The sequence below is a fragment of the Bradyrhizobium jicamae genome, from assembly GCF_018130215.1.
GTDB classification, from domain to species: domain Bacteria; phylum Pseudomonadota; class Alphaproteobacteria; order Rhizobiales; family Xanthobacteraceae; genus Bradyrhizobium; species Bradyrhizobium jicamae_A.
The window spans coordinates 1-57,671 of the sequence record NZ_JAFCKQ010000045.1; the positions used below are offsets into that span (position 1 = coordinate 1).

Consider the following 57,671-nt stretch of genomic DNA (forward strand, 5'->3'; position numbering starts at 1 on the left):
GAGGGGCGCTCGCGATCGTCACGAACGTTGCGGTGGGATGCGGTGGACGCTGCATGCGTGACTGGCGAGAGCGCATGCGGCGGACGCCGAAATCGTGCAGGCCTGACGCCCTAGTGGCACGTGTCTCATCAGCGAGGGCAATGTCTCTCGCTGGCGACGGTGACAAAAAAGCCCAGTCTCGCCGGGGAGAGCACGTATAAGCCGTAACCCATCGCGCAGGGAAAGCCGGGTTGTTCCCGGTTACACCTGTGGTCCTACCCCCGTGCTTTCTACATTGCACGGGGCCCATGGGTGCGATCGGCACCCGGCTTTCCCTGCGCCCTCTGCTCAAGAGAGGGTGAAACGAGATGCCAAGCTCGGGCAAGTCATGTCGCGAGAACGCGGGCATATGATTCAAAGCGAACGAAGCTGCGCGTGCCTCATTCCAAAGTCATAGCAGCTGCGGCCGCTCGCGGCTTGAACTCACCTGCATTATCCGCACAATGCGGCCGCCGGCGATGACGGGTTTTGCCAAGCCGAACAGAGAGATAGGAAGAGACACGTGGGACAGATTGCGAAAGCCTCGGCTGCCATCGCCGCGATGCTGCTTGCCGCGCCGGCCTTTGCCGGCTGGGAGCCGAGCAAGCCGGTCGAGATCGTGGTCGCGGCGGGAGCAGGCGGCGCGTCCGACCAGATGGCGCGCATGATGCAGGCGGCGATCCAGAAGAACAATCTGATGAAGCAGCCGATGGTGGTGTCGCTGAAGGGCGGCGGGTCGGGCGCGGAAGCGCTGATGTACATGAAGTCCAGCGAGGGCGATCCCAACAAGGTGCTGATCGCGTATTCGCTGATCTACATGCTGCCGCTGTCGGCCAGGATTCCCTTCAACTGGCGCGATCTCACCCCGGTGTCGGTGGTCGCACTCGACCAGTTCGTGCTCTGGGACAACGCATCGGGTCCGAACACGGTGAAGGACTTCATCGCCGCGGCGAAAGCCGCGAGCAGCCCGTTCAAGATGGGCGGCACCGGCTCCAAGCGCGAAGACCATGTACTCACCATGTTCGTCGAACAGAAGACCGGCGCGACATTCTCCTATCTGCCGTACAAGTCCGGCGGTGAGGCCGCGACCCAGCTGGTCGGCGGCCACATCGAATCCAACGTCAACAACCCCAGCGAAAATCTCGAGGTCTGGCGCGCCGGACAGGTTCACCCGCTCTGCGTGTTCGACAGGGAGCGCATCTCCTACAAGGCCAAGGTCACCGATACGCAATCCTGGAACGACATCCCGACCTGCAAGGAAGAGGGGCTCGACGTGCAGTATTTGATGCTGCGCGCGATGTTCCTGCCCGGCAAGGTGACGCAGGAGCAGCAGGCGTTCTATGTCGACCTGTTCCAGAAGGTGACGCAGACGCCCGAGTACAAGGACTACATGGAAAAGCAGGCCTTGAAGCCGATCTTCCTCACCGGCAAGGACATGGCTGAGTTCCTCGAGGACGACGACAAGCTCAATGCCACGCTGATGAAGGAAGCGGGGTTCGTCGCGAAGTAACTCAGCACTTGCAAGCCACGAGCGGGCGGTGATTATTGCGCGGCGTTTGGCCGGGCAGGGCACCCCTCAGTCGCCGCCGCCGGACCGTGAGGAGTGACCATGAGCAAAGCCGTCCTCGGGATCATCGGCGGATCCGGAATCTACGACCTGCCGGGCCTGGAAAACGTGCGCGAGGAGATCATCGCAAGCCCGTGGGGGGAGCCGTCGGCGCCGTTGCGGCGCGGCGAGATGGCGGGACTGCCGATCGTGTTCCTGCCGCGCCATGGCAAGGGCCATGCCCTGTCGCCATCAGACATCAACTACCGCGCCAATATCGATGTCCTGAAGCGGGCCGGGGTCACCGACCTGGTCGCGCTGTCGGCATGCGGTTCCTTCAAGGAAGAGCTGCCGCCGGGCACCTTCGTGCTGGTCGATCAGTTCGTCGATCGCACGCACCGACGCGAGAGTTCGTTCTTCGGCAAGGGTTGCGTCGCGCACGTCTCGATGGCGCATCCGGTGTCGCCGAGGCTGCTCGCGCATCTCGGGGCTGCGGCGGAAGCCGTGGGCATCGCGTTCGCGCGGGGCGGCACCTATCTGTGCATGGAGGGACCGCAATTCTCCTCGCTTGCCGAAAGCCTGACCTACAAGGCGCAGGGCTGTTCGGTGATCGGCATGACCAACATGCCGGAGGCCAAGCTCGCGCGCGAGGCCGAAATCTGCTACGCCAGCGTGGCGATGGTGACCGATTTCGATTGCTGGCACCCGGGCCATGATGCCGTGACCGTGCAGGACATCATCCGGGTGCTGAACTCCAATGCCGAGAAGGCTAAGGCACTGGTCGCGCGCCTGGCGCACGACTTTCCGCGTGAGCACGAGCCGTGCCCGATCGGCTCCGATCGCGCATTGGATACCGCGTTGATAACGGCGGTGGAGGCGCGCGATCCGGCATTGCTCGTCAAGCTCGATGCGGTCGCCGGACGGGTGTTGAAGGCATGAAGGTCGACGGACAGCATTTCCGCAGCATCTGGCTCGAGCCCGACGGCTGGTCGGTCGGCGCGATCGATCAGCGCCGGCTGCCGCACGAGTTCATCATCACAAGGATCACGACGGCCGAAGAGGCCGGCGAGGGGATCCGCTCCATGCTGGTGCGCGGTGCACCGTTGATCGGGGCCACCGCGGCCTATGGCATGGCGCTCGCGATGCGCGCCGAGGCGTCGGACACAACGCTCGAACGCGCCTACAGGATGCTGATCGAGAGCCGGCCGACGGCGATCAACCTGAAATGGGCACTCGACGAGATGCAGCGCGCGCTCGCGCCGCTTCCGGCCTCGGCGCGTGCGGAGGCTGCCTATGCCCGTGCCCGCGAGATCGCCGACGAGGACGTCGCGATCAACCGCGATATCGGTCGGCACGGCCTCGGCCTGATCGAAAAGATCGCCGCGACCAAGCGGCCAGGCGACGTGGTCAACGTGCTGACGCATTGCAATGCCGGCTGGCTTGCAACCGTCGACTGGGGGACGGCGACGTCACCCATCTATCAGGCGCATGATCGCGGCGTGCGGGTTCACGTCTGGGTCGACGAGACCCGTCCGCGCAATCAGGGCGCCTCGCTGACGGCATGGGAGCTCGGTCATCACGGCGTGCCGCATACGGTGATCCCTGACAACACCGGAGGTCACGTGATGCAGCACCGCATGGTCGACCTGGCGATCGTCGGAACCGATCGCGTCGCCGCCAATGGGGACGTCTGCAACAAGATCGGGACCTACCTGAAGGCGCTCGCGGCGCACGACAACGGCGTGCCGTTCTATGTTGCGCTGCCATCGCCGACCATCGACTTTAGCATCGATGACGGAATCAGGCAGATTCCGATCGAGCAGCGCGCCGCCAGTGAAGTCACGCATCTCACCGGGCGGACCTCGGACGGGCGGATCGAGACCGTGCGCGTGGTTCCCGAAGGCTCGCAGGTCGCGAATTTCGGCTTCGACGTCACGCCGGCACGGCTGGTGACCGGATTGATCACCGAGCGTGGCGTGGTCAGGGCAGATCGTGCTGCGCTTGCGAGCGCATTCCCCGAACGCGCGGGCGTTAGCTGAAGGCTGCATTGACCTCGATTGCAGCGGCACGCTATCCCAATCGTTGCCTAGGCAATTCAGGCGTCCGATTCGTGTCCAATACCGATCATGAAATCGTCGTCGACGATCCGACGGCGCCCGACGACAGTTCGCCTGCGCTCGCGAGCAAGCTGGCCGTCGATATCGTCGTGTCGCTGCTGCTGCTTGCGCTCGCGATCACGCTCGGATGGGACAACTGGCGCACCGGCGCGTCATGGGACGCGACCGGACCGCAGCCCGGCTATTTTCCGTTCTACCTCTCGATCATCCTCGGCGCCGCCAGCCTCTACGGCCTCGGCGCCGCCTTCGCCTCGCGGAGAGAAGCCGCCGAGACCTTCGTCACCCGCGCACAGCTACGCCGGGTGATGGCGGTGTTCGTGCCGACCTTCCTGTTTTGTTTGGCCACGCAATATCTCGGTCTCTACGTCGCGAGCTTCCTGTTGATCGCGGGTTTCATGCGGGTGATCGGAAGGATCGCGTTTTGGAAGTCGTTGTTGACGGCTTTCGTGTTCACCGCCGCAATGTTCGTGACCTTCGACATCGCGTTTGACGTCATCATGCCGAAGGGACCGCTCGAAGCGGTCTTCGGCCGCTAGCCGATCGGCAGGACTTCGAGCCATGGAAGCCTTCGGTCTCCTGCTACACGGCTTCGCCGTCCTGCTGACCTGGAAGACGCTGCTGCTGATGATGGTCGGTCTGGTGCTCGGCATCTTCGTCGGCGTGCTGCCCGGGCTCGGCGGCCCCAACGGGGTCGCGATCCTCTTGCCCCTGACCTTCACCATGGACCCGACCTCGGCCATCGTGATGCTGTCCTGCATCTATTGGGGTGCGCTGTTCGGCGGTGCCATCACCTCGATCCTTTTCAACATTCCCGGCGAGGCCTGGTCGGTCGCAACGACGTTCGACGGCTACCCGATGGCGCAGCAGGGCAGGGCTGCGGAAGCGCTCACCGCCGCCTTCACCTCGTCCTTCATCGGCTCGCTGGTTGCCGTACTACTGATCACCTTCCTGGCGCCGATGATTTCGTCGTTTGCGCTGAAGTTCGGTCCCCCGGAATTCTTCGCCGTCTATCTCCTGACCTTCTGCTCGTTCGTCGGCCTCGGCCGTGAAGCCAGGCACAAGACCGTCATTTCCATGTCGCTCGGGCTCCTGCTCGCCGGCGTTGGCATGGACACGGTGTCGGGCCAGCTTCGGATGACCTTCGGCTCGGCCGATTTGCTGCGCGGCATCAACTTCCTCGTCGCGGTCATCGGCCTGTTCGGCATAAGCGAGATCCTGCTGACGATGGAAGAGCGCCTGGCGCTGCGCGGGCACGCCGCCGGCATCAGCCTGCGGGTGGTGCGGTCGGTCTGGAAGGACCTGCCGAAATACTGGGTGACGCTGCTGCGCTCGTCCTTCATCGGCTGCTGGCTCGGCATCACACCGGGCGGGGCGATCGCGGCCTCGTTCATGGGCTACAATCTCGCCAAGCGGTTCGCCAAGGATCCGGAAAGCTTCGGCAAGGGCCGCATCGAGGGCGTGTTCGCGCCGGAAACTGCAGCCCACGCCTCCGGCACCTCAGCGCTGCTGCCGATGCTGGCGCTCGGCATTCCCGGCTCCGGCACCGCCGCGATCCTGCTCGGCGGCCTGATGGTGTGGGGGCTCAATCCGGGCCCGCTGCTGTTCGTCGAGCACAAGGACTTCGTCTGGGGCCTGATCGCCTCGATGTATCTCGGCAATGTCGTCGGCCTGGTGCTGGTGCTCACCACCGTGCCGATCTTCGCCTCGATCCTGCGTGTGCCGTTCGCGGCCGTCGCGCCGATGATCGTGGTGTCGTGCGCGATCGGCGCCTACGCGATCCAGAACGCGATGTTCGATATCTGGCTGATGCTGGGCTTCGGCGTCGTCGGTTATGTCTTCAAGAAGATCAGCATCCCGCTCGCGCCGTTCACGCTGGCGCTCGTGCTCGGCAGCCGTGCCGAGGATGCGTTCCGCCTGTCGATGATCGGGTCGGGCGGCGACCTGAAGGTGTTCTGGTCGAATGGTCTCGTCGGCACGATCACGACGCTCGCCATCGTGCTGCTGTTCTGGCCGGTGATCGACCGGGCCGTTGGCGGCATCGTGCGCCGGGTGCGGCCGGCTGCATGAGGAATCAGACGACCTTGCGCTGCCTCAGCTCGGCGATCTCGTCCTTGCCGAAGCCGAACTCGGCCAGCACCTCCTCGGTCTGTTCGCCGAACTCCGGCGGTCGCGCCGCCATCCTGCTCGGGGTCCGCGACAGCGTCACGGGTTGCCCGACCAGCTGGATGTGCCGGTTCTCGTCATTGGGCACCGCCTGCGCTATGCCGAGATGCTTGACCTGAGCGTCCTCGAACATCTGGTCGATGGAGTAGATCGGCCCGCACGGCACGCCGGCGGCGTTGAGTTCCTGGACCCAGGTCTCTGTGGATTTCTCCTCGGTCAGCGTGTTGATCCTGGCGTTCAGCGCGTCGCGGTTCTTCGAACGCGCCGGCGCAGTGGCGTAATCGGGATCGGTGATCAGGTCGGGCGCACCGATCGCCTGCGCACAGCGCTCCCAGATCCGGCCGCCCGTCGTCGCGATGTTGATATAGCCATCGGAGGTCTTGAATACGCCCGTGGGAATCGAGGTCGGATGATTGTTGCCGGCCTGCTTCGCGACTTCCTTTTCCATCAGCCAGCGTGCTGCCTGGAAATCAAGCATGAAGATCTGCGCCTGCAGCAGCGAGGTTTGCACCCACTGGCCTTCGCCGGAGACGTCGCGCTCCAGCAGCGCCGTCAGGATGCCGATCGCGCAGAACAGACCTCCGGCCAGGTCAGCCACCGGGATACCGACCCGCATCGGACCACCTCCCGGCGCGCCGGTCACCGACATCAGCCCGCCCATGCCCTGCGCGATCTGATCGAAGCCGGGGCGTTTGTGATAGGGGCCGTCCTGGCCGAAGCCGGAGATGCTGCCGTAGACGATGCGGGGATTGATCCTGCGGATGCTCTCGTAGTCGATGCCGAGCTTGAACTTGACGTCGGGCCGGAAGTTCTCGATCACGACGTCGGCCTGTTCTGCCAGCCGCTTGAAGACCTCAAGTCCCTTGGGGTCCTTTAGATTGAGCGTCATGGCGCGCTTGTTGCGGTGCAGGTTCTGGAAGTCGGAACCGCCGCGCGGGCCACCGGGCTGCTCGCCGCCGCCCTCCTCGAGCAAGGCATCGATCTTGATGACGTTGGCGCCCCAGTCTGCGAGCTGCCGCACGCAGGTCGGTCCCGAGCGGACGCGGGTGAGATCGAGCACGGTGAAACGTGACAGGGCTTGGGACGCACGAGGGAAGGGCATTGAGAACACCTCTTGTTTGGCGGGCCTCTGCGAAAATCGGCCCGTCAGGCTTAGACAATTTGGCTGATCTTTCCAACCGTTACCGCGATCCTTCGCGCCGAGGTTCGCCTGACGCTCGCAGGATTGCCTTGGCCCGCCGGCGGCAGCCGCGTCGCGGTGGCTCGCGCTGTGTGAGCGGTGCGCGAGACATTCGAGGTCATCACCCGCGACGCGCCTCTCGATCGGGTGAGCAGATCTACATCACTGATTTGCCCACGCGATGACTGGACAGCGTGAATCGAGTTGATTTTTCGAAGGAAATTAGATTTTCCGTGCAGGGGCAAAATAGCCGCGCGGGCGTCAAGCCGCTTCACAGAGCTTTCCGGATTATGCTCTAGTGTGGGGCAAAAGACCGACGCGAGGGGATCGATGATGGGGATGTGGGCTCGATGAGGCGCTACCTGCTGCCACGGCCTTCCGCCGTTGTCACTGCGATTGTGTTGGTTGCGGCCGCGACCGGCAGCGCATCGGCGCAATCGCTCAACCAGGGCGTCTCGGCACTCAATCGCCAGGACTTTCAGCGGGCGTCGCGGATCTTCATTCCGCTGGCCGAGCATGGCAATGCATCCGCGCAAGCCTATCTCGGCTACCTGTTCCAGACCGGCCGTGGCGTGCCGCAGAACTTAACGGAAGCGGCGATGTGGTATCGCCGCGCCGCCGAGCAGGGCGACAGCCTCGCGCAATACTCGCTCGGCTTGCTCTACGACCGCGGGCAGGGCGTGCCGCGCGACATCGTTGAAGCCGGCAAATGGCTCAATCTGGCGACGGCGGCAGCGCCCCCGGCGGCGCGCGACGCGCGACAGCGCATCCGTGACGCCGTCAACGGCAAGATGTCCCGCGGCGAGCTCGCACAGGCGCGCCTGCGCGCGCTGGAATGGGCGCCGACACGGGAGCACTGACGGTTCAGAGCTGGACGCTCAGGCTTGCTCCTGCCTCGAAGGCCGGTTCATTCCGCCGCGTCGAGCAAGGCGACCTGGTTCACCCGCGTCTCACCGTTGAGATTGTCGACGGTGACGTGGGTGTCGTACCAGGTCAGCCGCGGCCGGGCTCCGAACCGTTCGGTCAGTTCGGCCAGCTTGGTTTCGGTGAACCAGGCCTCGGCCGCCTGTCGGCTCTCCCAGAGGTAGACACCGCCCGTGCCGGCTTCTCCATTGAGATAGTCCTTGCGTATCAATCCCCTCGTCGCGAGACCTCGATAGATAGGGGCCGTCCCCGTTCCACCCTTGATGGCCTGTTCTTCGGTCCGCTTGGGAAGGTCGAATTGAACGATGACGATGCATTGCGCCATGTTGGCTCCTCCGATTTGAATTGGTCAGGCTCCTTCAGCGGTGCGCCGAGCAATGCCAGACTACCGGATTTGTCCGCTCTCGTCCGACGCATCCAGCACGCTAAGGACATTGTTCTCGGGGACAACACGGCCCGGGCCTAGCCCAGCAGCGCCTCGGCCAGCCAGCCGAGCCAGATCGCCGGCGCCAGGAACAGCCCGAAGGGAAGGAACGCGGTTGATCGCAGCCGCCGCCGCTTGAGCGCGCCGCTGACGACGTAGGCCACCAGCGCCGTCAGCGTTGCGACCTCGATCACGGCAAACACCGTGACGAGCCCAAGCCAGGCGCCGGCAACCGCGGCAAGCTTGATATCGCCGAGCCCGAGGCCGTCGCGGCCGCGCCAGGCGCGGTAGCCCGCCATCAGTGCCAGGAACGGAAGGGCGATCGCGAGCGCCCGGCCGACCGCCCAGACGAGGCTGTACCAGCCGGCGTCCGGCCCCACGAGACCGGCCCTGAGCAGCGCCAGCGCCGCCGCGGCGCCCGACAGCTCGTTCGGAATGATGTAGCGCTCCGCGTCGGTCGCCGCGATCGCCAGCATCAGCGCGCCCAGCAGGGCGCCCAGCACGCCGTCCGGCCCCGGCGCGGCAATCATGCTGACCGCCACCACCGCCACGAGGGCGATGGTGAGGCCGACCTGGCGGAGCGGGTCGTCGGTCACGGGATCTGTCCGGCGTTGCGCATGATCGGTGGCCGGGAGCCTGGTCTTCCGGCTAAAGCGCGATGCGATAAGGCTGGATCGTCATCGCGCTTTAGCTCTTTGTTTGAGCATGATCTTTTCGGAAAACCGCTACACACTTTTCCGGATCATGCTCTAGTGCGGCTTGACCCCGGGCGGGGTCGTCTCGACCACGGGATTGCTGGTCCCCACCAGGCGGCTGTTCATCTTGCTGCGCATCTCCTCGGCGATCATGCGCGCGTCGATCGCGTCCCGGATCATGGTCGGGCGGATGAACAGGATCAGCTCGGTGCGTGCGCGCGCGGTGGACGAATTTGCGAACGCATCGCCGACGCCGGGGATCGAATCCAGGATCGGGATGCCCTGGCGCTGCTTGTTCTCGCTCTCGCTGATCAGGCCGGCCAGCAATACGGTTTGACCACTGTTGACGGCGATCGAGCTCTTGACGAGGCGTTGCGAGATGGTCGGCGTCAGGCCGTTGGCCCCGGCGTTGGTGACGCTGGAGATCTCCTGCTGGATGTCGAGCACGATGTGGCCGTTGGCATTGGCGCGCGGCTGCACGCGCAGGATGATGCCGGTGTTCTTGTAGTCGATGGTGTTGACGACGGTGTTGTTGGCGGTCAGCACGGTGGCGGTGCCGGTCGAGAAGGGTACCTGGTCGCCGACCTGCAACGTCGCCGTCTGGTTGTCGAGCACGACGAGCGACGGGTTGGAAAGCACCTTGACGTCGGTGACGTTATGCAGCGCATCGAGGATCACGCGCGGCGAGTTTTCCGAACCGACCAGGAAATTGAAACCGGGAAGCGCGCGCGACAGCAGCGCGCCGGCAGCTGCGTTCACGGCGTTGCTCGGCGGCTCGACGGTGTTGGTCGCGCCGGGTGCGCTCGCGACCGTGCTGGAAATCGAACCCTTCTGGCTCGCCAGGAAATACTGCACACCGTAGTTCAACTGGTTGTTCAGCGTGACCTCGGCGATCGTCGCCTCGATCGCGATCTGGCGCTGCGGCCGGTCGATCTGGCGGATGGTCTCCTCGACGATGCGCTGCGAGTCCGCATTGGCGTAGACCAGCACCGCATTGTTGGTGATGTCGGCGGTGATGCGGACATTGGGCAGGAAGCTGGCGCTCGGCTTGCTGCCCGACGCCGAATTGGTCGATAGCTGGTCCTGGCCCGACGGAGGGGCGCCGCGCGCGTTGAGGGGCGAGTTGCCGCCGCCGAGACCGGCGCCACCGCCGATGCCGGTTCCGCCGCTGCCGAGGCCGCTGACCGGCGTGGCCGCGCCGGAAGCCGCGGTCGGCATTGCGCTGAGCGAGGCGACCGGATTGGTGCCGGACGAGGACATCGACACGCCCGAGCCGGGTGCGATCTGGTTGGTGCCGTTGTCGAGCGAAGCGGTCCCGTTGTTCGAGGGCGCGATCAGCATGTCGTTGAGCAGCGCCACCACGGTTCGCGCATTGCCGTAGCGCAACTGATAGGATTTCAGGTTGACCGCCTCGGTGTCGGAGCGGTCGAGCCGCGCGATCCAGGTGCCGGCACGCTTGAGATATTCGGGCTTCTGGCTGACCACGAGGATGGCGTTGAGGCGGTTGATCGCCTGGAACTTGACGAGGTTGGCGCTGAGGCCGCCGTCGCCGGAATCCATGATCTTCTCGAGTTCGGATAGCAGCGGCTCCGGCGAGGAGTTGTGCACCGGGAAGATGCCGACCGATTGCCCGCGCATCCAGTCGGCATCGAAGCTCATGATGGTGTCGATCGCGGCGGCCCGATCGGAGCCGCTGCCGGTGACGATCAGCGTGTTGCGCCCGTTGTCAGGCCGCAGGGTGGTGGCCTTCACGCCGAAGCCGTCGAGCAGCTTGAACATCGTCACTGCGGAGACGTAGCGCAGTGGAACCACGCTGATGCCCTGACCGGCCTCGGCGGTCTCGGTGCGGTCGATGCTGCCGGGTCCGGCCTCCGCCGCGGGCAGCAGGCGATAGCTGCCGGTGCGGTCGCGCACCAGCGCGACGCCGGTCATCCGCAGCGCATTCTCGAGCACATAGATCGCGTCCGCCTTCGGCACCGGACGGACCGAGGCCAGCGTCACGGTGCCCTGCACCCGCGGGTCGATCGTGTAGCCCACATTCAATACGTCACCAAGGATGACCTTTGCGACGGTTGCAACCGGCGCGTTCTCGAAGTTGAGGTCATAACCGTTGCCGCCGCCTTCGCGGTCGGCCAGCCCGCCGCCGGCAGGCGTGGTGCCGTCGCTGAGATAGATCGAGGGGCGTGAGGGGCTCTGCTGCCGCAGGCTGCCTGTACCCGCGTCCGTAGTTTGACGGGGCTCGAGGTCGATCGAATTGACTTTCTCGGTTATGTCCTGCGCGCGAGGATCTTTCGGGTTCTTCTCGACCGATTGATCGGCGGTGACCATGCACGCACTCAGCGCGAATGCGGACAAGAAAAGCACAAGCGTTCCAGTCAACCCTGAACACAGGCGCGAAAGCGGGTGCACCACTCTGAACAAAATACGCCTGCCGATGCTACGGTTAAGACCGAAGAATTGTCCAGATTCCGGACGTTCCTGAATTTGCGCTAGGATTATGTTTTTGCTACTAGAAGAGTCAAGCGCCAAGGCCCTGTTGCCGCACGCGTTCGCTGTCTTATTTCGGTAACAGGGTCAGCGGTAGGAATTTCCATGCGCGACCTTTCCGCAGAGACCTTCCGGCAGCATCTCCTCGAAAAATATTCGTTGCCGCCGCGTGCGCGGGCGCGGGTCGAACGCCCCGCGAACTCGACCCTGGCACGTCCGCTGCGCGAATTGTGGGAGGCCACCGACCTTTCGGCCGCCGAATTCGCCGATGAGGTTTCCGAATATTTTGGCGCGGTGCGCCTGAGCCTGCCGCAACTGCTCGCCGCAACGCCATGTCTCGACGGCTTCTCGCGCCGCTTCCTGCGCGAGTCCACGATCTTCCCGTTCCGCTCCCCGAACGGCGGCTATCGCATCGCGGTCGCCGATCCGTCCGACACCGCCGCCATTCGCGCCGCGGAGATTGTCTTCGGCGAGACGGTCGAAGTCGCCGTCGCTTCCTTCGAGGACATCACCACCTCGCTCGACCAGCGCATCGAGGCCGAAGGCGCCGGCGCCGACGAGGCGGCGAAGGGTTCGAGCGGGCAATCCGACGACGATATCGAGAGCCTGCGCGATCTCGCGAGCGGCGCGCCCGTGGTGCGGGCGCTCAACGATCTGCTTGAGCGCGCGGTCGAGCTGCGCGCCAGCGATATCCATATCGAGCCGTTCCGCACCGGTCTCGTCGTGCGCATGCGCGTCGACGGGTTGCTGCGCGCGCTGCCGTCGCCGTCGGGTATTCCGCCGCAGGCCCTGATCTCTCGCGTGAAGATTCTCGCAGGCCTGAACATTGCCGAGCGCCGGCTGCCGCAGGATGGCGCCGCTCGCGTCCGCGTCAGCCGCACCGAGCTCGACGTCCGCGTCGCGACGATGCCGACGCAGGCCGGCGAAAGCGCCGTGATCCGCCTGTTGCCGCGCGACCGCGGCCTGCTCGAGATGAGCCGGCTCGGACTCGCGCCGCGCGACGAAAAGATTATGTCGCAACTGCTGACGCTGCCGCACGGCATGATCGTGGTGACGGGACCGACCGGCAGCGGCAAGACCACGACGCTTGCCACCATGCTGTCGATCCTCAACGAGCCGACGCGCAAGATCCTGACCATCGAGGACCCGGTCGAATACGAGATCCCGGGAATCAACCAGTCGCAGGTCAAGCCGTCGATCGGGCTGACCTTTGCGTCGGCGATGCGCTCCTTCGTCCGCCAGGATCCCGATGTGATCATGGTCGGCGAGATTCGCGACGCCGAGACCGCGCATATCGCAATTCATGCCGCGCTGACCGGCCACCTTGTGCTGTCGACGCTGCACACCGATACCGCCGCCGCTGCAGTGCCGCGGCTGATCGATCTCGGCATCGAAGGCTTCCTCCTGCGGTCGACCTTGCGCGCGGTGGTAGCGCAGCGGCTGGTGCGCGTGCTCTGCGACCGCTGCAAGGTGCCGCACACGCTCTCCGCCGCCGATATCGCCAATGATCCGCGCTTCGCCGTGATCGGCTTTTCGGCCGGCGACGTGGTTCACGAGGCGTCGGGTTGCGAGCGCTGCGGCGGCACCGGCTATCGCGGCCGCAACGGCGTGTTCGAGATCCTCGAGATGAGCGATGACGTGCGCAGGCTGGTCGGGCCGCAGACCGATTCGCATTTGATCGATCAGGCCGCCATGGCCGGCGGCATGACCACGATGCTGACTGACGCCGTCGCCAAATGCCGCGCCGGCGTGACCACGGTGCCCGAGGTCTTCCGCGTCACGACAGTCCGGTGATGTGATGCCGAACTACCGCTACCGTGCGATGAACTCCGACGGCGATCTGGTCTCCGGCGCGATTGCGGCGCCCGCGGCCGGTGACGTCGCGGCCAGGATCGAGCGGCTCGGCCTCGTGCTGGTCGACAATGTCACGCTGGAGGAAGGCGGCACGGCGCGCCGGGCCCTCAGCCTGTTCAACGCGCCGAAGCCGGAAGACGTCACGATCTTCACGCGCGACCTCGCGCTGCTGCTCCGCGCCGGCGCTCGGATCAATGACGGGCTCGAACTGCTCGCGGCCGACCGCGATTTCGGCCGCCTGCGGCCGGTGGTCGCCGACATCCGTTCGCGCGTCGTGGCCGGCGAGAGCCTTGCGGAGGCGCTGGCGCGGCATCCGGGATTGTTTCCGCCGATGTATGTCGCGCTGATCCGGGTCGGCGAGGCCTCAGGCTCGCTCGACCGGGTGCTGGAGGTGCTCGCCGACGAGCGCAGCCGCACCGAGGCGCTGAAGCGCCGGCTTGGTGACGCCGTGCGCTATCCGCTGTTCGTGCTGAGCGCTGCGAGTTGCGTGCTGCTGTTCTTCCTGACATTCGTGCTGCCGCAGTTCGCCAGCGTGCTGCAGGATTTCGGCGCCAAGGTCGATCCGTTCGTGCTCGGCTTCCTCAACCTCTCGATCTTCCTGCGCGCCAATTCGGACGCGGTGCTGGCGATCCTGGCTGCCGTGATCGCGGGTGCCTGGTTGCTGCTCAGGCAGGAAGGTGTGCGCCGCAATCTGATGACCGCGGTAACCCGGCTGCCGCTGATCCGGGAGGTGATGAAATATTACCGGACCTCGCTGTTCTGCCGGAACCTGGGGCTCTTGCTCGGCAGCGGCGTCAACCTGACCACGACGCTGCGCATCCTGGTCGACATGATGGCGTCAATCGGCTCGACTACGATATGGACCGATGCCGCCGACCGGGTCCGGCATGGCACGAAATTGTCGGACGCGCTCGCCGATACGGACGCGTTGCCGGCAATGGCGGTGCGAATGCTGCGGCTTGGCGACGAGACCGGGCAGTTGCCGATGCTGGCGGGCCGGGTTGCGGAGTTCTATGAGGCCAAGCTGCAGCGCACGCTGGATCGCGTGGTCGGTATCGCCGGTCCCGCCGCGATCATCGTGATCAGCTTCGTGGTCGGCGGATTGATTGTGTCTGTGATGACGGCGCTGATGTCGGTCAGCCAGCTCGTCGATTGAGGTTGTTCAAGATGAAGATATCGCAGAATTCTCGGAGAAGGCCGGCGCGGCGCCGGCATGACGGCGAGGCCGGCTTCACGCTGGTGGAAATCCTTGTCGTGATCACCATCATCGGCCTGATCATGGCGTTGGTCGGGCCTCGCGTGCTGAACTATCTCAGCGAGTCCAAGGCCAAGGCGGCGAAGATCCAGATCGAGAGCTTTGCCAGTGCGCTCGATCTCTATTATCTCGACCTTGGCCGCTATCCGAACAGCAATGAGGGGCTGACCGCGCTGACCCGCAGCAACAATGCGCCGGGCTGGAACGGGCCATATCTGCGCGGCGGCGTCGTGCCCAACGATCCCTGGGGCCACGGCTATCTCTATCGCTCTCCGGGTGAACGCGCGCCCTACGAGATCATCTCGCTCGGATCGGACGGTCAGGAAGGCGGCAGTGGCACGGCAGCTGACATCACCAGCGCCACGCGCTGACCGTGAGCGCCGTGAAAGGGGTTTCGCGCTGATCGAAATCCTCTGCGTGCTCGCGATCATCGGCATGCTCGCGGCCATCATCCTGCCGTCGATCCCGCGCGCCACGACGCGGGCGCGGCTGGAGAGCTATGCGGTCGAGACCGCGGCGCTGCTCAAGGCCGACCGCAGCGCTGCGTTGCGCCGGCATGTTCCGATCGCGACCCTGGTCGACGCCGAGGCGCGGGCGATCCGCTCCGGCGCCACCGGCCGCATCATCCGCCTGCCGCGTGACGTGACCGTCGACGCGGCGCTGGCCTCGCGCTGCGCGGACCGCAGGGCCGGCCACTCGATCGACTTCTTTCCGTCAGGCATGTCCTGCGGCGGGTCGATCGCGCTGCAGCGTCCGGGCGTGGGATACGAGGTCCGCGTCAACTGGCTGACCGGAGGGGTCGAGATTGTCCCGCAAAAGGTGCTCTGACGACGAGCGGGGTTTTACGCTGATCGAGGCGCTTGTGGCGTTGGCGATCATCGCAGCCGTGCTTGGCTCGATCGGCGCTGTGATCGGAACCGTCGTGCAGGGCACCCGCACGATCGACCAGCGGCTGGCGCTGAGCGGCGCCGCCGAAACCGTGCTGGCGGGGCTGCCGGCACGCACCGCGCTGCAGCTGGGACGGCAAAACGGCGTTCTCGCCAACCATCGCTGGCGTATCGAGGTCGCGCCGATCGACATACCGGCTGAGGATACGCCGCCGAGTCGCTTCGTGCCGCTTGCGGTCAACATGCGGATGCAGGGGCCGGGCGGGGCGCAGATCCAGGTCACGACCGTACGCCTGGTGCCGAATGCGGCGGCCGAACCAGGGCCGAAGCCGGCCGCGTCGGGACTGCCGAAGGTGGCCCAATGAAACGGCGGCAATCATCACGTATGTCCTGGAGCGATCTCTGGCGGGATGAGGCCGGCTTCACGCTGCTCGAGGTTCTGCTGGCGACGCTGTTGATGGCGGTGATCCTGGGCGCGCTTGCGACCGTCACGGCGCAATGGCTGCCGAACTGGAACCGCGGCATCACCCGTGTGCAGCGCGCCGAACGGCTGGCGATCGGGATGGATCGGGTGCTCGCCGATCTCTCGGTCGCCGAGATGGTGCCGATGAGCGGAGACGGCAAGCGGCCGCTGTTCGAGGGTGGCGAACTGTCCGTCACCTTCGTCCGCACGGCGGTCGGACCGAGCACGCGTCCCGGCCTCGAGATCGTCCGCCTGATCGAGAAGGGCGACGCCCAGGGGCTGGTGCTGGTGCGCGAGCGCGCGCCGTTCCGCCCGATGCCGCCGGACGCGCAGATCCGCTTCATCGACAAGGTCGTGCTGATCCGCTCCCCGATGCGCGTGACCTTCGACTATGCCGGGCCCGACCAGGTCTGGCAGCCGAAATGGCGCGACCAGTTGCAATTGCCGGCCATGATCCGCGTCACGGTGCGCGATGCCGCCACCGGACAGGTGCTGGCGGTGTCCAGCGCCGCCGTCGTCCATGTCAATGCGCCGGCGGAATGCGCGCGGGCGAAGAACGCCACCACCTGCCTCACGGCGCGGGCCAACCCCACCACGGCCGACAAGAAGGATGAGCAGCTGTGACGGCGGGCGAGGCCAAAGCGTTTTCGAGCGAAGTGGATACCGCTTCGCCTGGAGAAAGCGCGACAAGACCAAAATCCGGTCGACCGTCCCAAACGCAGCGCGGCTTCATCGTGGTCGCGGTGCTGTGGATCCTCGCCGCGCTCGCCGCGCTGGTGCTGGTCTATCTCACCTATGTCACCAACACGGCCGTGGTGGTGGCCGGAAGCATCGACCGGATCCAGGCCGAGGCCATGGACACGGCGGCCCTCGAATTGACCGCGCTCAAATTGTCCGGCTACAACGAGGCGACGCGGCCGAGCAGCGGGACCTTCAACGCGCGCGTCGGCCCGGGCCGGGTGTTCGTGACCTTCTGCTCCGAGGCGGCGCGGATCGACCTCAATATCGCACCGAAGGCGCTGCTCGCGGGCCTGATGACCGGGCTCGGTGTCAGCCCGTCGGATGCCGCCGACTACGCCGATCGCATCATCGCCTGGCGGTCGACGACCGAGGCTGGCGACAACGATCCCGAGACGGTGTTCTACAGGACATCGGGCGCAACCTATGCGCCGCGCCATGCGTCGTTTCCCGCGCCGGAGGAACTGTGGCTGGTCCGCGGGATCCCGCCCGAGGTGATCGAGCGGATGTTGCCCTTCGTGACCGTGTTCAGCAATGTCGCGCAGGTCAACGTCGCCGATGCGGCGCCGCAGGTACTCGCCGCGCTTCCGAACATGACGCCGGAGACGCTGCAGTCGGTGTTGTTGCAGCGCAGAGATCCCACGCTCGACCGGCGCGCCCTGATCGGGATCGCCGGCGGCGAGGGCGTGACGCTGGCCTCGTCCCGGGCCTATCGTGTCACCATCGATGCCGCATTGGGCGACGGCCAGCGCCGCGGCAGCGAGGTCGTGATCCTGCTTCTCGACAGCGGCGAAGAGCCCTATCGTATATTGTCCTGGCGCAACAATTCCGACGGCAGCACGGGGCCGCAGAGGGTTTCCTCGAGATGACAGTGTTTTCGACCATCGGCTCGATCCTCGGCGCCTGGACCGCAAGCGTCGCGAACGCGATCATCGCGGGCAGCGGCCGCATCGTCTCGCCGCGCGTGGTGCGCCTGGTCGAGACCGATGATGGCGCCTTTACCGTCGAGGCGACCGCAAAGGCGGGCAAGGCCGACAGCGGTCCCTCGCGCATCGCCTTCGCCGAGGGCGCCCTGTCGGCGCCCAACCTCGCCCCGCTGTTCCGTGGCAAGCGGGTCGAGATCATCCTGCAGCCGAAGCGCTTCCTGTTCCGGCCGCTGGAACTGCCGGCGCGGGCGGCGGACTTCGTCGAAGGCATCGTGCGCGCGCAGATCGACCGGCTGACACCGTGGAGCGCGGCCGAGGCAGTGTTCGGCTGCACCGCGCCGGTTGCAGGGGGTAGCGATACCATCTCGACGATAATTGCCGCGACCACGCGCAAGGTCGCGACCGGCTACACCCAGGCGGTGGCGGCATTCAATCCGTCGGCAGTCGCCGTCTGCACCGATGTCGAGGGACAGACGACCCCGGTCAAGGTGTTCGAGCAGAGCGCGTGCGGGCGTCTCGACGCGGCTCGGCTGAAGCGCGGGCTGCAGATCGTGCTCGGTACCGCGGCGGCGGTCGCGGTGTTGTCGGTTGCCATCTCCACCTATGTTGCGAGCAGCCTCGACGCGCAGGAGGACGAGGTCGCACGGCAGATCTCGGCGCGGCGCGCGGCGGTGCGCGCCGGAGCCGGCGGCGGCGATCGCTCGCCGATTGCCGTGCTGGAGCGGCGCAAACACGAAACGCCGTCGAGCGTCATCGTGCTGGAGACGCTGAGCCGGGTGCTGCCCGACCACACCTATGTCACCGAGTTGCATCTGGCTGGCGACAAGCTGCAGATCTCGGGCATCACCGGTGATGCGCCGTCGCTGATCCCGTTGATCGAGCGGTCGCAACATTTCACCCGCGCCACCTTCTATGCGCCGACCACGCGCGCCCGGTCCGACCCCGGCGAGCGCTTCCATATCGAGGCGCATGTCGAGCCGAAGAACACCCTCAACGCCATGGTGACACCATGAGTGCGGCCAATGTCGGTGCGGGCAATTTCGTGGCGCGGATGCTGACGCAGTCGCCGCTGATCGCCGTCGTGCTCTATCTCGCCGTGCTCGCCGGACTGGTGACCACGAGCATCGCCGCGATCGCCGGCATCTTCGATCATCAGAGCGCGCTGGCGCAGGCCTCGGCCCTGCTGGAGCAGTTGCGCGGGCGCAAGCTTCGCAACGTCGCAGCGCTGTCGGCCGAGCATCCGGGCACACCTTTCCTCGAAGGGCCGACCGTGACGGTCGCGGGCGCCGCGCTGCTGCAGCGGGTCGCGACAGCGGTCGGCAATGTCGGTGGCACCGTGCAGTCCTCGCAAGTCGACGTGCTGGGCACGCAGGCCAAGGACGGCTTCGTCGGCCTGCTCGTCAGCTGCGAGATGGAGCAGCCGGCGCTGCAGAAGCTGCTCTACGACCTCGAGGTCGGCATGCCCTTCCTGTTCGTCGATCAGCTCGACGTGCAGGTGCCGCAGACCACGGCCAACAGCGACAGCGCTGCCGGACACATCCGCGTCGTGCTCGGAGTCTCTGGCCAGTGGCAGGGCGCAAAGTAGATCACGATCTGATAGCTCTTCAGGCGACCTTCGACGTGTCGATTGGTTCGGCGACCATCTTCCATTTGGCGACGGTCTTCTGGCTGTTGGCGTAGCGCTTTGCCAGCCTTTTCAGGCTCGCTTAGTCACCGCTGATCCGAATGAGACACGATTATGTGCTGCCACTATTGAATTCCAGCGTCTTCAAACCTCGGGGCCATGAACTCCTCGCTGGTAACGTCGAGTAGGCGTTGATCGGTGCGAAGTCGTCTGGCAGATGTCGAAAGTTCCGATCTGGCCTGGACCGCGCGGAAGCCGATATAGCCCGACTTCGCGATTGAAAGATTGCCTTTCAGTGCTGGCGTCGGATAGGCTATCAGCGGGTCAGATGCGCTGCTGCGGTGTTGATTGCGGATATCGGAATCAGAATGGTCAGGCTGGCAAAAATCGTGGCCCTCGGGCTGCTCTGCGGCGCAGTGATGTCGGTCTGCTTCGCGCCGAAGCTTTGGGCCACAACTTCGTCCCTGGAGATGCTACCCACCGACCATCCCGGAGATCTCTCCGATTCCGTCGATGTCGGCAGCCTGGAACCGCTCGTCCGGCCGGTTCAGGAGCCCGCGAAGGCCCTGCCGAGCGGCAATCCGCTGTGGGCCGTCCCGTTGTCGGCACTGTCGGCGACCGCGGCGCGGCCAATCTTCTCGGCGTCGCGGAGGCCGCCGCGGCGGGGTGTCGTCGTCCCCTTGGCTGAGCCTGCCGCGGCGCAGCCGCCACCCCCTGCGCCACCGGAGCGCCCGATGCTGGCGCTATTGGGGGCCGTCGTCGGCGACGGTGATGCGATTGCGGTGTTGCTCGACCAGGCCACCCAGAAGGTTGTTCGCCTGAGGCAAGGCGAGAGCTATGCCGGCTGGCAGCTCAGCACGGTCCAGCCCCGCGAGGTTACCTTCAGGAAGGCTGGCCGCAGCGAGTCCATCGCGCTTCAGCGCCCGGAGGCGATCTCAGGGCCAGCAGTGGCTGGCGTCACTCCCGGGGCCGCGCCTCAGGCGCCGGCCGCGTTGCCTGTTGCCGGCGTGTACGACCGCTCCTACGTGCCCTTCACGCCGCGTTCGACGCCGAAAAATGGGGAGCCTGACGGGCTTTGAGCTTGCCGGGAGCGGCGATCAGGCGTCGAGAACCATGCCCACAACGCTCGCGGTGAGGCCGATCCACATCGTGAAGCCCGAGCAGGCGTCTCGACAGTCCCGTAATCAGCGACAGGGCGCAGCAGCTCTTGTCGTTCAGGGATTTCTAATAGACTAGCGCCGCGCGATAGTTTGAATGAGCCGACATCCCGCCAAGTGCATTTTTCAACCTCGCCAAGAAGCCAGCTTTATCGGGGCTGTATTCTAAGGCGGGATCCCCGACCAGCAGCACGCCGCCTTCGCCGGAGATCACGTTCTTGGTCTCGTGAAGCTGCCTAGGTCGCCGATCGCCGCCAGCACGGGCCTTGTAGGCGGCGGTTACACTTTGCGCTGCGTCCTCGAGGGCGGCGAAGCCACGGCGACGGGCGATCGCCATGATCTTATCAATCTGGCAGACAAACCAGCACTATGTACCCGGACGTGCGAATGCGCGGCGTGACGGCCGTCTCGACATGTTTCATCCAGGTTGAGCGTTTCCTCTCGAACGTCGGCGAAGACAGGCGAGCCGCGAAGGCGTTCGCGGTGGAGACGAAGGTGTCCAATGGCATCATGATCTCGTCGCCGTCGGCGATATCGAGCGGCAGCGCCGTCATGTCGAGCGCGGACGAGCATGAGTGCGTCAGCAGCGCGCGCGGGCGCAACCGGTGTGTCGATCCATTGGCGGCAACGCCGCGTGAAGCCGCCATCGCCGGACAGGTGCAGGGAGCGCTGCGCCTCGGCCATCAACTCGAGCTCCTTGCAGGATAGAGCCGGTTGAAACGGAATGGGAGCGATCGCCAAAACGCCGCTTTTTCAGGCCCTGGAAACGACAGCGGACTTGCCTGCGGTTCATGCCAGATAGGCGATTTCAGTGCAGGGAATCAATACGAATTCATGCGTCCGGCAGCCGGGAAGGCTGGCTTCGAGCCAGCCTCGACAATCGCCCTTCCGGCTGCTAGCCCATGTCCTCTGAAGGGGTTTTGCCTTGATTGAAGAGGCGCTTGAGGCACATCAGGAGGTCGCCGGTGCATTGTTCCGATGGAATCGGAACGATGCACCGGATTTTGTTTTGACGCGCTTTCTTTATGCGAACCAGGCATCCACTTTGCTCGAAAGCGCTCTGAAGTTGGGTTGTCATTGAGAAAAGGTCCATCCGATCTGCTGGGAAATTCGGCGTGGAATGCAATAGCGTTCGTCGTCGCCGTGCTGCTCAATCTGGCGATCCTGCCGTTCGTGATCTTCCATCTCGGTCTCGCTGCATTCGGCGTCGCGGGGCTGGTGACGGCTTGTGTCGCGCCGGCACTGATGTTCAGCAACGCACTTGGCCTCTCGACCGCGCGCGAGCTTGCGCGGCGGCTCGCGCCTTCCGATCGCGGCGAGGCGACGCGCTTGTTCGCGACTGCGCTGACGCTCGCTCTTGTCGCCGGTGGTTCGATCGCGCTGCTGCTTGGCGTTGCCGGCCCACCGCTCGCGCAATTGGGCTTTCATCTCGACGGTCCCGCAGCAGCCGACCTCCATCTGGCCTTCGCCTTGGCCGGCGCGGGCTGGCTGTTCCAATGCTTGTATGCGGTCTTCCTGACGTTGTTCACGGCACGGCAGGACTATCGGCGAATCGCCTCGATCAGTGTTACGGGCATCGTGGTGACGGCGATGTCGACGCTGCTGCTGATTCCGCTGGCGCCACGCGCCTCGACCTTCCTCTGCTGCCAGGCGCTTGGCTTTGCGGCCAATCTGTTGATGGCTTTCGTCTGGTCGCGACGTGTCATCGGAGAGTGGATCGCGCCTCCTGCACTCGATCGCGCCGCGCTTCACGCGCTGGTCAGGCTCGGTGGCTGGCAACTGGCGGCTCAAAGCGGCGCATTGTTCGCCGGGCAGGCCGACCGTTATCTGCTCGGAGCGCTGCTGCAGCCGCAATTCGTCGGATTCTACAGCGTCGCGCAGCGGCTGGAGGAGGCCGTCTATATCGGCGTGCTGAAGATCGGCGAGATCCTGTTCCCGTTCTTCAGCGCGCTGCAAAAGGAGAACGACGATCGCAAGGTCGATCTGCTGCTCCGCTCGTCCTGGATCCTCAACGTGCTCGCCGCGAGCGCGCTCGGCGGCCTCATCCCCGTCGCCGGGGCGCTGCTGTATCGTTGGACGGGGCCCGAAGTGGCGACCGAAGCGCAACTGGTGCTGGTGGTGCTGTCGATCAGCGGAATATTGGGCTCCAGTGCCAACGTGTTTGCGTTCTACCTGCTGTCGCAGGGGCAGTCCCGCTTCAACGCGCTGATCTCGCTGCTCACGGGCGCCTTCACGCTGGCGACGAGCGCCGTCGCGTTGCCCCATTTCGGCTGGCAGGCGGCCGGCTGGAGCACCTGCGTCGGCATGATGGCGCAGATCGTCACCACGGTGTTTCTGCTGCGGCGCAGCTTCAAGCGCACGGGCATCGGCTCGCGCGTGCTCCATTTCGTCCTGGTACCGCTCGGCGTCGGAATCGCAGCCGCGCTGGCGCTACGCTCCCAGTCCGCCCAGGCGCCATTCGACCTGGCACCGTCATGGTGGTATGTGATATTGCTCTATGCGGGGTCAGCGGCGGTTATTTTTGCCGCTACCGTCGCCGCGTCGCAGCTCGGCCCCTATCGTGTGGTCTGCTGGCGGGACCTTCGCACCATTGTGGTTCGCTTCTTGCCCTTCAAGGCCTTCTAGACATGTGCGGTATCGCAGGCATCGTAAATCTCCGCGGTAATCCTGTGGACCTCGCCGAGGTCTCGCGGCTAACCAGTCTGATCGCGCACCGTGGTCCGTTCGGCGAGGGCACCTGGTTCAACACCAGGCGAAATCTCGCTTTCGGTCATCGCCGGCTCGCGATCATCGATCCTACGGACGGCGGCCGTCAGCCAATGGCATCAGGCGAAGGCCGCCATGTCATCCTCTACAACGGCGAGATCTACAATTTCCTCGAACTGCGCCGCGAGCTCGAGGCGAAGGGCGTGGTGTTCCACAGCCAGTCCGACACCGAGGTGATCCTGGCCGCCTGGCAAGCGTGGGGCGAGGACATGCTGCCGCGTTTCAACGGCATGTGGGCACTGGCGATCTACGACACTGTCACGGATGAGCTGTTCCTGGCGCGCGATCGCTTCGGCATTAAGCCGTTGCTGTATGCGCTTTCGTCCGAGCGCTTCGTGTTCGCCTCCGAGCTGCGTGCATTGGTGCGCTGCGACCTGATGGAGACGAGTATCGATACCGAGGTGGCGCGGCGCTTGCTGCTCGATCCTTTCGGGATCGAAGGCAGCGAGCGAACTTTGTTCCGGCAGGTGCGTCGTGTGCAGGGTGGCCACTGCGTGTGGTTGCGGCAGGGACGGGTCGAGGTACGCCGCTGGTGGCGCACCGTGGATCACCTTCCGGAGATTCCGGCCGGCGAGGCCGATCGCGTGGTACGCTTCCGCGAGTTGTTTCACGACTCCGTGGCCTTGCGCATGCGCAGCGATGTTCCAATCGGGACCTGCCTGTCCGGCGGCTTCGATTCGTCTGCGGTGATCTGCGCCATGGCGACGCACGAAAAGGCCGGGATGGGACCGCGAGACAGCACCACCTGGCGCCATGCGTTTGTCGCGACGTTCCCGGGCTCCATCAACGACGAGCGGCCGATGGCCGAGGAAGCGGCCGCCTGGGCCGAGGTCAAGCCGACCTTCCTCGAGATCGGTCGGGACGATGCGCTGAACGACGACCTCGACCGGATCCTCGACGACAATGACGACGTCTATATATCGCTGCCGAGCGCGCCATGGCTGATCTATCGCGAACTGCGGCGCCAGAACGTCACGGTCTCGCTCGACGGCCATGGCGCGGATGAGTTGATGGGCGCCTATATGCAGGAGGGCCAGTCCGCGGCATTCCGGATCCGGAACGCAGCGGCTGCGCTGACCTCGCGATCGCCGCTGGCGCAGCGCGGCGTCGATTTCCTGCGGGCGCAAATGATCAAGCGCCAGGGGCACTATTTTCTGCGCGGCGGCCTCTCGGACATTCCCGCAGCGTTTCCGCTGGTGGCGGAGGATGACGAGCTGCCGCGCGAGTGGGGCGCATTGAACCGGCGCCTCTATCGCATGTTCCACTCAACCACACTGCCGACCATCCTGCGCAATTTCGACCGGCTCTCGATGGCGCACGGCATCGAGGTGCGCATGCCGTTCATGGACTGGCGGCTTGTGACCTACACGATGGCGCTGCCGGAGACGAGCAAGTCCGCCGACGGCATCACAAAGGTGGTGGCGCGGCAGGCGATGGTGAACCTGATGCCCGAAAGCATCCGCACCGGGCGCCGCAAGGTCGGCTTCAACTCGCCGATGCCCGAGTGGCTGAACGGGCCGCTCGGCGGCTGGACCACCGAGCTGCTCAAGCAGAGGGTGCCGGCGTTCGCCGACCTCGTCGACGAGGCGCAGCTTCGCGCAACGGTCGACCGCCTGACGACATCGCAGAGCTGGGATTGGGTAACCGTCGGCCGGATCTGGCCCTACCTGAACATGAAGTGGTTGTTGGCAAGGTACGCCTGAGCGATGCGTCTGTTCCAAAATAGCGGCCTCTATCCCTCTTATGTGCCGCAACTCAACCAGCTCGCGGCGAAGGCGACCAACTTCGAGGCGCGGCGCGCCGTGTTCCTCAACGACCGCTTCGGTGCGCCGCATTTCCTCAAGCCCGTGCTCGACGGTTCGTCCGACGCCTTTTTCACTAATGGAGACGACGATGTGCAGCAAAGGCAGTGGGCGCGGGCGCAGGGCATCGCGGGGACGCCAACGCTCGAGGCAATCTTGCTGGCGCAGATCGAGCATCACCGAACCGAGGTGTTCTACAATCTCGATCCGGTGCGCTATCCGAGCGCCTTCGTCGCCAAGCTTCCGGGCTGCGTGAAGACCACGCTGAGCTGGCGCGCGGCGCCGTCCGGCAATGCCGACCTGACCGCCTACGGCGCCGTGCTCGGCAACTTTCCCTCGATCCTGGAATCCTGGCGCAGCAAGGGCTGCCGCGCCGAGCTGTTCTTCCCGGCGGCCGACCCGGTGATGGACGAATACGGGCAGGGCGAGCGGCCGATCGACGTCGCGTTCGTCGGCGGCTATTCCCGGCATCACAGCACACGCGGGCGGACGCTCGAGCAGGTCGCGGCGCTTGGTGCCGGGCATCGGATCGTGTTCTGTCTCGACGCCTCGCGGCTGACACGGCTTGCGGAAAGCGCGATCGGTCGCGTGTTGCCGCTCGGCAAGCACCGTCGCCCGGACGCCATCGCCGCCATTGCACGCCCGCCGGTGTTCGGGCGCGACCTCTACGCGCTGTTCGGCTCGGCGAAGATCGTGCTCAACGGTGCAATCGACATGGCCGGAAATGATCGCGGCAACATGCGCTGCTTCGAAGCAATGGGTTGCGGAGCGCTGCTGGCCTCGGATTCCGGCAGCTATCCGGAGGGGATGCAGGACGGCCTCACCATGCGAACCTACGATGCGCCCGAGCAGGCCGCCACGCTGATTTCCCGTTGCCTGCAGGATTGGCCGCAATCGGCCGGGATTGCCGCGCGCGGCAGGACGAGCCTGCAGCAGACCTACAGCAAGGCCGCGCAATGGGAACATTTTGTCGACCTCGTCACGCGGATTGGGCCGTGCTAGGTCGTTTTCGACCGAAATGGGCCCCTTTCGCTTCGAGAAAACGCGTCAAAACCAGAATCTGGACCCCCATTCCGATTCCATCGGAACGGAAAAGGCTCTAGACGGTGCGCAAGGCCGGCCGTTGGGGTGGGCCATCGGGAATCAATGATGTCTGCGAGTGACTTGATCCATGAGCTGAAATGGGCGGCCGACGGACTCGCGGCGCCGCTGTTCAAGCTGCGCCCGCGCCCGTTCGGCCCGGGCTATCAGACGGTCAAGCGCGGCATCATCACCTCGGCAATCGATGCCGGGCTGCTGCAGGGCGGAAAGGAACTGCCGCTCGGCTACGGCATCGCCATGGACGAGCGCGTCGTGGAATATCCCTGGGTGTATTCCCGGCTGAGCAAGGTCGGCAAGATGCTGGACGCCGGATCGACCTTCAACCACGACTACCTGTTGCAGCGCGCTCCGCTGCGCGGCGCCGACCTCACCATCATGACGCTGGCGCCCGAGCGACGGTGCTACTGGCGCGACGGCTATTCCTACGTATTCGGTGACCTCCGGAAGACGATGTTCGACGACCGGGTCTTTGACACGGTCGCCAGCATCTCGACGATCGAGCATATCGGCCTGGACAACCAGATGCTGTACACGGGCGATAAGCGCGACGCGGAGGCCGACCTCGATGGTTTCGTTCCGGCGGTAAAGGAATTCAGGCGCATCCTCAGGCCCGGCGGCGTCTGCTTGATCTCGGTGCCGTACGGCAAGCGTGACAATCTCGGCTGGTATCAAGTGTTCGATCGCGCGATGATCGAGCGGATCATCGAGGCGTTTTGCCCGACGTCATCCCATGTCGACTATTTCGGCTATACGCGGAACGGCTGGTCGCGTCAGAGTGCCGAGGCGCTTGCGGACGCCATCATTCACGACGTCCATAGCGGCAAGGGGCGGGGTGACGACCTGGCTGCGTCGTCGCGCGCCGTGGCCTGCCTGCAGTTGACAGCATGAATCTCGACTACCTCATCCAGCGGTTGATGGGCCGAGCGACCTGCCGGCTCGAGGCCAACGCGGCGCTCGGTCGCTATGCCAGGATCAGAAACATCCGCGGCGATTCCGGGAAGATCGTCGTCGGCCGCAGCAGTCGCATCCTCGGCGAGCTGTTGACCTTTGCTCACGGCGGAGAGATCAGGATCGGAGAATGGTGCTATGTTGGCGAGAGCACCCGGATCTGGTCGGCCGCCGCGATCGAGATCGGAAACCGGGTCCTAATTTCGCATTCAGCTAACGTCTTCGACAATCTGACGCATCCACTGCGCGCCGCCGATCGACACCGGCAGGTTCAGGAGATCTTTACCCGCGGCCATCCGTCCGAGATCTCGCTTGACGAGAGCCCGGTCCGAATTTGTGATGACGCCTGGATCGGCGCAGGGGCGATGGTCCTGCGCGGCGTGACCATTGGGCAAGGCGCCATCGTTGCGGCCGGTGCGGTGGTGACGAGGGACGTCGCGCCTTATTCGATCGTGGCAGGCAATCCGGCCGTGCTGGCGAGGGAGCTCGGCCCTGATGAACGATGAACGCAAATTCACGACTTGGGAGGAGGCCGTGGTCTGGCTGCGCAACCAGCCCGACCAGCACCAGCTCGTGCTCGACGCGTTCTACGACGATCCCCTGATCGCGGCCGCAGAACGCTATTTTCAAAGCACCGAATGGCAGGCGATCGCCGCACTGCTGGCCGGACGGTCGGGCGCAGCGCTCGACGTCGGCGCCGGCCGCGGCATTGCGAGCTATGCGCTCGCCCGAAGCGGCTTTGCCGTGACTGCGCTCGAGCCGGATTCCAGCGCGATCGTGGGCGCAGCTGCGATCCGCGATCTCGCGACCCAGGCGCAACTGCCGATCCGGGTGGTCGAGGAATTTTCCGAGCGGCTGCCCTTCGACGATTCGGCATTCGATGTGGTGTTCGCCCGCGCCGTGCTGCATCATACGAGCGACCTTGATGGCGCATGCCGCGAGATGTTCCGCGTGCTGCGCCCCGGCGGCATACTGATCGCGGCGCGCGAGCACGTCATCAGCAAGGAGGCGGATCTGCCGCAATTCCTCGCACACCATCCGTTGCATCACCTTTACGGCGGCGAGCACGCCTTCCTGCTCGATCGCTACACCGGCGCGCTGACCGTCGCCGGATTTTCCGCAATCGACACGCTGAGGCCGCTGCAAAGCCCGATCAACCTGTTCCCGTATACGCTGGACACGCTGCGTGCTGCCGTCGTCGCGAAGCTCACGCGCACGATCCCGGCGGGACCGCTGTGGCGGGCGGCTCTGGCGCCGCGCAGTGTCTTTGTCTCGCTGCTCTCGATCGCCGGACGGTTCGACAATCGGCCGGGGCGCCTTTATTCGTTCGTCTGTCGCAAGGCTTGAGCCATGCGGGTCTGGATCACCGGTGCGAACGGATTCATCGGCCGTCATCTTGTGCGCGAATTGGCCGGCGCCGGCCATGCGGTCCATGGCATCGGTCATGGGGCGCTCGATCAGACGGAAGCGTGCCGGCTCGGGTTGCAGAGCTGGATCAACGGCGAGATCGATGCGGCCAACCTGAATGCGCTTGCGTCCGCGCACGGGCTGCCGTCAAAGGTTTTCCATCTGGCCGGCGGATCGTCGGTCGGCCTGTCGATCGAGCGGCCGTTCGAGGATTTCTCCCGCACCGTCGCGAGCTCCGCCCGGCTGCTGGAATGGCTGCGCACCTCTGCGGCGGAGTGTGAATTGATTGCGGCATCGAGTGCGGCGGTCTACGGAGCCGACCACCCCGTTCCGATCCCCGAGAGCGCCGCGCCGGCTCCGATGTCGCCCTACGGTCAGCACAAGCTCATGATGGAGCAATTGTGCCGGAGCTATGCCTGCTCGTTCGGCCTGCGCTGCACGGTGGTGCGGCTGTTCTCGGTTTACGGACCGAACCTGCGCAAGCAACTGCTCTGGGACATCTGCTCACGTCTCAGGGCGGAGCCGGGTTCGCTCGATCTCGGCGGGACGGGCGCGGAAGTCCGCGACTGGACCGACGTGCGCGATGTCGCCAGGCTGGTGGCGAGCGTCGCTGAACTGTCGTCGCCGGACTCCTTTCGTATTATCAATGGCGGCTCGGGCCGAGGGGCGAGCGTGGCCGACATCGCGAATGGCCTCATCAGACACTGGGGAGGCAATACAGTCGTATGCTATTCCGGTGTCGGGCGGCCCGGCGATCCGGTGAGCCTGGTGGCCGACGATGTGAGCCTGCGTCGAATGAAGTTCGACTGGCAGATTCCGCTTGATCAGGGTCTTGCCGACTACGTGGCGTGGTTCAAGGGGCATGCTCGTGGTTGAGCGAGCGCCGCTGCGGGTCGCTTTCAGCTACATCTCGCGCCGGATCTGGGCCGGCGGCTACAATTATCAGAGCAATCTGTTCGCGGCGCTAAATCGGTATCTGCCAGGTGAATTTACACCGGTCGTGTTCGCGGGGACCACCGACGATGATGCCGATCTCGCCGCGCTTGCGGAGATACCAGACGTGGAGGTGGTGCGATCGGGTAGCTTCGGAAGGCAAGCCGGCCTGGCTGCAGCGCTCATGCTCGGGCTCGACCGCAAGGCGGCGGCGGACTTCCGCACCCAGCGCATCGATGTGGTGGTTGAAACCGCCCGCTTCTTTGGTTGGCGTCTATCTCAACCAGTGGTGGCCTGGTTTCCCGATCTGCAACATCGCACATTGCCCCGCCTCTTTCCTGCCGCGGCACGATGGCGTCGTGAAATTGGCTTCCGCGCTCAAATCGCGTCGGGGCGGACCATCATGCTCAGCAGCGAGAGCGCGCATCGCGACTTCAGGAAATACTACCCCAGGGCGACAAACAAAACTTCTCTGGTTCGTTTTGCGACCCAGCCTTCGCCGGCGCTCTTGACCACGCATCCAGCCGGGGTGATTGCGCAATACCGGTTGCCCGACAAGTACTTTTACCTGCCCAACCAGTTTTACAGGCACAAGAACCACCAACTGGTGGTCGATGCGCTGACCATCGTGATGCAGCGCGGGTTTGATGTCGTGGTGTGCGTATCCGGTAGCACCGAAGACCCGCGAGAGCCGGGATACTTTGATCGAGTTATGGCGCAGGTCCGAAATCGCGGCCTCGAGAAGCACTTTCGTCATCTGGGAATGATTCCATTACCGCACGTCTATGCGCTGTTGCGGGCTTGCACCGCATTGATAAATCCATCTCGATTTGAGGGATGGAGCACGACAGTGGAAGAAGCGAAATCGTTCGGCGTTCCGATGATATTGTCCGATCTCGATGTACACCGCGAGCAGACTGCGGGCGCGGCTCACTATTTCGGAACGGACGATCCTGCCGCTTTGGCGGATCATCTCATGCGTCTTTCAGAGGATTCCGCCGCGCCCGTGGTCCGCAACTTTCTTGCGGATCAGGACGCCCGCGTAGCTGCCTTTGCGACGGGATTTGCCAAAACCCTCCGACGTGCGATGTAGTTCTCGCAGGGGGGGCCTTGCACAATAACTCAAGGAGCGTCGGGATTCAGCTGGAAACGGCCGTCGGGCGTAGCGCATGCTGTCAGTATCGCCGTGGCTATGCCGGCTTCCGATTGTCTGCAAGATATTTCAGCCACGTTTCGCTTTCGCGCGACCAGATCGCTCGAGGCACCGAGACGATGCCATACGCGCGATAGTACCCAGGGCTGGTTACCTACGTTGACGGGACCGTGCAGGATTCGCATTTTGTGTAGCCGAACAACAGGAACGAGAAATATAATCGGACTCGCCTCTAAGGCTCCGAACGATTTGTCATAAGATCTTTGATTCGGATCCTCAATTTCGCGTTCAGGCTATTCGGGAAACCCGCTGTGTCCATGTACAGCTCGCCGAGTCTGGCCGCGACAGCTTCTAAGCTATAATACTTTTCCACGTAGTGGCGCCCGCTCTGACCGATGGCCCGTAGGTCCAGCTTGCCATGCAAGCACTTCTTGAGCACATCATAAATTTCGTCCGCACATACATTGATGATTGGACACGTAGCTGGATCGATCATCATCCGATCGTTTCGCAAAAAACACAGGACGGGTTTTGCCATCGCCATTGCTTCGAGCGCGGTGTAACCATGGAACCCGGCTACAAATTGATCGGCGACAATATGGGAGGTACCAAAAAGCTCGATGACTCTTCTGTTAGGTACACCTTGCACTGACACGAGCTCGATCTTTTCGCCTTCTGCGGAAAGTTTGTCGATTGCTTGAGCGAGAAGACGTGTGCCCTTGAAGTGACCGTGATTTGGCGCATGCGCAACCCTCAAAGTGTCACCGGGTCGAAAGATAGGTGGTGTTGCAACAAATTTCGTTGCTTCAATCGGCCAGTAGTGAATGTCGCGGCAGCCAAGCACGTATGCCGTCATATCACCCATCGCGATTTGCGCTGTTGCGCGCTTTTCAAGTGGTTTGAGCGATAAGTCGTGTAATTCGGTTGTACAGATGCAGTACTTGCCTGGTTGCGGGCATTCCTCACACACGTTTGGATGCCCAAGCTCCAACGTAGTGTTCCGCGTCCTCACATCGGCGCCGTAGGCATAGGTATATAGCCGCTTTCCGGACTTAAGCAGGAGTTCTAGCTCTCGAGGATTGATCCCGTAACGGTTCTCGCTGAGCAGCAGGCCGCGATCATAGAAATAATTGAATATGTCGAATCGCAGCAAAGCCCATGCAAATACGATCCGACGGAAGAGTCCCAAGCATGATCGACTTTTGGTCAGTCGCAGAAGGCCCTCAAAGAGGATGAGATTTATATCGAAGGATCTCGTAACGTAATAGGTATTGAAAACGAGCGATGACGAACGAAATCCGAGGAGACGATCGCATCTTGCCAAAATTGGCAGAGTTAATATTGGAGTCGACGCCCAAAGCGTGCGAGGGGTGCCGTTGGCGATCCGTCTTTCGGTGGCGCGCCGAGCGCGTCTCACAAGGGTGTCGATGATGTAGTCTGCAATCATTTGTTTGGCAGTTCCGGAGCGTATCCCTTTTGGATCGGAAGGAGTTTGCGCTGCATTAACTCCAGCTGCCGCCGAGCTTGAAACGGAGTAGACCCGAAGGCAATACCTCTCCGTTTGGATCAAGGGCCTGCTCCAGGTCCATTGACAAGCCGCCGGCGGCCGTTTGGCCAATGTCAACGCGCCGTTGGCTGCGCTGCGGGGGTCTGGACAAAAGTTCGTCTCTGTTCCCTTCGCTTATCAGAACCGGCTCGTTCAATGCTACCCTGTACGAGTCCCATCACATGCGATTGTGGGTGAAACATCCATCCCCAGCGACGATCAATTTTCCAAGCGCCAGAAGATGGCCGTTTCCTCAGGACGCCGCTCATTGGGTCGGCGACGAGCTTTGCGGACCTCGATTGGATTAGGCGGATCTCGTGTGTGGCATATTCGGCAGTTAGCAGAACGGGGGACCGGGGCTGTTGTTGCCGACCAGGTCGGTCGACTGACGGATCTGGTCGATCACCGCGGTGCCGCGGCGTGCGGGTCAGCGGCAATATGTTGCTATCGCAGAGAAGTATAGTTACGCAGCTTTTGCTGCGCGCCTTTTGAACTGACAGCCGACGTTGCTAGTTCCCAATGTGGCAAAAATGTATCTCTGAAACAATACGTTATTTCGTTCACGAAATGAACGGAGATGCTTGACGTTCACCGCATGAACGCGCTAGAGCCCTCTGTCTTGAGGGGATGTGGCAAGCGATGCAAGGCAGTCTACCGATGGATGAGAGTGGGGCGGATCGGATCGTCCTCGGTCTTCTGAATTCCGTTGAAGCGGACGGAACACGGTCGCAACGTCGCATCGCCGCCGAGCTCGGCGTCGCGCTTGGGCTAGTGAATGCGTACCTGAGGCGTGCCGTCAAGAAGGGGTTGGTTAAGGTGGGTCAGGCGCCCGCGCGTCGATATGCCTACTATCTGACGCCGCAGGGCTTCTCCGAAAAATCGCGGCTTACGGTCCTTTTTCTCTCCGATTCCTTCTCTCTGATTCGGAATGCCAAGCAGGATTATGGTCGCATCTTCGAGCGGGCTCGCGCTCAGGGCTATGAACGGGTTGTTCTGGCGGGAAAATCCGAACTTTGTGAAATCGCCATGCTGTGCGCGGTGGACGGACCGGTCTCGATCGTCGCCGTCGTTGATCCCGATGCATCGGCGGGCCGTTTCGTGGGCCAGAAGGTCGTCCCCAGTTATGACGAAGTCGGCGAGCCGTTCGATGCTGTCGTCGTCACTCACCTCACGCGCGCGAAGAGCACGTTCGACCATGCTGTTGAAACCTTCGGAGCCGAGCGCGTGCTGGCTCCGGAACTGCTCGGCTTGCGTCTCCCTGACCAGAGAGTTGTGTCCTGATGACCGCAGAACACCGCGCTTGCTGGTACGTCGTGCAGACGCGCGTTAATGCCGAGGCAAAGGCATCGGCCAATCTTTGTCGCCAGGGTTTTTCGGTTTACCTTCCGCGCTACCTGAAGCGTCGCAGTCATGCGCGGAAGGTGGAAACCGTGGCGCGGCCGCTTTTTCCGCGCTATCTCTTCGTTGCAATCGATCTTGCGGCGCAGCGGTGGCGAGTAATTCAATCGACCGTCGGTGTATCGCAACTGGTGTGCTGGAAAGACCGGCCGGCCTCCGTGGCAGACGGGGTCATTGAGGCGCTGCGGGCCCGCGAGGATGAGGACGGGTTTATCAAACTGGCGCGCTCGTCGCTTTTCGTGCCTGGCGACAAGGTGCGAATTGTCGCTGGCGCCTTCATTGACAGTCTGGCCTTGGTGGAAGGCGTCAGCGACCAGCAGAGGGTCGCGGTCCTCCTCGATCTTTTGGGTCGCAAGGTTCGTGTGCTCGTCGGAACGGATCTGGTCACTGCGGCCTGAAATCGTCTGCCACCCGGCAGACCTCGATGCTTATACTCCGGAATGGTGAGCGATTCACCCGGAGTGCGGTAGCTTGGCCAGGTGAGGCCTGAATTCGTGGAGAGACGTTCGAATGAAGACTTACGCATTGATCGGTGCCGCGGGTTACATCGCCCCGCGGCATATGCGGGCCATGGCAGAAACCGGCGGTACGCTGGCGGTAGCGTATGATCCGAACGACTCCGTGGGTATCATGGACAGTCATTTTCCGGATGCCGAGTTCTTCACCGAGTTCGAGCTGTTTGATCGCCATGTCGATAATCTGAAGCGTCGGGGGGGCATGATCGACTTCATGTCGATCTGCTCGCCGAATTATCTTCATGAAGCGCATTGTCGTTTCGCCTTGCGCTCGGGCAGCAATGCGATTTGCGAGAAGCCGCTGACACTGGAGCCGAAAGACATCGACGGACTGGTCGAGATCGAGCGGGACACTGGACGACGTGTGTCGACCATTCTGCAGCTGCGACTGCATCCGGCGATCGTCGCGCTGCGCGAACGCTTTGCCAAGAGTAATCGGCGCCACAAGGTCGAGCTCACCTACATAACCTCGCGCGGGCGCTGGTATTACAACTCCTGGAAGGGATCCGAGGTGAAGTCGGGTGGTGTGGCAACGAACATCGGCGTACATTTTTTTGATATGCTGAGTTTCGTGTTTGGCACCGTTAGCCGAAGCGAGGCGCATCTGCGCGAGGCCGAAAAGGCGGCGGGTTCACTAGAGTGCGAGCGCGCCGACATCAGCTGGTTCCTATCACTTGACCGCAACGATCTGCCGGACGGCGTCAAGGGCAAGAAGACGACTTTCCGGTCCATCACTGTCGACGGTAAAGAAGTAGAGTTCTCCGAGGGCTTCACCGATCTGCATACGCGCAGCTATCAGGAGATTGTTGCTGGCAGGGGATTTGGGCTGGACGAGGTGCGTCCTTCGATCGACATTGTCTCGACCTTTCGTCACGCGCCGATCGTCAGGAGCAACGGCGTTCACGGTTTTGCCCAGCGGGCGATGCAGCAATGAAGGAGATGCGCGAGGATCCACGTTTTCCCGACGTACTGATCCATCAATCGAGCTATGTCGACGATGGCGCCATGATCGGGCGTGGCACGAGCATCTGGCATTTTTGCCACATTCTACCGCGTACGGTAATCGGCGAAAACTGTTCGATCGGGCAGAACGTGATGATCGGCCCGAACGTCAAGATTGGCAACGGCTGCAAGATCCAAAACAATGTCTCGATCTATGACGGCGTCGAACTCGCTGACGACGTGTTTTGCGGGCCAAGCTGCGTCTTCACGAACGTGAACAACCCACGCTCGGATGTTTCGAGGAAGGATGAATTTCGTCCCACGCCGGTCGGGAGAGGTGCCAGCATTGGTGCCAATGCAACGATCGTGTGTGGGCATTCGCTTGGAGAGTATTGCTTCATCGGTGCCGGAGCTGTGGTGACAAAAGATGTGACGGCATTCGCGCTGATGGTAGGAAATCCGGCGCGCCGCGTCGGTTGGATGAGCAGGGCCGGCGAACGGTTAGGTCGCGACCTCGTGTGTCGTCGGACTAACCGACGATATCAGCTTAACAATGAAACACTCGCGGAAATCGAAGGCTGAAACTGATGGATATCAGAGGGAAGAAATTTGTCATCATTGGCGGGGCCGGGCTGATTGGGTCGCATGCGGTCGAACAATTAACCAGGACGGACGTGGGCGAAATCATCGTCTATGACAACTTTGTCCGCGGCACTCACGAAAACCTTGCTGCGGCATTGCGTGACCCCCGCGTCAAGATATTCGAGGCGGGCGGTGATATTACGCAAACCGATATTTTGGACGCCGCTCTAAAGGGGGTAGACGGCGTATTTCAGTTCGCGGCCCTATGGCTATTGCAGTGTCATGACTTTCCACGATCGGCCTTCGACGTGAACGTCAAGGGAATGTTCAACGTCCTCGATGGCTGTGTTCGCAACGGCATCAAACGATTGATATGGTCGTCCTCTGCATCTGTGTACGGCGATGCGGTCGAAGAGCCTATGTCGGAGGATCACCCGTTTAACAACAAGAACTTCTATGGTGCCACAAAGATCTGCGGTGAGGCGATGGCGCGCGCCTATCATTTCCGTTACGGCCTAGACTATGTGGGCCTGCGATATATGAACGTATATGGACCGCGGCAGGATTATCGGGGAGCATATATAGCGGTCATTATGAAGATGCTTGATGCGATTGACAAAGGGGAGGGGCCGACCATTCTAGGGGACGGCTCGGAAGCCTTCGATTTCGTCGCAGTGGAAGATTGTGCGCAGGCCAACATTTGCGCGATGAAGGCGACAGCGACGGATCGCTTTTACAATGTTGGCACCGGCAAGCGGACTTCGCTTAAGCAAATCGCAGAGAAGCTTCTTAACCTGACCGGCTCCAACCAGCCTATCAATTACGCGCCGCGGAGCCAAGCGACGCTGGTCCGCAATCGCATTGGTTCACCGAAGCGAGCCCAGGACGAGATCGGCTTCACGGCAGGGATCGATCTCGACGAGGGCCTGCGTCGGCTGATCGAATGGCGGAAGAGCCATATCGATCAGGTCGAACAGCGCCGCGCCAGGGCGCAGGTCTGAACGACCGAAGCTCAAAACAGCGACGACCTGACAATGTGCGGCATCACCGGCATCATACATCGGGACGGCAAGCCTGCTTCGATCCGCCTTCTCACCGCAATGACAGACATCATTGCGCATCGCGGGCCCGACGGAGAGGGGCACTATTGTGAGGGCCCGGTCGGGCTCGGCCATCGCCGCCTCTCGATCATTGATCTGACTGATGCCGCGCGCCAGCCGATGCAAACGCCGGACGGCCGTTTCGTGCTCACCTACAATGGCGAGATCTACAACTTCAAGGAATTGAAGATTGCGCTCTCTGCGCGGGGGCACCGTTTTCATTCGACAGGCGATAGCGAAGTGCTGCTGCATGCTTTTGCCGAGTGGGGTCTTGGCGCACTTCTGAAATTCAACGGCATGTTCGCTTTTGGGATCTGGGATACTGAGGAACGGCGGCTAACGATTGCCCGTGACCGGTTCGGTGTGAAACCACTTTATTACGCCGAGCTTGATGGCGTGTTTTTGTTCGCATCCGAGATCAAGGCATTTCGAGCGCACCCCCGCTTTGCGGCGCGCCTCGATGCGCGAGGCTTGGCCGAGTATCTGACATTCCAAAATTTCTTTACCGATCGTACCCTGTTCGAGGGCGCGCGATTGCTGCCGGCTGGCTGCTATCTTCAGATCGAGCTCGACCGCCGCGATAGCGTTGAGCCAAGGCGTTATTGGGATTTCAGCTTCGAGGAACCTTGCGGCAAGATTGACGAGGCTGAAGCGGTCGAAGAACTCGATCGCCTGTTTCGTCAGGCGGTTTACCGACAATTGGTGAGCGATGTCGACGTCGGCTCATACCTCTCTGGCGGAATGGACTCTGGTTCGATTACAGCGCTGGCGGCGGCGCAGCTTCCGTTCATGCGAACCTTCACGATCGGCTTTGACCTGAATTCCGCCTCGGGTGTCGAACTCGGCTACGACGAGCGGGCCAAGGCCGAATACATGTCGTATCTGTTCAAGACCGAGCACTACGAGATGGTTCTGAAAGCAGGCGATATGGAACGCGCCTTGCCGAGCCTCGCTTGGCACCTTGAGGAGCCGCGCGTTGGACAGTGTTATCCAAATTATTACGCGGCCAAGCTCGCGTCAAAGTTCGGCAAGGTCGTTCTGTCCGGCACTGGAGGCGACGAACTTTTTGCCGGCTACCCCTGGCGTTACTATCGCGCAGTCGTAAACGACGACTTCGATCATTACGTGCAGAAGTACTTCGGATTTTGGCAGAGATTGGTGCCGGCCGACGTCTTGCCGCGCCTGCTAAGGCCCGTGTGGAGTGAGGCGAAGGAGGTCTCGCCGGAGGACATCTTCCGCAACGTTTTCCATGAACACGCCGCGACGCTGACGCGTCCGGAGGACTACGTCAATCACTCGCTATACTTTGAGGCCAAGACCTTCCTGAACGGGCTGTTGATCGTGGACGACAAGTTGGCAATGGCGCATGGGCTTGAAAGTAGGGTGCCGTTTCTGGACAATGATCTTGCGGACTTCGCCATGCGGTTGCCGGCGCATTTGAAGCTGGGCAACCTGACCGAGGTCGTCGCGCTCAACGAGAACGAGCCGGGCGGCAAGGCCGAGCGTTATTATCAGCGCACGCGCGATGGCAAGTTAGCGCTTCGTACGATGATGGAGCGGCATATCCCGGCCGACGTTGCCGGTAGGGAGAAGCAGGGATTCTCGGCTCCGGACGCGAGCTGGTTCAAGGGCGAAAGCATTGAATATGTAAAGCGCAGAGTGATCAACCCGCGGGCCAAGATCTATAATCTGCTCGATTACGAGGTGGTCAAAAATCTCATAAACGACCACATTGGAGGGCGACAAAATCGCCGATTGCTAATCTGGTCGCTGCTCAATCTGGAGCAGTTGATGGACGCTTACTTTTGATGGAATACGAGAGCGAACTCGACATTCAATCGCATCGGCTTGGTTTCGCCGGTGCGTTGAGCCCCCGATCTTTCCTTCAGGACTTGATCGCGGGAATGAGGTTGTTGCTGCGGTCGCGAAAGCTCGCAGTAGCCATGGCTTCGCGCGAGCTTCGAATGCGACACGCGGGCCAATTTGCCGGTGCTTTATGGATTGTCGGCCATCCCTTATTTCAGATGATGGTGTTCGTGTTCATTTTTGGCGTGGTGTTTAGCCAAAGAATTGGCGGCACTTTTGAAATGCCAAGGGACTACACCACCTATATTTTGTCGGGTCTCATTCCATGGCTCACGTTCAGCACCGCTTTGCCGAGTCTTTGTGCATCGGTCGTCAGTAACTCAAACCTGGTCAAGCAGTTCACTTTCCAAACAGAGGTTCTACCGATCAAGGATGTATTGATCTCCTTGGTGTTCTGGATCGTGGGGATAGCAATCATTACGATTTACGGGATTGCCGTAAACCGGTCCTTGCCTTGGACCTACGTCCTTCTGCCTGCCGTATTAGCCTTGAATATCCTTTTCACGATCGGGTTGGGATGGATCCTCTCGGCAATCGGCGTATTCATCCGGGATATGAAAGACATCGCCGTCGTCCTCGTCACGGCTGGCATTTATGTTCTTCCGGTCGTCTACCTGCCCTCCTGGGTACCAACACTGTTTCGCCCATTCGTCAATTTCAATCCCCTCAGCGCCTTCATCTGGGTTTATCAGGACACGCTCTATTTTGGTCGCATTGAACATCCGTACGCTTGGGTTGTCTTCGCGGCGATGTCCTTCGCCTGCTTCAGTCTGGGTTATCGATTGTTTCAAATCCTAAAACCATTCTTTGGCAAGGTTCTCTAATGACCGCGATCGCAGTTGAAGGCTTGAGTGTCGCCTATAAGCTGTACGGCAAGCCAGTGGACATACTTCGCGAGGCGCTATTCGGCGGCCGTCGGCACGATAAGTTTTGGGCTCTTCGCGATATCTCGCTCAAGGTCCGCGAGGGTGAGCGCGTTGGAGTCGTTGGACCCAACGGCGCGGGAAAAAGCACGTTGTTAAAAGTCATCGCGGGCAATTTGACCCCAACGAGTGGGCGGGTGCGCGTGAACGGAAAGATATCGTCCTTGCTGAGCATGGTACCAGCATGGGACGAGAGCGCAACGGGGCTTGAAAATATTCGCTTCAATCTTCTGTTGCAAGGAATGTCTCGTTCCGCAATCAGCCGAGCTATCGAAGATATCGTCGAGTTCACGGAGTTGGGCGCATTCATTCACCAGCCCGTCAGGACATACTCGACGGGTATGGGTTCTCGACTGTCCTTCGCAATCGCAACGGCGACCGAACCCGAAATTCTTATAGTCGACGAGGTGCTCGGCACCGGTGATGGCTATTTTGCCGCGAAAGCTCATCGACGAATGCAAGAGTTTTGCTCGCGAGGCCGAGCGTTTTTGTTTGTAAGTCATTCGATTGCCGCAGTCCAACAGATGTGTTCCACAGTTATCTGGATGCAGAACGGCGGCATTCGAGCATCGGGAGACGCGCAGTCAGTGTTGGCCAAGTATGAGCTCGACTATCGTCAGAGCGAAGACGAGGCCACTCGTGGCAAGGCGATACAAGCAGGAATGGTCGTGTCGTCCAAGCCATCTCCTGGCGAGATTGGCAAGGAGGCGCTACGCCTTCGACTAGTGCCCGCAAATGGCTTGCGCTTTTCCACCACGCACTATGTCAAGGATCTGAGAGTCTCGAACGACCTCGCAAAGCTTGACGTCAAGTTTCCGTTGACAATGGCCATCGATGAAACGGATGAGATTGGTTCGCTCGACTTAATATCCGGCGAATGGGGACGACTTCACGAACGATATGGTGTGGAGTGCCGCACATTGCAGCGTGCTTCGGGCCGCAATCCCGGAGGACAGATCGTCATTGGTCATAAGCTCGCGCTTGCCGCACCTTCGGGGATGATGACTCTTGACGTATCACTCGAGGTTGCTTCGCAAGATTTGGAATCGCTTACGATTGAAGCGTTAGATCTTCGTGCCGGTGTCTGGAAGCAGGCAACATTGCTGCGAAAGCAGGACGCGAAGGACGGGTGGCAACAACTAGATTTTCGTGTTGAGGTTCAGTTGCCTAAGGAAGAAATCGCGTTTCAAGTCCGTGAAAGCTTGCTCAAGCAAGCCAAGAGCGAAGTTGAGATCACGAGCGTCGAAATGTATGTTTCCGGAAAGTCCGCGCACTCGGTCAAGGAGCGCGAAAGTTTCGAAATAGTCGTTGACGTCGTCTTCAACGAGAAAGTGCCGGTCGCCGACGTTGGAATCAAAATCAGCCGAGTGGATGGCACGTATGTGTACTGGCAGTCCTCGGGGATGGCCGATGCCAACATCTACAATGGTTGCGGACGTCGGAGATTTACCTTCCAGTTTCACGACAACGTTTTTGGGGCGGGAGAGTATTTTGTAAACGCTTACGCAGCGGACGGTTGGAAGTTCCCGGAGAACTATCCGTATTCGCAAGTCTTCCAGCGGCTCGTGAACGCGCTTTCATTCCGGATCGTCCCTATAGACCAAGACCTCGATTGTGGTGTCGTGGCGAAACTGTTCCCTGTGAGGGTCGATGAGCTTTAAGCTGAGTGCAAAATCGTGGGAGCGAGTTCATGCTTACCAGCGAGAGGAAATCGTCCGCTTAGCAAGCGACCGGGACCATGTGCGCGTCATATCCCGATATCCTTATTATGCACGCATCGGCGATTTGCTTGGGTCCGGTCCGGGACGCGTATTGGAGATCGGATGCGGACCCGGCCGTTATGTGGCGTTGCTTGCCAGCCTAGGCTGGGACGTCGTTGGAGCTGACCCGTGCCGCTTTCCATCCTGGGAAGCTATAAGCAAATATCGTGTAGTTACCTGGGACGAAGGTGTATACGCCGAGAACCTGCCATATCCAGATGGTTCATTTGACGCGGTCGCCTGCCTTGGCGCATTGCTTTACTTCAAGGATCCTAAGCTTGCTTTCTCAGAAATCTTTCGCGTTTTAAAGCCGGGTGGGCGAATATTGGTCCGCTCGGTGAATCGGACAAATCTGTTTCGACTGGTCCATCGCAGGGATATTGATCCCGCGACGGTCAGTTCTTACTCGGAACGAGAGCTCGCCGACTTTGTTCGGTCTTCGGGCTTTGACGTTTCGTCAACGTTCTCTTACGGATTTTATCCTCCCGTTCTCCCTGGCACGTGGTGGTATTTGGTCAATGGCACCATACCGATTTCAGTTCAGGATGCATTCTCTGCGCTAACGCCGCCTCGGTACCGGGTGAACGTCGTGGCAGTTGGGACGCGTCGATGAAAGTGCGTAGCGACTGGATTGCGCACCATTTGAAGATATTCGGTTATCGCGCAGTCGAGAAGAATGCGCCGGTTGTCCTATATCGAGCTACTTGCTCCGATCTAGCTTTGGCGAGAGAAGCTCTGGCGCGGGGTACTGCGGTAGTTGCCGTCTTTCCAGACGCGGGATTTGCCAAGGCGTTTGACGTAGCAATCGATGACGAGCCAACTTGTTCGCCCCAAGTGCTAACGGCGGACAACGCGGGACCGAAGCCATGGCGGCGGTTGCGCACGTTGCATCCGTATATGCGGTTCAGGTCGGCAGTTGGAGCGTCGGTGGTTTCGGATAGCGATGGCGCTGCGGTATGGCTGCACCGGAAGATGGATTCAGCGGCCTCGATCATCTTCGTGGGAACAGATCTTGCCTCGGACCTCCTTCGATATCGTCAGGGTGATCCCGCTGCAGCTTACAACCGGCCAACGGAAGCCAAGTGGGGCTTCGCCGGCGAGCGACCGAACTACCTGTTTGAGGCGCAACTTGCAGGAGAAGATGTCCGCGAGCGGCCTGCTGATTGGTGGTGTGAAGTCTTGGCCGATGCATTGGAGCGGCTCTGCGGTCAGGCCAGATCACCGATGTTGCCGAATGGTGCACCCGGCGCGATCATTGTGACCGGCGATGATGATCAGGCGCCGCTACATCGTTACGACCAACAGCGACAGGTGCTTGGCTCGCTGCCGATCACGTATTTTCTTCACCCTCTCACCAAGCACGACAAGTACACTCTCCGGCAGCTGAAGGATGGCCGACGCCTAGAGTTAGGTCTTCATCCCGATGCGCTTGAATCTCCAGGCAAATACACGTGCCTTTTTTCTGAACAAGCGAAATGGTTCAAGCAGCTGACTGGCCAGCATACGTGCACGGTACGAAACCACGGTTTTCTCAATGAAGGCTACTGGGGACACGCGACGGCATGGCTCGATCATGGTGTGAAAGGCAGCTCCAATTTGCCGGGACTTGATGGCAGCGTGATCAACGGCTCGTTATTGCCGGCGTGCCTCACCCTCGGGGATCGATTAACGGAGCATTGGAGCATCCTGACCGCTGTCGGCGATGGCATTGTGTTCGTCCACGGCTGGGACGATGCTCGATCGGGCAAGTGCATACTCGACCTCGCCGATCGCATTAGAGAGAGTGGCGTTCCGGGAGTGATCGTCATCAATCTTCACCCCGATAACATCGAGAAGACGCGCGGGATGCACAACGCAGTGCTCAAGGTGGTCCAGGATGGCTTTGTAGCTTGGACGTTAAGCGAATGCTTTGAGTGGTTTGGTCGAAAATCCGAGCCGCGCGCGAGGACGCCAATATGGCGGAAGGTGTTGCGTCTGCACTGACGATCTTTGTGCGTTGAAAAAGAGCTGACATGCGACTCGGCATTCTGTCGGACGCCCATGGCAACGTCGAAGCGTTTCAACTTGCACTTGGCATTTTAGCGCAGGCGGGCGCTGAGTTGATCTACTTTCTAGGGGATTCTGTTGGCTACATTCCCGACAAACGTGTGGTCAGCTTGCTTGAGGGGAGCAACATACGCGCGCTCAAGGGCAACCACGATGACATGCTTGTCCAGCAAAGAGCCACCGCCGAAGAAGACGCCGTTTACCGTCACCGTGAAACATTCGCCGCACTCACCAATGTTGAGCGCGACTTTCTTATGGCGCTGCCTTCGCAGCTGGAGGTTCGCGAGCAAGGTGCGGATTTCCTGTTTGTTCACGGCAGTCCAGCCGATCCACTGACCGGCTACGTCTACCCTGACAGCAGTTTGTCGGATTTTTCCGGAGTGACCGCGGATGTGGTCTTCATGGGGCATACCCACCGCCCGTTTGTGCGTCGGCACGATGGCAAGCTGTTCGTCAACGTCGGCAGTTGTGGTCTTCCGCGAGGCGACGATCTCAGGGGATCGGCCTGCATATTCGACGTAAAAGACTGCGACGCAAAAATTCTGCGATTCGACATTTCCAGATCCTGCAAATGTGTACTTTCACGTTATTCACTTTCGCCGTCAGTGACGTCGCTTCTGAGCCGCTGTGCGACATATCGAGTAGGTAACGATCTTGAAGGGTAAACGCACAAGGGTCCTACTTACGGGAATCGGCGGTGGTGGACACGGCGAGCAGATACTCAAGGCGCTTCGTCTCGGCGAACTTGAGTATGAAATCGTCGGGACCGATATCAGCGACGCTTGCGCAAACCGGAGTCTTGTCGACAAGTTTGTCAAATTGCCGCGCGCGAGCGATCCGAGATATCTTGACGAGCTTCGCTCGTTGGGTCGATCCGAGAAGTGCATTGCCATTTTTCACGGATCCGAGCCCGAAATGACGGTATTGAGCAGGTCGAAATCGATTCTCGAGGCTGATGGTTTTTACATTCCGGTGAATCCATCTTCCGTTTTGGATGTTTGTCAGGACAAGGTGAGAACGATGGGGTATCTATCCTCTCATGGTTTTCGCACGCCGCAATTTGCCGAAGTGCGGGACCTGGCCGACCTCGAGGCCTGGAAACTTCTGCCGGCGATCCTGAAGCCCTCAGTTGGGGGTGGCGGATCTGCGAATGTCTTCATCGTTCAGTCGAGGGACGAACTCCTCACCTTCTCGCGATATCTGCTCGGTATGTGCGAGTGCTTTATTGCGCAGGAATATATCGGGAGCCCCGACGAGGAATATACAGTTGGCGTGTTATTCGGGAAGGACGGTGCGCTGATCAATTCGATCGCGGTCAAGCGCGTCATTAACAACGCTTTGACGATTCGCACACAGGTGCCGAACAGGACCAATCGCTTGGAATTTGGTCCGCGCCTTGTCATCTCTACGGGTATATCTCAGGGGCATGTTGCGGACTGGTCTTTGGTCAGGATCGCTTGCGAAGAGATGGCTGCGTCATTGTCGCCGACCGCGCCAATGAACTTACAATGTCGGGTAGTCGACGGCGTTGTCGTTCCGTTTGAAATCAACCCTCGCTTCTCGGGAACGACGTCGCTCAGGGCGATGGCCGGCTACAACGAGCCCGATATTCTCATCCGCCGAGATGTGTTGGGAGAGAAGGTGCCACCTCATTTTTCCTACAAGGAAATGATGATCTTGCGTGGGCTCAGAGAGCATTCTCTCAGCTAGTCAACTCGCCTTTTGATTTTCTAGGAGGCTAATCCTATGTCAGTTTACTGCCCCGTTTGCAAATCCGACCAACTGCAAAAGGTATATCCATCGTTCTCAGGCACGTGCGTTACTTCCGACATGATGGTACTTCCCGGTGCGTCGCTGGATAACCGGCTCTGCACAGCGTGCGGGCTCATTTTCAATGCTGGTGGCACGCGCGGGTGGAGCGAGTCCTTTTACAAAGACAGCTACAGTTTGATGATGAAGACGGCGGACGCGGCCATTCAGAGCTTTTCTGGTCCCGCTCCGATTTCTCAGGCCGAACGCACTCACCAGATTTTGAGAGAAATGATCGAGTTGCCTGGGCGCGGAGCGATTTTGGAAATCGGTGCCGGGAAAGGCGACTTTCTGGGGTACTTCCTTCAACAGTCGGGTGATTGGCGTGCGGCGGCGTTCGAGCCGAGTGCGGCATTCGCCGTCTTGAAAGAGAGGTTTCCTGAAGCCTCAATCCAGCGCTGCGATTACAAAGATTTCGACGCCGGCCCAGCGAAATTTGATCTCTTAGTGGCTCTCGGCGTCCTTGAACACGTCGAAGATCCGTTCGACATGCTGAGATGGGCACACCGGCATCTCGGCGACAACGGTCTGTTCTACATTCGTGTGCCTAACTTTGCTAAAAATCCGAACGATCTTTTCTGTGCCGACCACCTTTCAAAGCTGACCATACATAGTCTGACTGCATTGGCTCGTGCAGCCGGATTCGATGTCGTCGCGTCGAAGGAAGCGGGCGTTCCGATTTTCGTCTTGCTCCGAAAGAATGATCGTCCAGAACTACTCACAAATGTGGTAGCGGACAACCGCATCATTCTCGATAAAAACGTTGTTGTCGCAAAAAATGCGATGGATGCGATCTTCCGATCCCACGAGGCGGCAAAGGCAGGTGGCGGGCCCTTTGCTATCTTTGGACTGGGATCTTCGGGTTTGTTCGCTCCCTTCTACTTTGGCTTCGACGCGGCGGAGGTCGCTGCGTACCTTGACGAAAACCGCTCGACATGGGGAAGCGATATTCATGGCCGGATTGTGGGGGGGCTGGACAAGATTAAGGAGCTGGGAATCCGCCATGTAGCGCTTGCCATCAGTCCGGTTTATTTCGAGCAGGTTAAGGCAAAGCTAACCCCCTACGAGGTTCAGGTCTATTCGGCTTGATGACGTATCGCCACAGCTGCAAGCAATGCCCGCCCATTGTTCCAAAGTCCGTATCGATGCGTCGAAGGTGCGGCTCCGAGATTGTATGCCGGAGCACTTGTCGCCATAAAGAGTAGCAATGTCGTCAAAAGAGCAGCAGTCATGATGAAGATCACTGAACCCAGTTTTGATGAGAGCGAGATCGCCAGTTTGCGCGATTGCTTGAACTCGAAATGGGTGACGCAAGGTCCTATGACGGACCGGTTCGAGAAGCTTATTTCGGTCCGGCATGAGATCAAGCATGTGATGGCTTGCACATCGTGCACCGCGGCACTTCATCTGGCGACACTGGCTCTGCAACTCGGACCAGGGAGTGAAGTGATCGTTCCTGCCTTTACGTGGGTAACGAGCGCGCACAGTGCCGAATACGTCGGAGCAAAGCCTGTGTTCGTGGATATCGACCTGTCAACATATAATATTGACCCCGAAGCTTTGGAGGCGGCGATCACGCCGCGCACCAAAGCCATCGTTGCTGTCCACCTCTTTGGCCTTGCGGCCCCGATGGACGAAATCAACACTATCGCAAGGTCTCGCGGCATTGCCGTTATTGAGGACGCGGCCTGCGCGATCGGCACGACTTATCGCGGCAAGCCGGTGGGCGGCCTTGGCGATATCGGCTGCTTTTCGTTTCATCCGCGCAAGGTTGTTACGACGGGAGAGGGAGGAGCTGTCACGACGAACCGGGATGATTTCGCGGCGCGCGTCCGCTCGCAACGGAACCATGGTTCTAGCGGGGTGCCCGATCAATCGATGGAACCTCACGGCCCATGGACGATGGCGACCTTTGACAATCTCGGGTTCAATTTGCGCCTTTCGGACATTCAGGCGGCGGTTGGTGTCGCCCAGATGGCCAAGCTGGATCGACTGCTCGCCGAGCGCCGCCGCCTCGGGCGAACGTATTCCGAGTTGCTGGCTGGGAACAATTCCATCGCGCGACCACTGGGTGGGGACCTGGAAGGGCACACTTACCAATCCTACGTGATCCGTCTGCTTCAAGGCGATCGCGGGCAACGCAACGCCCTGATGAACGCGCTCGCCGACGCCGGAATTCAGACGCGGCCCGGTACGCATGCGGTACACCGGCTAGGTTACTACATGCGCAAGTACGGACTGCGGCCTGAGGAATTTCCTAAAGCGGCTATCGCCGAAGACACGACGATTGCGCTGCCAATTTTTCCGAACATGACTGACGAGGATCAGTGCCGGGTGGTTGACATCATCAGGCGAGCCTGCGCGTGAAAGCAGTCGGAAGACCGTTGCCTTTTCTTCTATACCTCGTCGACGGCCAAATCTTCGTTCGCAAATAGCCCCATCTGACCCAGAGATGCAGAGAGAAGCTCACTCAAGACGGCTATCATCGCGATCGCGAATTTTTCTGCGGCGGGCCTCGAACTTTCCTAATGTTTCGAGATTCGCCAGAAGAAGCCGTAAATTTCGGGCCGCGCTTCGTGTGCTCTCTCCAAGTTCGCCATCCAATCTCCTGGCTAAGGTGCTCCTGAAGAAAGTTAACCGGTTCGTCAAAAAGCGTGATTACGCGCTGCTGGCTTCCTTGCTGGATGGTCTTCGAGAATTTCTCGATCCTGATCAGTCGCCCGAGGCACAGAAGTTTTGGACTGCTTTTATAGCTGACTGCCAGATAGTCGCTGAGGATCGACTGCGGCGCGGCCGGATCAATTCGCTTTGGGGAGTGACGCCGATCGCAAACTTGTCCGCGCAAGTAGCTGCCGACCGAGCGCTGAACGTGAACGCGAAGACGCTCGTGTTTAACACCTACTATACAACTTCGGATTTTGATTTTGTATTTACTGAGATTCAAGATCGCGTCATAGCCGAGCGAGGCCAAGATCTCTATTTATTCCGGTGGCTGGTTCTGATGTGGGCTCTCGCCAGTTTCGATATTTTTCACCTGTTTAACGATCGCGGTATCGTTGAGCCCGCCGGCGGCTATGGCAGCTCCCGTTTTGGAATTGCGGTGCGCGAGATGGAAATCTATCGTTGCGCGGGGAAGCGTCTCTATACCTATGCATACGGTGCCGATCACAGAATGAGGAACAAGACCCTCGCCCTCGGGAAGTGGAGCTTCTGTTCTGAATGCCCTGCTCCGGGCTCCTATTGTGTCTGCGACGATCACGGGGGGGGCAAGATGCTTGAAGTGATCCGAAAGTACTCGACGGCGGTGGTTGCGCATGGGCTCGCCATAAAAATGATTCCAGGTGCTCGAAATGTGCCGTATCTGACGGTTGACGTTGGTAAGTTGCATCCTCGACCGCCTGTGAGGCATAGCCGTGACAAATTCGTTGTCGGTCATTTTCCGAACCATCCGTATTTCAAAGGGACGAGTTATCTCGAGAATGCGATTCGCAATCTGCAGGCCGAGGGTCGTCCAATCGAGCTCTCGCTGCTTAGCGGGAAGCCAAACGATGAGATCCTGGCGGCAATGCGGGAAGTTGACGTTCTTGTAGACCAGCTTGTAAGTGGATCATTCGGGCTAACAGCAGTCGAAGCAATGGGAATGGGATGCCCCGTTATCTGCTATCTGCATGCAGGAGTGGACGTCGCGGATCTCGAAGCCTGTCCGATCATCCCCGCCAATCCAGATACGATTGAGAATGTTCTGCGAAGTCTCATGTCGGACTTTACGCGGCTCTCGGCAGCCGGAGCAGCGGGGCCAGGTTACGTCAGGAAGAACTACTCGATCGAAGCGCTCGCAAAGCATCTCTCGGCTCTGTACATAGAGACTGCGGCTTTGCCTTGGTACGTAAGAGCCAAGATGGGCGAGACAGCGAAATCTCTGGATCCCGGGGCCTATCAAAGTTAGAAAATCTTAAATCCATAGTAAGGAACGAAGAGCTTGCTAAATGCTTTAGCGACGGCAGTTAGCCGCTATCCGCGAATAAGGAATCGGCTGCGCCCCATTTGGAGATTCGTCAACTCCAGAATCCTGAACCCCGGAACAATGGTCCTTCGAAACCTCGAATTGAGGCGTCGGCGCTTGCAATCAACACGGGCAGCCGCGAGGCATCATTTCCGTATCGGCACAATCGCCTCCGGATTTGCTGGGCGCGTCGTTCGGGCAGTACGCTCTAGATATATACGCCGCCGAACAGCGTTTTCTCAAAACATTGAATTGGTCCGTCGGCGCTTGCCGCTGCTGAGGGCGGCCTCAAGACTAGGTCCTTTTTCCCGTGTCGGCAGGAATGCCAGCGGGTCTGAAGTTGTTATGCTCGTGGTATCCGACTTGAGGATTGATCCTCGCGTGGAACGCGAGGCTCGCGCGCTTGCTGAGGCTGGGTATTGTGTCACGGTCATTTGCCCAGAACCATATGATGGTGCCGGCGAGAGCTTCAAAATTGACTGGGGACCGTCGGTAACCATCAAATGGCTGAGCTGGACCGCCGCTTCCTACGTCAGCGAGCATCCCGGTTACATGGGCAACCAGCTCTATGCTGCCGCGGTCACCACGAAGCCGTTTGCGTTTCACGCTCACGATCTCAATACAGCTTACGTCGCGCTTGCCGCGGCCAATGTCACTGAAGCTCATTTGATTGTAGATTTTCATGAATGGTTCTCAGAAAACGTTCATTGGGACTTAAAGCGCAAGGAGTATGTGCCGTACCCGGATGACTGGAAAACGCGGCTGAAAAAGCTCGAAGCGCGCTGCTTGCGAGAGGCATCCGCCACGATCACCGTCTGTGATTCGATCGCGGACACGATGGTCGCAGAACTGGGCGGCAAGCGTCCACTGGTGGTGCGGAACATCCCTAATATCCTCCGCAACCCGACGAAGGATTATCCTCCACTCAAGGAACAATTGAAAATCGATCCGTCAACCTTCGTGCTGCTCTGGCAGGGCGGCACAGGACCGACCCGATTGATCGAGCCAATTATTGAATCGCTTGCCCACGCACCGGGATGCGTCTTCGTCATTCGAGGTCCCTCTCTGGATCTGTTTGGGCCTGGCTATCTGGAGCTGGCACGCAACATAGGTGTAGAGAACAGAATCATCCTCGCTCCACCGGTTCCATCGAAAGACGTCGTTGCGGCCGCCCGAGGTGCAGATGCCGGCATCTGGACGTTGCCGGCACTGTGCCGAAACTTCACTTTTGCCCTGCCTAACAAGATTTTTGAATATCTGGCGGCGGATCTTCCGGTTCTGGTTGCTGATTATGCAGAGGCGAAGAGTCTTGTGCTCGAGAATCGCGTAGGACTGACCTTTGATCCATATGATCCGCTATCAATAGCGGATTCGATAAAGCAATTGATGCAGGATCAGAAAATGCGAGCAACGTTCAGCGCGAATACGAAAGAGGCCCTCGCCAGGCTGGACGCAAAGTCGGAATGGAAAAAACTCGTTTCATTGTACCAGAGCCTGCCTGTGGGCAGTCCCGCGAAGTTCGAGTTATTGCAATGAAGAGCCCAGGGCGCCTCGCCGCGCGAGCTTTGCTCCCCAAAAGCGTCCGAATATGGATGCTTTCAATCTGGGTGATAACGAAGTCACCGGATCGAAAGGCGATAATTCTTTACAAGCTGAGATCGGCTGCGCGAGTTGTGCTCGCCAAAAGTGTCCGAATACGGATGCTCTCAATCTGGGCGATCATGTGGTCACCAGATCGAAAGGCGATATTTCTTTACAAGCTAAGAGCCAGGCTTGCTGTCGCCTTTAATGGTCTTTCGAACATAGCTCTGAAACTGGCAATCTCGCTGGGCCCCAAATTCAGTGCAGCGCGCCTCAGATTCGGGCGGCCTCGCACCTTGTGGGGGGTAACGCCGATCTTAACGCTGCCGCTGAAGGCCAAGGCGGATCGAGAGCTCGGCTTTCGGTCAGAGTCTCTTGTGTACGTTACCTATTTCATAACTTCTCGGTTCGATGTTATTCTCACACGGCCCTACGCTTTAGCAATCAGGTATGGTCAAAGCCTCGCGTTCCAGCGGTTGGTCCTGACGTGGGCCTTGCTTCGATACGACGTGTTTCACTTCTTTGCCGATCGCGGATTGATAGATTCATCTGCTCGACTGCAACACAACTTTGAAGAGCTTGCTGCTCTGCGAAAGGCCGGGAAACGGGTCTATATTTATGCATATGGGGCTGACGTTCGGACTAGGCAGGTTACTCTGGCACTCGGTAGATGGAACGCCTGTGTCGAGTGTCTGGAACCACCAAAGTATTGCACGTGCCACGACGCGGAGGCGCAGACTTACATTTCCCAACTAGCCAAGAGTGTGACCGCGCTGATCACGCTTGCCGATATGCTGCCCTATATGCCCATGGCAAAGTATATCAACTACTGGCCGCTGGATTTAGACCGGATCGGCAGAGCTTCCCCGCGTGGGACGTCTGGTCCGCTTCGGATCGCTCACGCCCCGAACCACTCGCATCTCAAAGGGTCCAAGTATTTCGAGCAAACGCTGGAAAAACTGAAGGCGCAGGGGTACCAAATCGAATATTGCAAGATACAAGGCGTTCCCAATGGGCAGGTTCTTGCAATGTTTGCGGACTCCGACGTGGTCGTGGACCAATTTGTAGCGGGCGCATACGGCTATACCGCCTTGGAAGGTATGGCACTGGGTAAACCGGTAATCAGCTTCGTGAGAAGTGCGGATATGGTTGAGGCGCCGAATGAATGCCCGATCATCAACGCGACCCCGGACGATATCGAGCAAGTCTTGCTGTGGCTCATCCATAATCGGGATCATCTTCCTGATATCGGCGAACAAGGCCTGCGCTACGTCCAGCGCTGGCATTGCGTATCGGCAGTTGCCGCACGTCTTGGACGACTATATCAAGAGACCGCGAATTTTCCACCACGCATCCTCAGACGTATCGAGGAGATGCAGAAGCGCGAGGATGCTCGACGAAATGCCATCTCGGTTGTCGCCGGTTGGCAGCATCCTTTCCAAGTTGGAAAGCAGCTTGATAGCAGCCTGGCGTCGTCTGGCTAATGAATGAGCTGAATAAGAGGATGTCGTTGATTGCTTCTTCGCGCGATTGTGGCGCGTCTGTTTTTTCAGAGCAGGCAGAAGGCCTGGATTGGTACCGCGGTTGGCGGGAACGGCACGGTCGAGCCTTGCGGGTGCTCCATCTAGGCAATATCGCGAACAATGCATTCAACAACGCACGGATCCAACGTCAGCAGGGCATAGAAGCTTATGTCATCGCTTATGAAAATTATCACATCATGTCGTGCCCGGAATGGGAAGAGGCAACCTTTGAGGGTGATCTTGGCAATCCATTCTTTCCCGATTGGAGCAAGGTCGATTTGGGCAGTTATCAGAGGCCGGATTGGTTCGCTTCCGGTCCGCTCGAGTTGTGCTGTTCGATGATAGCAGCACAGATTACCAATCAAATTGAGCAGGCTGGAAAAATTCGCCGCACTCTAGAGCAAAAGCGCAAGCTCGCATCTTCACGTAGCCTACGGTCACAGGTCATGAGCGCGGGGGGAAAAGTGAAACGCGCAATCCGCAGAGTCTTATCAAGCTCAGTCGCCGATCATGCGAGGCTGGCCGCGATTTGCAAGGTGGGGAACGGCGGCTGCTCTCCGCTAAAGCGGCGCGATTTCGCAGCGTATCGCTCGCGCTTGGCCCCACTAGCGAAACTGTTTGATCATTTTGATGTCATACAGGCATACTCAATCGACGGCGCCTGGCCGCTGCTGGCTCGCCGCCCCTATATTGCGTACGAGCACGGAACGTTGAGGGCAATCCCTTTCCAGAATAACAGGATCGGCCGGCTTGCGTCGACCGTATTCCTCGGTGCGAACCACGTCTTCGTCACGAACATCGATTGCATCGCTGCCGCGCGGCGCCTTGGCATATCGGGGGACCGGGTCACGCCACTTCCGCACGCGTTCGATGATAAAAAGCTCGTCGCGTTCAAGAAACAAAACGGCGAAATAAAGCCGCCCGCCGATCGCGTCTTGTTCTTTCACCCCGCAAGACACGACTGGCGCGATGCTGACCCCAGCTTGGTGAAGGGCAATGACCGGCTGATCAGAGCATTTGCATCCGTCAGCCGAGAACATCCGCGGTCGCGACTTGCGATGATCGCCTGGGGCCGCGATCTCGATACCTCTCGCGAACTCGTTCGCAGTTTTGGTATAGACGACAAGGTGCAGTGGCTAGCTCCGATGCGCAAGCCTGAGCTCTGGAGGAAATATCTTAGCAGTCACGCGGTGCTGGATCAGTTCGTTCTACCATGCTTCGGGGGCATCACCTTTGAAGCCTTAGCGCTTGGAAGACGGGTTATTACCAATGTCGACTTCACCGCAGCCGAGAAGTTTTTTTCTAAGGCTCCCCCGATCATGTCGGCTTCCACCGAACGCGAGATAGCCGAGGCGCTTTGTCAAGTAATAGCGGATCAAGTTGATCGACGCGGAGTAGGCGAGACGGGTAGCGCCTGGATACAGCGCTATCACTCAGCCGAAAGAATAGTTGAGCTGCAATTGCAGGCCTATCAGCAACACATCGAGCCAATCGATCGATTCCTCACTGCAACATTGTGATGAATTTCGGGGCCGAACAGGCTCGCGCGAGTCACTCCACGACAATCTGATCCCAACCAGCTTCATGATCAAAATCCTTCACGGCCCCTTCAACATCGGTAATCAGCCATGGTCGCTTTCGCGCGCTGAGCGCCGACGCGGAAACAAGAGTGACCTTGTGGTACGAAGCGGCACCTGGTTTCAGTATCCTGCCGACAGGATTCTATACGACGACAAGGCGACGAGCCTTCAGAAAGCGTTTCTCAGCGCTCGGTTCGGTATGTCAGCGTTGCTACGTTACGATGTGTTGCACTACTACTTCGGCGTCACGTTCCTCTACCCGGGTCTTTCGCCTCCAGACACGACGAGCCGTACGGGGCGAATCCTTAATCGCCTTTCGACGGTCGACCTTGAGCTGGCGAAGTATCTAGGCAAGAAGAAGTTCATGACGCTGCAGGGTTGCGACGCGCGACTGGCGGGAGAAGGAAACCGGCGCAATGCGTGGACGATGTGTGGCAGTGGTCGTTGCTCCGCCTATGAGAATTGCGTCGGCGCGTTGGACGCGAGACGTCAATACTTGATTGACCGCGTTTTGCCGTTGTTCGATCGCGTGTTCTATCTCAATCCTGAGTTGGGGCACGTTGTTCCGGGCGGGCAATTTCTACCTTACGCTAACGTCGAGATCGAAAAGTTCACGCCGGAATATCCGTCTTCGCAAGGCAAGCCAAGGATTGTCCATGCGCCTAGTGATGCGAGCATTAAGGGCACCAAGCTTATCCTGGAGGCTCTTGAGCTTCTCAAATCGCGATTCGATTTCGAGTTGATTTTGGTTGAGAAAAAGACGCACGAAGAGGCACTTGCCATCTATCAATCGGCGGATCTTGCCATTGACCAGGTACTTGCGGGTTGGTACGGCGGCTTTGCTGTCGAAATGATGGCGATGGGAAAGCCGGTAGCATGTTATATCCGAGAGGGCGATTTGAAGTTTGTACCAGAAGCTATGAGGAATGATCTCGCCGTTTTGAACGTCAATCCCGGTCGGCTTGCGCACGACCTTTCTGCGATTCTTGAGCGCCGTGCCGAATGGAAGGAGCTTGGAAGACAGTCGCGACGCTATGTCGAACGGTGGCACAATCCCGATGTTATAGCTGAAGCGATGATTGCAGCCTATCGCAGTCCGGATAGCACGTTCGTGCTTTCCCCCGCAGGCAACTGATCCGGTGGACGTCAGATGTGTGGCATCTCAGGCATTTTGCACTATGGGGAGTGTCCCGATGCGGAGAAACGCGTTCATCGGATGGCCTTGAGCATCGCCCATCGCGGTCCGGATGATAGCGGGTATTACATTTCATCCGACATTGCTTTGGGCTTTCGTCGCCTTTCCATCGTCGATCTTGCGATGGGTACTCAGCCAATGCGCAACGAGGATGCAAGTGTCTGGGTGGTATTCAATGGCGAGATCTACAATCATCGTGAGCTACGAAGGGAGCTTGAGGCAGCCGGCCACGTCTTCATGACAGATCACTCGGACACGGAAGTGCTGGTCCATGGCTGGGAGCAATGGAAAGATCGGCTGTTTGGCCGGCTCAATGGTATGTTCGCCTGTGCCATCTGGGACGAGAAGGAACGTGAGCTCGTCATCGCTCGCGACCGATATGGAATCAAGCCCGTCTACTTGACGCCGCTGCCCGGCGGGGGCGTTGTCTTCGGTTCCGAGGTGCGAGCGCTTCATTCCAGCGGATTGACGCGCAAGGCCTTTGATGCGTCTGCGACGCTCGAATATTTCACGCTGATGAACAACTGGAATGGACGCACACCATTCCGCAACGTGCGCCTCCTCAGGCCCGGTACATTCGAGCGCTTCAGAGAGAATGGCAGCTTTCGGAACACCTACTGGTCTGCGTCCTATAAACGCAGCTACTCGCGGAACCTGGAGAAAGCTTCCGGTGAGTTCGCCGAAATTCTTCAGGGGGCTCTGCGGCGGCAATTGGCCGCGGACGTTCCAGTCATGGCGTATTTGTCGGGTGGAATCGACAGCTCGGCGATCACTTCCGGGGCTCACAAGATCGATCCCGTCGTTCGCGCCTACTCCTGCATTTTCGATCTCGATAATGTTGGCGTGGACAGGTTCGTCGACGAGCGCGAGTTCTCCCGGGCGGTTGCAGAAAAGCTTAATATCGAGCGAGTTGAATTCATGGTGCCTCAGGATGCGCTGATCAACAACCTGGATGCCACGATTGCAGCGCTTGAATATCCGCGCATGGGAATGGCCTATGTGAACTACTTGATTGCGCGCCGCGTTGCCCGAGACGCCAAGGTTGTATTGTCGGGAACCGGCGGCGACGAGGTGACCGGCGGGTACGTCGGCAGATATGCAATCGTACCTCGGGTTGCTCCGGCCTCATTCATGCGACGCATGGTCAAGTGCCTTCGCTCGGCAAGGCAGGGCAGGCAAACTCCAAAAGACCCCTTCACCATATATAGGGCCAGTCTCAACGTTCCAATCGCGGCTGCGCTGATCCGGGATGCTTTTACGCCCGAATTCCTTCAAGCCGCTTCGGGCTTTGATGCGCTTGTCGCGATCGAAGAAGCGATAGCATCCGCTCCGTCGCGCGACCCCTGGGATGTCGTCATGCATGTTGATTTAACGACCTATCTCTCAGGGTTGCTGGTTCTGGAAGACAAATTGTCGATGGTGCACTCTTTGGAAGCCAGAGTGCCTCTTTTGGACAACGAGCTCGTCGACTATCTGCTCGATATTGACTGGTCGCTATTATCCGACGGTACAAGCGGGAAGATCCTGTTTAGGGAGGCCGTTCGGCCTCTTGTTCCCGAGGCGATCTATCAAAAGCCCAAGATGGGATTTGGCCCTCCAGACGCCTCTTGGTACAGGGGCACGCTTCGCCGCTGGATTGAGGAGCAGCTCTCCGAGTCTACAGTGCGGCGACGGGGCGTTCTGCAATACAGCTTCGTCCGCCGCATCTTGAACGAACACTTCGAGGAGAAGGCCAATCACGTTGCGCTGATATGGTGCTTGCTCAGTTTTGAGTCCTGGTGCAAGCAGCACGGCGCGTATGGTGGGGCGCTCCACTAATCCGCATTTCGGGGACTGCATTTATGCGAACGCTTAATTCTCTGCTCCGACCCGACGGAAGGCCGGTTCAACTTGAAGTTTTCTCACAGCAGCAAGATCATGTCATTGAGGGAATGCTCCGGACTCCTGACCCATCGCTGTGGTATCCGATCCTGAAAGGGGTTCCGTGCTTCCTGAGCGGACCGATGCAGCCCGACCTGACCGAGTTTTGCGCGCGGCACGGCCTGCAGAAGCCGGCGAACGCTCCAACGCGACCGGAGGCCAGGGAGCAGGCAAGGACCAACCAAACTTTCTCGGACAAGTGGCGTCGTTTCAAGCAGTACGGTCTTGAGCCAGAACACAAGGAATTCCTGTTCGGCTGGTATTGCAAGAAACTCGGAGTGCCGGATCTCGGCGCACTGAAGGACTTTTATCGTGCCAAGAAGCGGGTGCTGGAAGTAGGGCCAGGGTCGGGTTTCAATACGCGATTTATTGCAGAGAACTGCCCAGGCGAGGTGTTCGCATTGGATGTGTCGGATGCTGCGTTTACGACTTTTGAAAACACGAGCGATCTCCAGAACTGCTGCGTTGTTCAGGCCGATCTGATGGAAGCGCCCTTTCCGGACGATACATTCGACTTCATTATCGCCGATGGCGTCCTGCATCACACCCCCGACACTCGAGCGGCCGTCGAAGCCTTGTACGAGAAGGTCCGGCCTGGCGGCCAATTCTTCTTCTATGTCTACCGAAAGATGGGCGCGGTACGTGCATTTACAGACGATTATGTACGCCAAAAGTTCATGCCTCTTTCGGCCGAGGAGTGCTATGCGGCGTGCGAGGGAATTACTGAACTTGGGCGAGAGCTCTCTCGGCTGAACGCGACGATTAGGCTCGAGAAGCCAATTCCAGTGCTTGGAATTCCCGCCGGCATGCACAA

52 protein-coding genes (1 of these 52 running past the window's edge) are annotated in these 57,671 nt (G+C 60.5%); 45 read left to right on the plus strand and 7 right to left on the minus strand.

The features are described from left to right. Window positions 1-580: 580 nt before the first annotated feature. The 5 genes from JQ586_RS32025 (at window position 581) to JQ586_RS32045 (ending at window position 5,748) form a co-directional block, all read left to right on the plus strand. A complete protein-coding gene (locus JQ586_RS32025; RefSeq protein ID WP_212398681.1) occupies window positions 581-1,528 on the plus strand; it encodes a tripartite tricarboxylate transporter substrate binding protein in 948 nt (315 codons plus the stop codon). 99 nt (window positions 1,529-1,627) lie between these two features. After that, on the plus strand, window positions 1,628-2,503 hold the full coding sequence (locus JQ586_RS32030; RefSeq protein WP_212398631.1) for an S-methyl-5'-thioadenosine phosphorylase: 876 nt from the start codon (window positions 1,628-1,630) through the stop codon (window positions 2,501-2,503). Next, window positions 2,500-3,603 (plus strand): S-methyl-5-thioribose-1-phosphate isomerase, encoded by a 1,104-nt coding sequence (gene mtnA / locus JQ586_RS32035; RefSeq protein ID WP_212398632.1) that lies wholly within the window; start codon window positions 2,500-2,502, stop codon window positions 3,601-3,603. Before JQ586_RS32030 ends, mtnA begins: the two co-directional genes overlap by 4 nt. A gap of 71 nt (window positions 3,604-3,674) precedes the next feature. Next, window positions 3,675-4,217 carry a tripartite tricarboxylate transporter TctB family protein gene (locus JQ586_RS32040; protein WP_212398633.1) on the plus strand — a complete coding sequence of 181 codons (543 nt, stop codon included), beginning with the start codon at window positions 3,675-3,677 and terminating at the stop codon, window positions 4,215-4,217. Window positions 4,218-4,239: 22 nt separating this feature from the next. Then, on the plus strand, window positions 4,240-5,748 hold the full coding sequence (locus JQ586_RS32045; protein ID WP_212398634.1) for a tripartite tricarboxylate transporter permease: 1,509 nt from the start codon (window positions 4,240-4,242) through the stop codon (window positions 5,746-5,748). Window positions 5,749-5,752: 4 nt separating this feature from the next. On the opposite strand, the gene JQ586_RS32050 is transcribed toward JQ586_RS32045, so the two are convergent. Then, window positions 5,753-6,946: a CaiB/BaiF CoA-transferase family protein gene (locus JQ586_RS32050; RefSeq protein ID WP_212398635.1), complete on the minus strand. Its 1,194-nt coding sequence runs from the start codon at window positions 6,944-6,946 to the stop codon at window positions 5,753-5,755. Between the two features lie 428 nt (window positions 6,947-7,374). On the opposite strand from JQ586_RS32050, the gene JQ586_RS32055 reads away from it, so the two are divergent. Continuing rightward, on the plus strand, window positions 7,375-7,884 hold the full coding sequence (locus tag JQ586_RS32055) for a tetratricopeptide repeat protein (RefSeq protein WP_212398636.1): 510 nt from the start codon (window positions 7,375-7,377) through the stop codon (window positions 7,882-7,884). A gap of 47 nt (window positions 7,885-7,931) precedes the next feature. On the opposite strand, the gene JQ586_RS32060 is transcribed toward JQ586_RS32055, so the two are convergent. From JQ586_RS32060 to gspD, 3 genes are all read right to left on the minus strand, one after another. Further along, entirely contained in the window at window positions 7,932-8,273 is a 342-nt protein-coding gene (locus JQ586_RS32060; RefSeq protein WP_212398637.1) for a monooxygenase, read from the minus strand. Window positions 8,274-8,410: 137 nt separating this feature from the next. Then, window positions 8,411-8,968, minus strand: a complete 558-nt coding sequence (locus JQ586_RS32065) for an A24 family peptidase (protein ID WP_312017043.1) — start codon at window positions 8,966-8,968, stop codon at window positions 8,411-8,413. A 153-nt stretch (window positions 8,969-9,121) separates the two neighbouring features. Beyond that, window positions 9,122-11,395, minus strand: coding sequence for a type II secretion system secretin GspD (gene gspD, locus JQ586_RS32070; protein ID WP_249148478.1), 2,274 nt, complete (start codon window positions 11,393-11,395; stop codon window positions 9,122-9,124). 264 nt (window positions 11,396-11,659) lie between these two features. Here gspD and JQ586_RS32075 point away from each other — a divergent pair, with 264 nt between their 5' ends. From JQ586_RS32075 to JQ586_RS32120, 10 genes are all read left to right on the plus strand, one after another. After that, window positions 11,660-13,348 carry a GspE/PulE family protein gene (locus JQ586_RS32075; protein WP_212398639.1) on the plus strand — a complete coding sequence of 563 codons (1,689 nt, stop codon included), beginning with the start codon at window positions 11,660-11,662 and terminating at the stop codon, window positions 13,346-13,348. Between the two features lie 4 nt (window positions 13,349-13,352). Next, window positions 13,353-14,564 (plus strand): type II secretion system F family protein, encoded by a 1,212-nt coding sequence (locus tag JQ586_RS32080; RefSeq protein WP_212398640.1) that lies wholly within the window; start codon window positions 13,353-13,355, stop codon window positions 14,562-14,564. A gap of 11 nt (window positions 14,565-14,575) precedes the next feature. Next, the gene (gene gspG, locus JQ586_RS32085) at window positions 14,576-15,034 is read left to right on the plus strand and encodes a type II secretion system major pseudopilin GspG (protein WP_212398641.1); all 459 of its coding nucleotides are present in this window, start codon (window positions 14,576-14,578) and stop codon (window positions 15,032-15,034) included. Then, window positions 14,997-15,491 carry a prepilin-type N-terminal cleavage/methylation domain-containing protein gene (locus JQ586_RS32090; RefSeq protein ID WP_212398642.1) on the plus strand — a complete coding sequence of 165 codons (495 nt, stop codon included), beginning with the start codon at window positions 14,997-14,999 and terminating at the stop codon, window positions 15,489-15,491. The genes gspG and JQ586_RS32090 overlap by 38 nt, the downstream gene beginning before the upstream one ends. Then, window positions 15,469-15,915 (plus strand): prepilin-type N-terminal cleavage/methylation domain-containing protein, encoded by a 447-nt coding sequence (locus JQ586_RS32095; RefSeq protein ID WP_212398643.1) that lies wholly within the window; start codon window positions 15,469-15,471, stop codon window positions 15,913-15,915. Before JQ586_RS32090 ends, JQ586_RS32095 begins: the two co-directional genes overlap by 23 nt. 20 nt (window positions 15,916-15,935) lie before the next feature. Then, entirely contained in the window at window positions 15,936-16,637 is a 702-nt protein-coding gene (locus JQ586_RS32100) for a prepilin-type N-terminal cleavage/methylation domain-containing protein (RefSeq protein ID WP_249148479.1), read from the plus strand. A 110-nt stretch (window positions 16,638-16,747) separates the two neighbouring features. Further along, window positions 16,748-17,620, plus strand: coding sequence for a type II secretion system protein GspK (locus JQ586_RS32105; protein WP_312017044.1), 873 nt, complete (start codon window positions 16,748-16,750; stop codon window positions 17,618-17,620). After that, complete coding sequence (locus tag JQ586_RS32110; RefSeq protein ID WP_212398645.1) at window positions 17,617-18,690, plus strand: PilN domain-containing protein; 1,074 nt, start codon at window positions 17,617-17,619, stop codon at window positions 18,688-18,690. The genes JQ586_RS32105 and JQ586_RS32110 overlap by 4 nt, the downstream gene beginning before the upstream one ends. After that, window positions 18,687-19,262 (plus strand): type II secretion system protein GspM, encoded by a 576-nt coding sequence (gspM, locus tag JQ586_RS32115; protein WP_212398646.1) that lies wholly within the window; start codon window positions 18,687-18,689, stop codon window positions 19,260-19,262. Before JQ586_RS32110 ends, gspM begins: the two co-directional genes overlap by 4 nt. A 407-nt stretch (window positions 19,263-19,669) precedes the next feature. After that, a complete protein-coding gene (locus JQ586_RS32120; protein WP_249148480.1) occupies window positions 19,670-20,380 on the plus strand; it encodes a hypothetical protein in 711 nt (236 codons plus the stop codon). Window positions 20,381-20,525: 145 nt separating this feature from the next. On the opposite strand, the gene JQ586_RS41210 is transcribed toward JQ586_RS32120, so the two are convergent. Continuing rightward, a complete protein-coding gene (locus JQ586_RS41210; RefSeq protein WP_312017045.1) occupies window positions 20,526-20,807 on the minus strand; it encodes a DegT/DnrJ/EryC1/StrS family aminotransferase in 282 nt (93 codons plus the stop codon). Further along, a complete protein-coding gene (locus JQ586_RS41640) occupies window positions 20,803-21,105 on the minus strand; it encodes a DegT/DnrJ/EryC1/StrS family aminotransferase (protein WP_212398648.1) in 303 nt (100 codons plus the stop codon). Before JQ586_RS41640 ends, JQ586_RS41210 begins: the two co-directional genes overlap by 5 nt. Window positions 21,106-21,535: 430 nt before the next feature. Here JQ586_RS41640 and JQ586_RS32135 point away from each other — a divergent pair, with 430 nt between their 5' ends. The 8 genes from JQ586_RS32135 to JQ586_RS32170 all read left to right on the plus strand — a co-directional run bounded on the left by JQ586_RS32135 (window position 21,536) and on the right by JQ586_RS32170 (window position 30,508). Further along, window positions 21,536-23,083 carry an oligosaccharide flippase family protein gene (locus JQ586_RS32135; protein WP_249148481.1) on the plus strand — a complete coding sequence of 516 codons (1,548 nt, stop codon included), beginning with the start codon at window positions 21,536-21,538 and terminating at the stop codon, window positions 23,081-23,083. A gap of 2 nt (window positions 23,084-23,085) precedes the next feature. After that, entirely contained in the window at window positions 23,086-24,927 is a 1,842-nt protein-coding gene (gene asnB, locus JQ586_RS32140) for an asparagine synthase (glutamine-hydrolyzing) (protein WP_212398650.1), read from the plus strand. Window positions 24,928-24,930: 3 nt separating this feature from the next. Next, window positions 24,931-26,028, plus strand: coding sequence for a glycosyltransferase (locus JQ586_RS32145; RefSeq protein WP_212398651.1), 1,098 nt, complete (start codon window positions 24,931-24,933; stop codon window positions 26,026-26,028). A 147-nt stretch (window positions 26,029-26,175) separates the two neighbouring features. Next, complete coding sequence (locus JQ586_RS32150) at window positions 26,176-27,015, plus strand: methyltransferase domain-containing protein (RefSeq protein ID WP_212398652.1); 840 nt, start codon at window positions 26,176-26,178, stop codon at window positions 27,013-27,015. Beyond that, window positions 27,012-27,581 (plus strand): DapH/DapD/GlmU-related protein, encoded by a 570-nt coding sequence (locus JQ586_RS41220; RefSeq protein WP_212398653.1) that lies wholly within the window; start codon window positions 27,012-27,014, stop codon window positions 27,579-27,581. The genes JQ586_RS32150 and JQ586_RS41220 overlap by 4 nt, the downstream gene beginning before the upstream one ends. Beyond that, window positions 27,571-28,422: a class I SAM-dependent methyltransferase gene (locus JQ586_RS32160; RefSeq protein ID WP_212398654.1), complete on the plus strand. Its 852-nt coding sequence runs from the start codon at window positions 27,571-27,573 to the stop codon at window positions 28,420-28,422. The genes JQ586_RS41220 and JQ586_RS32160 overlap by 11 nt, the downstream gene beginning before the upstream one ends. A gap of 3 nt (window positions 28,423-28,425) precedes the next feature. Further along, window positions 28,426-29,358: an NAD(P)-dependent oxidoreductase gene (locus JQ586_RS32165; protein ID WP_212398655.1), complete on the plus strand. Its 933-nt coding sequence runs from the start codon at window positions 28,426-28,428 to the stop codon at window positions 29,356-29,358. Then, complete coding sequence (locus JQ586_RS32170) at window positions 29,345-30,508, plus strand: glycosyltransferase family 1 protein (RefSeq protein ID WP_249148482.1); 1,164 nt, start codon at window positions 29,345-29,347, stop codon at window positions 30,506-30,508. Before JQ586_RS32165 ends, JQ586_RS32170 begins: the two co-directional genes overlap by 14 nt. A gap of 292 nt (window positions 30,509-30,800) precedes the next feature. Here the strand turns inward: JQ586_RS32170 and JQ586_RS32175 are convergent, their stop codons facing one another. After that, entirely contained in the window at window positions 30,801-32,138 is a 1,338-nt protein-coding gene (locus tag JQ586_RS32175) for a glycosyltransferase (RefSeq protein WP_212398656.1), read from the minus strand. A 633-nt stretch (window positions 32,139-32,771) separates the two neighbouring features. Between JQ586_RS32175 and JQ586_RS32180 the strand changes: the two genes are divergently transcribed. The 21 genes from JQ586_RS32180 to JQ586_RS32280 form a co-directional block, all read left to right on the plus strand. Continuing rightward, a complete protein-coding gene (locus JQ586_RS32180) occupies window positions 32,772-33,395 on the plus strand; it encodes a winged helix-turn-helix transcriptional regulator (protein ID WP_249148483.1) in 624 nt (207 codons plus the stop codon). Beyond that, window positions 33,395-33,910, plus strand: a complete 516-nt coding sequence (locus JQ586_RS32185; RefSeq protein WP_212398658.1) for a transcription termination/antitermination protein NusG — start codon at window positions 33,395-33,397, stop codon at window positions 33,908-33,910. The genes JQ586_RS32180 and JQ586_RS32185 overlap by 1 nt, the downstream gene beginning before the upstream one ends. Window positions 33,911-34,022: 112 nt before the next feature. Then, window positions 34,023-34,961 carry a Gfo/Idh/MocA family protein gene (locus JQ586_RS32190; protein WP_212398659.1) on the plus strand — a complete coding sequence of 313 codons (939 nt, stop codon included), beginning with the start codon at window positions 34,023-34,025 and terminating at the stop codon, window positions 34,959-34,961. Further along, window positions 34,958-35,551, plus strand: a complete 594-nt coding sequence (locus JQ586_RS32195; protein ID WP_212398660.1) for an acyltransferase — start codon at window positions 34,958-34,960, stop codon at window positions 35,549-35,551. Before JQ586_RS32190 ends, JQ586_RS32195 begins: the two co-directional genes overlap by 4 nt. Before the next feature lie 5 nt (window positions 35,552-35,556). Beyond that, a complete protein-coding gene (locus JQ586_RS32200) occupies window positions 35,557-36,552 on the plus strand; it encodes an NAD-dependent epimerase/dehydratase family protein (RefSeq protein ID WP_212398661.1) in 996 nt (331 codons plus the stop codon). A gap of 33 nt (window positions 36,553-36,585) precedes the next feature. Continuing rightward, a complete protein-coding gene (gene asnB / locus JQ586_RS32205; RefSeq protein ID WP_212398662.1) occupies window positions 36,586-38,460 on the plus strand; it encodes an asparagine synthase (glutamine-hydrolyzing) in 1,875 nt (624 codons plus the stop codon). After that, on the plus strand, window positions 38,460-39,341 hold the full coding sequence (locus JQ586_RS32210) for an ABC transporter permease (RefSeq protein ID WP_212398663.1): 882 nt from the start codon (window positions 38,460-38,462) through the stop codon (window positions 39,339-39,341). Before asnB (JQ586_RS32205) ends, JQ586_RS32210 begins: the two co-directional genes overlap by 1 nt. Continuing rightward, window positions 39,341-41,101 carry an ABC transporter ATP-binding protein gene (locus JQ586_RS32215; protein ID WP_212398664.1) on the plus strand — a complete coding sequence of 587 codons (1,761 nt, stop codon included), beginning with the start codon at window positions 39,341-39,343 and terminating at the stop codon, window positions 41,099-41,101. The genes JQ586_RS32210 and JQ586_RS32215 overlap by 1 nt, the downstream gene beginning before the upstream one ends. Beyond that, window positions 41,091-41,813 (plus strand): class I SAM-dependent methyltransferase, encoded by a 723-nt coding sequence (locus JQ586_RS41645; RefSeq protein ID WP_212398665.1) that lies wholly within the window; start codon window positions 41,091-41,093, stop codon window positions 41,811-41,813. Before JQ586_RS32215 ends, JQ586_RS41645 begins: the two co-directional genes overlap by 11 nt. Continuing rightward, on the plus strand, window positions 41,810-43,183 hold the full coding sequence (locus JQ586_RS32225) for a hypothetical protein (RefSeq protein WP_212398666.1): 1,374 nt from the start codon (window positions 41,810-41,812) through the stop codon (window positions 43,181-43,183). Before JQ586_RS41645 ends, JQ586_RS32225 begins: the two co-directional genes overlap by 4 nt. Window positions 43,184-43,212: 29 nt before the next feature. Continuing rightward, window positions 43,213-43,911 (plus strand): metallophosphoesterase, encoded by a 699-nt coding sequence (locus JQ586_RS32230; RefSeq protein ID WP_212398667.1) that lies wholly within the window; start codon window positions 43,213-43,215, stop codon window positions 43,909-43,911. Further along, the gene (locus JQ586_RS32235; RefSeq protein ID WP_212398668.1) at window positions 43,901-44,956 is read left to right on the plus strand and encodes an ATP-grasp domain-containing protein; all 1,056 of its coding nucleotides are present in this window, start codon (window positions 43,901-43,903) and stop codon (window positions 44,954-44,956) included. The genes JQ586_RS32230 and JQ586_RS32235 overlap by 11 nt, the downstream gene beginning before the upstream one ends. 120 nt (window positions 44,957-45,076) lie before the next feature. Then, the gene (locus tag JQ586_RS32240; protein ID WP_212398669.1) at window positions 45,077-46,144 is read left to right on the plus strand and encodes a bifunctional 2-polyprenyl-6-hydroxyphenol methylase/3-demethylubiquinol 3-O-methyltransferase UbiG; all 1,068 of its coding nucleotides are present in this window, start codon (window positions 45,077-45,079) and stop codon (window positions 46,142-46,144) included. A gap of 141 nt (window positions 46,145-46,285) precedes the next feature. Further along, window positions 46,286-47,422: a DegT/DnrJ/EryC1/StrS aminotransferase family protein gene (locus JQ586_RS32245; RefSeq protein ID WP_212398670.1), complete on the plus strand. Its 1,137-nt coding sequence runs from the start codon at window positions 46,286-46,288 to the stop codon at window positions 47,420-47,422. Window positions 47,423-47,672: 250 nt separating this feature from the next. Continuing rightward, window positions 47,673-49,001 (plus strand): hypothetical protein, encoded by a 1,329-nt coding sequence (locus tag JQ586_RS32250; protein WP_212398671.1) that lies wholly within the window; start codon window positions 47,673-47,675, stop codon window positions 48,999-49,001. Between the two features lie 438 nt (window positions 49,002-49,439). Beyond that, window positions 49,440-50,594, plus strand: a complete 1,155-nt coding sequence (locus JQ586_RS32255; RefSeq protein WP_212398672.1) for a glycosyltransferase — start codon at window positions 49,440-49,442, stop codon at window positions 50,592-50,594. 809 nt (window positions 50,595-51,403) lie between these two features. After that, window positions 51,404-52,123, plus strand: coding sequence for a glycosyltransferase (locus JQ586_RS32260; protein WP_212398673.1), 720 nt, complete (start codon window positions 51,404-51,406; stop codon window positions 52,121-52,123). A 20-nt stretch (window positions 52,124-52,143) separates the two neighbouring features. Next, complete coding sequence (locus tag JQ586_RS32265; RefSeq protein ID WP_212398674.1) at window positions 52,144-53,682, plus strand: glycosyltransferase family 4 protein; 1,539 nt, start codon at window positions 52,144-52,146, stop codon at window positions 53,680-53,682. A 64-nt stretch (window positions 53,683-53,746) separates the two neighbouring features. Further along, a complete protein-coding gene (locus JQ586_RS32270; protein WP_212398675.1) occupies window positions 53,747-54,877 on the plus strand; it encodes a glycosyltransferase family 4 protein in 1,131 nt (376 codons plus the stop codon). Window positions 54,878-54,892: 15 nt separating this feature from the next. Continuing rightward, entirely contained in the window at window positions 54,893-56,755 is a 1,863-nt protein-coding gene (asnB, locus tag JQ586_RS32275) for an asparagine synthase (glutamine-hydrolyzing) (RefSeq protein ID WP_212398676.1), read from the plus strand. Window positions 56,756-56,940: 185 nt separating this feature from the next. Beyond that, a protein-coding gene (locus JQ586_RS32280) for a bifunctional 2-polyprenyl-6-hydroxyphenol methylase/3-demethylubiquinol 3-O-methyltransferase UbiG (RefSeq protein ID WP_212398677.1) crosses the window boundary here: on the plus strand, window positions 56,941-57,671 show its 5' portion. Its footprint extends 229 nt past the window's final position; the window shows 731 of its 960 coding nt (coding positions 1-731); its start codon is at window positions 56,941-56,943; the stop codon falls past the right edge of the window.

Coding starts and splice junctions, on each gene's coding strand:
- JQ586_RS32025 (WP_212398681.1), top strand. CDS start 581: ATGCTGCTTGCCGCGCCGGCCTTTGCCGGCTGGGAGCCGAGCAAGCCG.
- JQ586_RS32030 (WP_212398631.1), top strand. CDS start 1,628: ATGAGCAAAGCCGTCCTCGGGATCATCGGCGGATCCGGAATCTACGAC.
- mtnA (WP_212398632.1), top strand. CDS start 2,500: ATGAAGGTCGACGGACAGCATTTCCGCAGCATCTGGCTCGAGCCCGAC.
- JQ586_RS32045 (WP_212398634.1), top strand. CDS start 4,240: ATGGAAGCCTTCGGTCTCCTGCTACACGGCTTCGCCGTCCTGCTGACC.
- JQ586_RS32050 (WP_212398635.1), bottom strand. CDS start 6,946: ATGCCCTTCCCTCGTGCGTCCCAAGCCCTGTCACGTTTCACCGTGCTC.
- JQ586_RS32055 (WP_212398636.1), top strand. CDS start 7,375: ATGAGGCGCTACCTGCTGCCACGGCCTTCCGCCGTTGTCACTGCGATT.
- JQ586_RS32060 (WP_212398637.1), bottom strand. CDS start 8,273: ATGGCGCAATGCATCGTCATCGTTCAATTCGACCTTCCCAAGCGGACC.
- gspD (WP_249148478.1), bottom strand. CDS start 11,395: ATGGTCACCGCCGATCAATCGGTCGAGAAGAACCCGAAAGATCCTCGC.
- JQ586_RS32075 (WP_212398639.1), top strand. CDS start 11,660: ATGCGCGACCTTTCCGCAGAGACCTTCCGGCAGCATCTCCTCGAAAAA.
- JQ586_RS32080 (WP_212398640.1), top strand. CDS start 13,353: ATGCCGAACTACCGCTACCGTGCGATGAACTCCGACGGCGATCTGGTC.
- gspG (WP_212398641.1), top strand. CDS start 14,576: ATGAAGATATCGCAGAATTCTCGGAGAAGGCCGGCGCGGCGCCGGCAT.
- JQ586_RS32100 (WP_249148479.1), top strand. CDS start 15,936: ATGTCCTGGAGCGATCTCTGGCGGGATGAGGCCGGCTTCACGCTGCTC.
- JQ586_RS32110 (WP_212398645.1), top strand. CDS start 17,617: ATGACAGTGTTTTCGACCATCGGCTCGATCCTCGGCGCCTGGACCGCA.
- gspM (WP_212398646.1), top strand. CDS start 18,687: ATGAGTGCGGCCAATGTCGGTGCGGGCAATTTCGTGGCGCGGATGCTG.
- JQ586_RS32120 (WP_249148480.1), top strand. CDS start 19,670: ATGGTCAGGCTGGCAAAAATCGTGGCCCTCGGGCTGCTCTGCGGCGCA.
- JQ586_RS41640 (WP_212398648.1), bottom strand. CDS start 21,105: ATGGCGGCTTCACGCGGCGTTGCCGCCAATGGATCGACACACCGGTTG.
- asnB (WP_212398650.1), top strand. CDS start 23,086: ATGTGCGGTATCGCAGGCATCGTAAATCTCCGCGGTAATCCTGTGGAC.
- JQ586_RS32145 (WP_212398651.1), top strand. CDS start 24,931: ATGCGTCTGTTCCAAAATAGCGGCCTCTATCCCTCTTATGTGCCGCAA.
- JQ586_RS32150 (WP_212398652.1), top strand. CDS start 26,176: ATGTCTGCGAGTGACTTGATCCATGAGCTGAAATGGGCGGCCGACGGA.
- JQ586_RS41220 (WP_212398653.1), top strand. CDS start 27,012: ATGAATCTCGACTACCTCATCCAGCGGTTGATGGGCCGAGCGACCTGC.
- JQ586_RS32160 (WP_212398654.1), top strand. CDS start 27,571: ATGAACGATGAACGCAAATTCACGACTTGGGAGGAGGCCGTGGTCTGG.
- JQ586_RS32165 (WP_212398655.1), top strand. CDS start 28,426: ATGCGGGTCTGGATCACCGGTGCGAACGGATTCATCGGCCGTCATCTT.
- JQ586_RS32170 (WP_249148482.1), top strand. CDS start 29,345: ATGCTCGTGGTTGAGCGAGCGCCGCTGCGGGTCGCTTTCAGCTACATC.
- JQ586_RS32180 (WP_249148483.1), top strand. CDS start 32,772: ATGGATGAGAGTGGGGCGGATCGGATCGTCCTCGGTCTTCTGAATTCC.
- JQ586_RS32185 (WP_212398658.1), top strand. CDS start 33,395: ATGACCGCAGAACACCGCGCTTGCTGGTACGTCGTGCAGACGCGCGTT.
- JQ586_RS32190 (WP_212398659.1), top strand. CDS start 34,023: ATGAAGACTTACGCATTGATCGGTGCCGCGGGTTACATCGCCCCGCGG.
- JQ586_RS32195 (WP_212398660.1), top strand. CDS start 34,958: ATGAAGGAGATGCGCGAGGATCCACGTTTTCCCGACGTACTGATCCAT.
- JQ586_RS32200 (WP_212398661.1), top strand. CDS start 35,557: ATGGATATCAGAGGGAAGAAATTTGTCATCATTGGCGGGGCCGGGCTG.
- asnB (WP_212398662.1), top strand. CDS start 36,586: ATGTGCGGCATCACCGGCATCATACATCGGGACGGCAAGCCTGCTTCG.
- JQ586_RS32210 (WP_212398663.1), top strand. CDS start 38,460: ATGGAATACGAGAGCGAACTCGACATTCAATCGCATCGGCTTGGTTTC.
- JQ586_RS32215 (WP_212398664.1), top strand. CDS start 39,341: ATGACCGCGATCGCAGTTGAAGGCTTGAGTGTCGCCTATAAGCTGTAC.
- JQ586_RS41645 (WP_212398665.1), top strand. CDS start 41,091: ATGAGCTTTAAGCTGAGTGCAAAATCGTGGGAGCGAGTTCATGCTTAC.
- JQ586_RS32225 (WP_212398666.1), top strand. CDS start 41,810: ATGAAAGTGCGTAGCGACTGGATTGCGCACCATTTGAAGATATTCGGT.
- JQ586_RS32230 (WP_212398667.1), top strand. CDS start 43,213: ATGCGACTCGGCATTCTGTCGGACGCCCATGGCAACGTCGAAGCGTTT.
- JQ586_RS32240 (WP_212398669.1), top strand. CDS start 45,077: ATGATGGTACTTCCCGGTGCGTCGCTGGATAACCGGCTCTGCACAGCG.
- JQ586_RS32245 (WP_212398670.1), top strand. CDS start 46,286: ATGATGAAGATCACTGAACCCAGTTTTGATGAGAGCGAGATCGCCAGT.
- JQ586_RS32265 (WP_212398674.1), top strand. CDS start 52,144: ATGTCGTTGATTGCTTCTTCGCGCGATTGTGGCGCGTCTGTTTTTTCA.
- JQ586_RS32270 (WP_212398675.1), top strand. CDS start 53,747: ATGATCAAAATCCTTCACGGCCCCTTCAACATCGGTAATCAGCCATGG.
- asnB (WP_212398676.1), top strand. CDS start 54,893: ATGTGTGGCATCTCAGGCATTTTGCACTATGGGGAGTGTCCCGATGCG.